This window comes from Paenibacillus alginolyticus DSM 5050 = NBRC 15375, from assembly GCF_000422905.1.
GTDB classification, from domain to species: domain Bacteria; phylum Bacillota; class Bacilli; order Paenibacillales; family NBRC-103111; genus Paenibacillus_E; species Paenibacillus_E alginolyticus.
Window position 1 is genome coordinate 1 of sequence record NZ_AUGY01000059.1, and the last position, 51,986, is coordinate 51,986.

General features: G+C 47.4%; 41 protein-coding genes and 3 pseudogenes. 36 read left to right on the forward strand and 8 right to left on the reverse strand.

The features are described 5' to 3' along the window. Nucleotides 1-165: 165 nt before the first annotated feature. Entirely contained in the window at nucleotides 166-504 is a 339-nt protein-coding gene (locus G519_RS53650; protein ID WP_369073757.1) for a transposase, read from the reverse strand. Beyond that, a complete protein-coding gene (locus G519_RS44295) occupies nucleotides 416-1,492 on the reverse strand; it encodes a transposase (protein WP_036633693.1) in 1,077 nt (358 codons plus the stop codon). Before G519_RS44295 ends, G519_RS53650 begins: the two co-directional genes overlap by 89 nt. Before the next feature lie 130 nt (nucleotides 1,493-1,622). On the opposite strand from G519_RS44295, the gene G519_RS44300 reads away from it, so the two are divergent. The 4 genes from G519_RS44300 (at nucleotide 1,623) to G519_RS0123990 (ending at nucleotide 6,533) form a co-directional block, all read left to right on the forward strand. Next, nucleotides 1,623-2,126 (forward strand): sugar phosphate isomerase/epimerase family protein, encoded by a 504-nt coding sequence (locus G519_RS44300; protein WP_084160308.1) that lies wholly within the window; start codon nucleotides 1,623-1,625, stop codon nucleotides 2,124-2,126. Between the two features lie 471 nt (nucleotides 2,127-2,597). After that, nucleotides 2,598-3,272: a rhamnogalacturonan acetylesterase gene (locus tag G519_RS0123980; RefSeq protein WP_127528037.1), complete on the forward strand. Its 675-nt coding sequence runs from the start codon at nucleotides 2,598-2,600 to the stop codon at nucleotides 3,270-3,272. Continuing rightward, on the forward strand, nucleotides 3,257-4,057 hold the full coding sequence (locus tag G519_RS0123985) for a polysaccharide deacetylase family protein (protein WP_029196859.1): 801 nt from the start codon (nucleotides 3,257-3,259) through the stop codon (nucleotides 4,055-4,057). Before G519_RS0123980 ends, G519_RS0123985 begins: the two co-directional genes overlap by 16 nt. Further along, nucleotides 4,032-6,533, forward strand: a complete 2,502-nt coding sequence (locus G519_RS0123990; protein WP_307720108.1) for a glycosyl hydrolase — start codon at nucleotides 4,032-4,034, stop codon at nucleotides 6,531-6,533. The genes G519_RS0123985 and G519_RS0123990 overlap by 26 nt, the downstream gene beginning before the upstream one ends. Before the next feature lie 232 nt (nucleotides 6,534-6,765). On the opposite strand, the pseudogene G519_RS49225 reads toward G519_RS0123990, so the two are convergent. The 3 genes and pseudogenes from G519_RS49225 to G519_RS0124005 all read right to left on the reverse strand — a co-directional run. Next, a pseudogene (locus G519_RS49225) lies at nucleotides 6,766-6,989 on the reverse strand (aldo/keto reductase); the annotation flags it as partial. A 91-nt stretch (nucleotides 6,990-7,080) separates the two neighbouring features. Further along, nucleotides 7,081-8,232, reverse strand: a complete 1,152-nt coding sequence (locus G519_RS0124000) for an oligogalacturonate lyase family protein (protein ID WP_244280202.1) — start codon at nucleotides 8,230-8,232, stop codon at nucleotides 7,081-7,083. A gap of 24 nt (nucleotides 8,233-8,256) precedes the next feature. Next, nucleotides 8,257-9,801, reverse strand: a complete 1,545-nt coding sequence (locus G519_RS0124005; protein WP_029196863.1) for an extracellular solute-binding protein — start codon at nucleotides 9,799-9,801, stop codon at nucleotides 8,257-8,259. Between the two features lie 192 nt (nucleotides 9,802-9,993). Here G519_RS0124005 and G519_RS49230 point away from each other — a divergent pair. The 3 genes and pseudogenes from G519_RS49230 to G519_RS44305 form a co-directional block, all read left to right on the forward strand. Next, nucleotides 9,994-10,134 (forward strand): annotated as a pseudogene (locus tag G519_RS49230) (beta-galactosidase trimerization domain-containing protein); the annotation flags it as partial. Nucleotides 10,135-10,696: 562 nt separating this feature from the next. Beyond that, a complete protein-coding gene (locus tag G519_RS0124015) occupies nucleotides 10,697-11,836 on the forward strand; it encodes a rhamnogalacturonan acetylesterase (protein WP_409372022.1) in 1,140 nt (379 codons plus the stop codon). Between the two features lie 503 nt (nucleotides 11,837-12,339). Beyond that, nucleotides 12,340-12,780 (forward strand): DUF559 domain-containing protein, encoded by a 441-nt coding sequence (locus G519_RS44305; RefSeq protein ID WP_051253634.1) that lies wholly within the window; start codon nucleotides 12,340-12,342, stop codon nucleotides 12,778-12,780. A gap of 682 nt (nucleotides 12,781-13,462) precedes the next feature. Here G519_RS44305 and G519_RS44310 read toward each other — a convergent pair. Continuing rightward, nucleotides 13,463-15,340 (reverse strand): annotated as a pseudogene (locus G519_RS44310) (rhamnogalacturonan lyase); the annotation flags it as partial. 358 nt (nucleotides 15,341-15,698) lie between these two features. Between G519_RS44310 and G519_RS0124030 the strand changes: the two are divergent. The 19 genes from G519_RS0124030 to G519_RS44325 all read left to right on the forward strand — a co-directional run bounded on the left by G519_RS0124030 (nucleotide 15,699) and on the right by G519_RS44325 (nucleotide 43,563). Next, the gene (locus G519_RS0124030) at nucleotides 15,699-17,882 is read left to right on the forward strand and encodes a glycoside hydrolase family 88/105 protein (RefSeq protein WP_036633694.1); all 2,184 of its coding nucleotides are present in this window, start codon (nucleotides 15,699-15,701) and stop codon (nucleotides 17,880-17,882) included. Nucleotides 17,883-18,020: 138 nt separating this feature from the next. Further along, nucleotides 18,021-20,372 carry a helix-turn-helix domain-containing protein gene (locus G519_RS0124035; protein WP_244280203.1) on the forward strand — a complete coding sequence of 784 codons (2,352 nt, stop codon included), beginning with the start codon at nucleotides 18,021-18,023 and terminating at the stop codon, nucleotides 20,370-20,372. A gap of 202 nt (nucleotides 20,373-20,574) precedes the next feature. Further along, nucleotides 20,575-21,546, forward strand: a complete 972-nt coding sequence (locus tag G519_RS0124040) for an ABC transporter permease (protein ID WP_051253635.1) — start codon at nucleotides 20,575-20,577, stop codon at nucleotides 21,544-21,546. Nucleotides 21,547-21,563: 17 nt separating this feature from the next. Further along, entirely contained in the window at nucleotides 21,564-22,445 is an 882-nt protein-coding gene (locus tag G519_RS0124045) for a carbohydrate ABC transporter permease (protein ID WP_029196868.1), read from the forward strand. 32 nt (nucleotides 22,446-22,477) lie between these two features. Then, the gene (locus tag G519_RS0124050) at nucleotides 22,478-24,031 is read left to right on the forward strand and encodes an extracellular solute-binding protein (RefSeq protein WP_029196869.1); all 1,554 of its coding nucleotides are present in this window, start codon (nucleotides 22,478-22,480) and stop codon (nucleotides 24,029-24,031) included. Nucleotides 24,032-24,349: 318 nt separating this feature from the next. Next, a complete protein-coding gene (locus G519_RS0124060; RefSeq protein ID WP_029196871.1) occupies nucleotides 24,350-25,450 on the forward strand; it encodes a rhamnogalacturonan acetylesterase in 1,101 nt (366 codons plus the stop codon). Between the two features lie 51 nt (nucleotides 25,451-25,501). Further along, entirely contained in the window at nucleotides 25,502-26,155 is a 654-nt protein-coding gene (locus G519_RS0124065) for a hypothetical protein (protein WP_084160310.1), read from the forward strand. Between the two features lie 129 nt (nucleotides 26,156-26,284). After that, nucleotides 26,285-28,291: a beta-galactosidase gene (locus G519_RS0124070; protein WP_029196873.1), complete on the forward strand. Its 2,007-nt coding sequence runs from the start codon at nucleotides 26,285-26,287 to the stop codon at nucleotides 28,289-28,291. Nucleotides 28,292-28,438: 147 nt separating this feature from the next. Then, nucleotides 28,439-29,410, forward strand: a complete 972-nt coding sequence (locus G519_RS0124075; protein WP_029196874.1) for an aldo/keto reductase — start codon at nucleotides 28,439-28,441, stop codon at nucleotides 29,408-29,410. Then, nucleotides 29,340-30,212: an SDR family NAD(P)-dependent oxidoreductase gene (locus G519_RS0124080; protein ID WP_084160312.1), complete on the forward strand. Its 873-nt coding sequence runs from the start codon at nucleotides 29,340-29,342 to the stop codon at nucleotides 30,210-30,212. Before G519_RS0124075 ends, G519_RS0124080 begins: the two co-directional genes overlap by 71 nt. A 19-nt stretch (nucleotides 30,213-30,231) precedes the next feature. Next, nucleotides 30,232-31,356, forward strand: a complete 1,125-nt coding sequence (locus G519_RS44315) for an oligosaccharide flippase family protein (protein ID WP_051253636.1) — start codon at nucleotides 30,232-30,234, stop codon at nucleotides 31,354-31,356. Between the two features lie 100 nt (nucleotides 31,357-31,456). Continuing rightward, complete coding sequence (gene tnpC / locus G519_RS0124090) at nucleotides 31,457-32,899, forward strand: IS66 family transposase (RefSeq protein WP_051253637.1); 1,443 nt, start codon at nucleotides 31,457-31,459, stop codon at nucleotides 32,897-32,899. A 40-nt stretch (nucleotides 32,900-32,939) separates the two neighbouring features. Beyond that, nucleotides 32,940-33,287, forward strand: a complete 348-nt coding sequence (locus tag G519_RS0124095) for a hypothetical protein (RefSeq protein WP_029196877.1) — start codon at nucleotides 32,940-32,942, stop codon at nucleotides 33,285-33,287. A 487-nt stretch (nucleotides 33,288-33,774) separates the two neighbouring features. Beyond that, complete coding sequence (locus G519_RS44320; protein ID WP_036633695.1) at nucleotides 33,775-36,402, forward strand: exo-rhamnogalacturonan lyase family protein; 2,628 nt, start codon at nucleotides 33,775-33,777, stop codon at nucleotides 36,400-36,402. 125 nt (nucleotides 36,403-36,527) lie between these two features. After that, on the forward strand, nucleotides 36,528-37,496 hold the full coding sequence (locus tag G519_RS0124110; protein WP_051253638.1) for an ABC transporter permease: 969 nt from the start codon (nucleotides 36,528-36,530) through the stop codon (nucleotides 37,494-37,496). Between the two features lie 16 nt (nucleotides 37,497-37,512). Further along, complete coding sequence (locus G519_RS0124115; protein ID WP_029196879.1) at nucleotides 37,513-38,388, forward strand: carbohydrate ABC transporter permease; 876 nt, start codon at nucleotides 37,513-37,515, stop codon at nucleotides 38,386-38,388. A 94-nt stretch (nucleotides 38,389-38,482) separates the two neighbouring features. After that, nucleotides 38,483-40,033: an extracellular solute-binding protein gene (locus G519_RS0124120; protein ID WP_029196880.1), complete on the forward strand. Its 1,551-nt coding sequence runs from the start codon at nucleotides 38,483-38,485 to the stop codon at nucleotides 40,031-40,033. Between the two features lie 69 nt (nucleotides 40,034-40,102). Continuing rightward, nucleotides 40,103-41,161 carry a glycoside hydrolase family 88/105 protein gene (locus tag G519_RS0124125; protein WP_036633696.1) on the forward strand — a complete coding sequence of 353 codons (1,059 nt, stop codon included), beginning with the start codon at nucleotides 40,103-40,105 and terminating at the stop codon, nucleotides 41,159-41,161. A gap of 17 nt (nucleotides 41,162-41,178) precedes the next feature. Beyond that, the gene (locus tag G519_RS44325) at nucleotides 41,179-43,563 is read left to right on the forward strand and encodes a glycosyl hydrolase family 95 catalytic domain-containing protein (RefSeq protein ID WP_051253639.1); all 2,385 of its coding nucleotides are present in this window, start codon (nucleotides 41,179-41,181) and stop codon (nucleotides 43,561-43,563) included. Nucleotides 43,564-43,747: 184 nt separating this feature from the next. On the opposite strand, the gene G519_RS50445 is transcribed toward G519_RS44325, so the two are convergent. Continuing rightward, complete coding sequence (locus tag G519_RS50445; protein ID WP_154669609.1) at nucleotides 43,748-43,924, reverse strand: type 1 glutamine amidotransferase family protein; 177 nt, start codon at nucleotides 43,922-43,924, stop codon at nucleotides 43,748-43,750. 140 nt (nucleotides 43,925-44,064) lie between these two features. Here G519_RS50445 and G519_RS53655 point away from each other — a divergent pair, with 140 nt between their 5' ends. From G519_RS53655 to G519_RS44340, 5 genes are all read left to right on the forward strand, one after another. Further along, a complete protein-coding gene (locus tag G519_RS53655) occupies nucleotides 44,065-45,378 on the forward strand; it encodes a rhamnogalacturonan acetylesterase (RefSeq protein WP_084160313.1) in 1,314 nt (437 codons plus the stop codon). Nucleotides 45,379-45,564: 186 nt separating this feature from the next. Continuing rightward, entirely contained in the window at nucleotides 45,565-45,807 is a 243-nt protein-coding gene (locus tag G519_RS0124155; protein ID WP_244280206.1) for a DUF1961 family protein, read from the forward strand. Beyond that, the gene (locus G519_RS0124160; RefSeq protein ID WP_051253640.1) at nucleotides 45,780-46,991 is read left to right on the forward strand and encodes an oligogalacturonate lyase family protein; all 1,212 of its coding nucleotides are present in this window, start codon (nucleotides 45,780-45,782) and stop codon (nucleotides 46,989-46,991) included. Before G519_RS0124155 ends, G519_RS0124160 begins: the two co-directional genes overlap by 28 nt. A 16-nt stretch (nucleotides 46,992-47,007) precedes the next feature. Next, on the forward strand, nucleotides 47,008-47,148 hold the full coding sequence (locus tag G519_RS53320) for a hypothetical protein (protein ID WP_154669610.1): 141 nt from the start codon (nucleotides 47,008-47,010) through the stop codon (nucleotides 47,146-47,148). A gap of 357 nt (nucleotides 47,149-47,505) precedes the next feature. After that, nucleotides 47,506-47,724 carry a transposase gene (locus tag G519_RS44340; RefSeq protein WP_244280207.1) on the forward strand — a complete coding sequence of 73 codons (219 nt, stop codon included), beginning with the start codon at nucleotides 47,506-47,508 and terminating at the stop codon, nucleotides 47,722-47,724. A gap of 332 nt (nucleotides 47,725-48,056) precedes the next feature. On the opposite strand, the gene G519_RS0124175 is transcribed toward G519_RS44340, so the two are convergent. Further along, entirely contained in the window at nucleotides 48,057-48,659 is a 603-nt protein-coding gene (locus G519_RS0124175) for a substrate-binding domain-containing protein (protein WP_029196884.1), read from the reverse strand. A gap of 582 nt (nucleotides 48,660-49,241) precedes the next feature. Between G519_RS0124175 and G519_RS0124180 the strand changes: the two genes are divergently transcribed. From G519_RS0124180 to G519_RS44345, 5 genes are all read left to right on the forward strand, one after another. Further along, entirely contained in the window at nucleotides 49,242-49,559 is a 318-nt protein-coding gene (locus G519_RS0124180; protein ID WP_029196885.1) for a hypothetical protein, read from the forward strand. Nucleotides 49,560-49,750: 191 nt separating this feature from the next. Continuing rightward, the gene (locus G519_RS0124185; RefSeq protein ID WP_029196886.1) at nucleotides 49,751-50,419 is read left to right on the forward strand and encodes a hypothetical protein; all 669 of its coding nucleotides are present in this window, start codon (nucleotides 49,751-49,753) and stop codon (nucleotides 50,417-50,419) included. Continuing rightward, complete coding sequence (locus tag G519_RS0124190) at nucleotides 50,403-50,606, forward strand: hypothetical protein (RefSeq protein ID WP_029196887.1); 204 nt, start codon at nucleotides 50,403-50,405, stop codon at nucleotides 50,604-50,606. Before G519_RS0124185 ends, G519_RS0124190 begins: the two co-directional genes overlap by 17 nt. A gap of 621 nt (nucleotides 50,607-51,227) precedes the next feature. After that, complete coding sequence (locus G519_RS0124195) at nucleotides 51,228-51,440, forward strand: hypothetical protein (protein ID WP_029196888.1); 213 nt, start codon at nucleotides 51,228-51,230, stop codon at nucleotides 51,438-51,440. A 308-nt stretch (nucleotides 51,441-51,748) separates the two neighbouring features. Next, nucleotides 51,749-51,986 (forward strand): transposase (locus G519_RS44345; protein WP_064743518.1); only part of this gene is annotated, 238 nt, incomplete at its 3' end.

Consider the following 51,986-nt stretch of genomic DNA (forward strand, 5'->3'; position numbering starts at 1 on the left):
TAGATTTCGCACTGTGAATAACTTAGGATGTGCATAACATTATCCACAAGGAAAATGCCAAAAGCATGCAAATTTGGATTATGAATTTGGGTTATGAACCTATAAAGGGTATAGCTTCCCCTCCCAGCAAGGGGTTACAACTTCGTTTCCAGTTGTCGTTTGTCGTCAGGTGATGTGACGGGATCGTTGTAGCATGGTTATCCACAACGCATTCTTTGCAAAGCCATCCCACAGCTTAAGCGTCCATTGTCTTGCATGCGAAACAAGTATCGCTGGTATGATCCAAAAGACCCTTCTCATGCGAGAGACTGTGTAACACTTTGCTGCGTCTGGCGCAACCTCGCTTTTAAATCCTTGGTATACGTTGTAAGCAATGAGTTTCAACATGGCATCAGCAGCATTTGGGTAAAAACCGTCATTGGTGATGGCGTCTAAGGCAAAGCCGTTCTTCGCTTCCTTGATGTAGTTTTCCATCCCGCAATGATGGTTGTAGAAACGCCATATATCTTCTCCCTCCCAGAGAAGGTTGGTGACGATCCATTCGTATTCCCAGCCATACTCTGGAAAAAGGGCCATTTGATCCTCGTCCACGACTTCTTTGGTACGAACAGCAATGATGAATGCGGCGGGGAATGCTCCAACCGTTCGCTTGGTACTCAAACTCCGTGTATTCGATAATGTGAGTTCCCTCATAAAATCGGCACCATGGTCTGCTGAGCGCCAGTTTGAACAAGGGATTGCTACGTTTCATCTTGATGACATAGCCGATCATCTTCCCTTCAGATGCCGCATACATCTCCTCGCTGCCAAATCCCTTGTCTCCACGGCAATAAAGGGTTTCGATGTTGTCAGGCAGACGGTTCAAAGTATCTTCCAGCATTTCGGGTGTGCCATCTGACGTGTAGGCATTACCGGCACGTAATTCAAAGTTCAAGGCGTTATGGCTGACACCGTCGAAGCAGAGCAGCGGGTGCAAACTTGCTTTCCCATGATCTCTTGGATTGTAACCTACAGCGGCTTTTTCTTGGTGACCATAGAGCGTCTCTACGGAAGAATCGAAATCCAGAATAACCGTCTTTTGATTCTTCAGTTGTCGCAAGTTCACCTGATCATTGACAAGCTTAAGCATCTGAATTTTTTCATCAGAGTCGAAACGATCCAAGTCTCTGTATAAGATCGTCGTGTCGGGTAATTTGCCGCCCGCAAGACCTAGTTCTCTAGCCAAAAACGTATCCTTCTCCATCTCTTCGAAGTGACAAATGCGTTCCTTTCCAAGCAGTCTTCCTGCAACTTGGGTCAGGCATATTTGAGGCAACGTATACGTAGCCGTGGGTCCCTTTGAAAACGTAAGCGCATCGGCAAAGTGATTCTCAATCTTCAATTTTTTCATATAGGTTAACACGGGGAGTGCCCCGCCAAATGTTGTGGCATTGGGAAGCGAAAACTCTACATTCATCTCTTTACTTGTGGATACATTTCGTTTAATATTCACCTTATGGGTGCTCCTCTCAAGGGTCTATGGTGGTCTCGATAACTTCCATTTTCCTTGATCTGGCGCACCTTTTCAACTTCTATTGACAATTTTATTGAGGTTCAACTGCGAAATCTAGGTTAAAAAACGAATAGAGCAGCGCGGTTTTCATATTCACAGTATCAGTTCGCCGATTGGAAAAAGCTACATAACAGAAGATTTTACAGTTCATTTGAAGGGATTTATGAGGGCTATTGAACTTACCAAATTTTTCGATACTCCCTTTATTCGAATTTTTTCTTTTTATATTCCCAAGGGAGAGAACATAGGGAAGTACCGCGATGAAGTTATCAAAAGAATCGAACAGCTGACCCGGACCGCCGAACGGGAAGGGATCATACTCATGCTTGAAAATGAGAAGGATCTCTATGGAAATAACGGGGAGCGGCTACGCGATATTCTTCAGACGATCAATTCTCCCCATTTACGCTTTGCTCTTGACCCGGCCAATTTTGTCCAATCGATGGTGCTTCCTATGACAGATGCTTTTCCAGAAGTAGAGCCTTATCTTGCATGGGTACAAATTAAGGACGCTTTAATTAATAGTCGTTCCGGCGGGGGATGGGGATGGGGAAGTAAGGAAACTGATTCATGAGCTGAAAAAAAGAAATTACTCCGACTTTATGCCCGAAGGGGCCTCGTTGAGTCCAGGTTTTACAACCGCGTTAGTCTTGACCCCAAGAAAACGGATGAATTTGGAGTGCCTGAGCTGAACGTTCATTTTTCTTACAGCGAAAACGATTACATAGTGATTCGTCAGATGGCCGAAGATATAAGCCGTGTCGCATCCGCCGATTTCCGGTCGCCAACTTAATAACGCCATTCTGCTCGGATATAAAGTGGAATAGGTGTTGCGATCGGTATGGGTGCCGTGTATTGGAAGAGCGGGTTATACGGAAATTGGTGAAGGTAAGGGTACGGTTGATGATCCGGTCCCATTTCCATTACCCATCGGCGGGAAATATATCCGGTGGGATACCCTCCATAAAACACATAAAGCAAAATTGTCTTAATGAAGTTAAGCAGCATTTAGGTTACCTTATTAAGTAAGAACAATCAATAAGAGTTGGGAGGTTGGCTGGATGTCAGAGAAGAAACCATAAATATTTATCTTGCCGAGGATTCCACAGTTCAGGAGTATACGGCCGATTGGGCTCCACAAGCAGGATGGGGGCAATTTATCGCAGAGTATTTCAATTCGGAAGTCCGTTTCCATAACCGGGGAATAGGGGGAAGAAGTTCGAAGACCTTTGTGGAAGAAGGACGTCTCGAAGCGATTCTCGAGGAAATCGGGCCAGGTGATTACCTGTTTGTGCAAATGGGACATAACGATTCTACCACAAGCAAGCCGGAACGGTATACAGAGCCTTATACTACTTATAAACACTACTTGAAAATGTATATCGACAACGCGCGCCTTCGAGGGGCCACCCCGATTTTCATCACGCCAATGGCGAGACTTCATTATGAAGATGGGACATTTATCAACGATTTCCCGGATTACTGTATCGCAATGAAGCTGCTGGCCGAAGAGGAAAAGGTTCAGCTGGTCGATTTGATGACCATAAGTTTGGAATATTACAGCTCCATAGGGTACGACGAAGCCGTTAATCTGTTCATGATTTCCGTTAACGGTACGGATTGTACGCATTTCACAGACAAGGGTGCGAGGCGGATCGCCAAGATATTGGCGGAGGCGATTAAAGAATCGGGTGAGGTGATTGTATGTCCAAAATCATGATGACTTTCCCGCAAGGAAAACATAAAGTTTTAACGATGAGTTATGACGATGGCAAAGCTGCAGACATGAGGCTTGTCGAGCTTTTTAACAATTATGGAATAAAGGGAACTTTTCATCTTAATTCAGGTTTACTCGGCACGGGTGATCGTATATCTGAAGAACAGGTTGCAGACCTTTATCAGAGACACGAAGTGTCAGCGCATACGTCGACACATCCTACCATTGCAAGGTGTCCTAAAGAGCAAATTATAGAAGAAATGTTTGAAGATAGGAAAAGGCTGGAAAACTTGGTGGGATATACGGTAAGGGGCTTATCTTATCCGAACGGTTCTTTTAACAAACAAATTAAAGATATGCTGCCTTATCTAGGGGTTGAGTATGCAAGAGCAGTTCAAAGTACGGGACAGTTTTCTATGCCTGATGATTTGATGGAGTGGAGGCCTACATGCCATCATAAATCAAACTTGATGAATCTGGCGGAGAGCTTTGTGGGCCTGCATAAAACACAATATGTATACATGATGTATGTATGGGGTCACAGCTATGAGTTCGATCTCGATAATAATTGGGAAATAATAGAGGGATTCTGCGAATATATCAGCAATAGGCAGGATATATGGTATGCAACGAATCTGGAGATCGTAGATTATTTGAACGCTTTTCAGAGTCTTAAGTTCTCGGCTTCATGTCAATTTGTATATAATCCCTCTGCATCATCTGTTTGGCTAAATGTAGATAATCAGATTATAGAGGTAGAAGGTGGCAGTCAAATCTATTTACCGTAAAGAGGTGCATATCGTGTTGGAAACATTGAAACTTCAATTCCTCGAGCCATCTGATGAGTTCACGCCGATTCCGTTCTGGTTCTGGAACGATGAGCTGTCGAGGGAAGAAATTGTTAGACAAATTCATGATTTTCATGCGAAAGGTGTATCGGGCTTTGTTCTTCATCCACGTATGGGGCTGCCGCAATCTCAGCCTTACCTGTCGGATGAATTTATGGACTTTGTTGAGGCTGCCGTGAAGGAAGCCGCACAATTGGGCATGTCGGTCATTTTATATGATGAGGGCATGTATCCTTCAGGGGCGGCCAATGGCTTGGTAGTGAAGCGGAATACGGAATTTGCAAGCCGTGGATTACGGATGGCGGAGTACCCGTGTACGGGACAAGCTCCTGTGGAAATCAAGTTGACACTATCGCCCGGCGATCGTATTATTTCGGTTCAAGCTGTCCGTAAAAAATCCGAGAAGGAGATTGAACCGGGGGAATCCTTCCTCATTCTTGACAGCAGCGAAGACGGTGTTCGATTTACGCCGCCCCGGGAAGGACAATGGTCAGTATTGGTGTTTATCGATACCTATTCAAAGGGGACAATCCGGGGCATTCATTTCGGTCAGGATGACGGTGAACCCGATGCGCCGATGGCCGCAGACCTCCTAAATCCGGAAGCAATCCAAACCTTCATTTCACTTACTCACGAGAAGTACTACGAGAAATTAAAGCCTTATTTCGGATCCACCGTCATTGCCATGTTCACGGACGAGCCGGATCTGTTGGGACGCAGACATGTAAAAGGACTGAAGCCCTGGACAACGGATTTTCTGAACGAATTTCTTGAAGGGGGAAACCAACCCGAAGATCTGCCCGTTCTTTGGTTCGATGCCGGTGAGGAAACGGGGAGAATCCGCAGCCTTTATGAGAACTCGGTTTACAGCAGATTGACGAAGACTTATTATAAGCAGCTTTATGAGTGGTGTGAGAATCACGGCATTGCCTTGACCGGCCATCCGGCCGCAAGCGACGATATTGGGCTGCTTACCTATTTCCATATTCCCGGCCAGGATGTCGTTTGGCGGTTTATCGCACCGGAGGACGATAAATCGTTAACAGAACCTCACAGCACACTTGGAAAATGTTCGGCTGATTCTGCTCGCCATCGGGGGAGACGGCGTAATTTGAACGAATGCTTTGGCGTTTGCGGCAAAGAAAGCAGCTGGGCGCTCAAGGCCGATGAGATGAAATGGTATTTGGACTGGTTGTTTATCAGAGGGGTGAATTTGATTTCCCCTCACGCTTTCTATTATTCGATCCGGGATGAACGGCGCGATGAGCGCCCGCCTGACGTCGGTCCGAACAATATTTGGTGGCCGGAATATCATCGTTTCTCCAAATATATCAAACGAATGAGCTGGTTGATGACGGATAGCTTGAACATTACGGACGTCGCGGTATTGGCCCAGGAGTCCCGTCTTCCTTGGAAGTCTGTTAAGCCATTTTACGAGAATCAGGTAGAGTTCAACTACCTCGAAGAAGAAATTCTCCGAACGACGTGTGAGCTGCAGGACGGTACAATTCGAATTGCTGGGCAGAAGTATAGAGCTGTATTGGTCGAGAACGGCAGTTTATTCAGTCCGGAGACCTGGAATGTGCTCCGTGAGTTTGTCCGGCAGGGTGGGATTGTGATTGAAGTGGACGACAATGAGACCGGGACAATTTCAAATGAAGAAATTGGTCAGCGGCGGGTTGGTGCCGTGAAGGAAATTCCGGAGCTGCTTGAGGGCTTGCTCGGCAAGGATCCCAGACTCGTCCCTTCCAGTGATTCGATCCGGATTAGCCATGTTACGAAGGCTGGCATTCATTTTTACGTAGTAGTGAATGAAGGGGAAGACGCTTACGAAGGCGAACTGCAAATTAATGTATGCGGAAAAACGGAAATGTGGCATCCTTGGACAGGAGCTGTTGAAAACGTGCCGGTCAGCCGTAAGAAGGACGGAGCGGAAATAAGCTTCCAAATTCAGCGCCGGGAATGCTTGCTTATCGTCGTCGATCCGCAGCAGGAGGCTGTGCCGGTTTCCGAACCTTCATTTGAGCTTGTGGACACGATCGATTTGTCGGATGGCTGGCGTCTTCAGGAAGGGAATGAAGTTCAAACCCTCTCTTCCTGGACGGAATGGGAAGGAATGGAGCATTTCTCAGGGACCATCATTTATGAAAGAAGCTTTCGCTTGGAGCAAGCGGGGGCATATAGCAAAATCCTGCTTAACCTAGGGGAAGCGCACGAATTGGTCCGGTTATGGGTGAATTGCAAAGAGGCGGGCGTGCAAATGTGGAGCCCCTATGTTTTCTCCATTGAAGATGAACTGCTTTCGGGAGAAAATGTGTTCCGCATTTCGGTTACAAACAGTTTGGCCAACCGATACGATCAAAAGTCTTTGCCGTCCGGTTTAATCGGACCCGTTCAGCTATTGTGCTACAACTAAGTAGGAACTTAACAAATGTGAGTAGTGAATGAAAAAATTCGGCTTGCAATAATCCATACAAAATGGAAATGTATTTAAAAGAATATCGTGCTGCCAATTAATGATTATTGAAGGTTAACCAGGTTTTGTGTTGACCTTCGTATGAATAGGACAACCAGAGATCTCTGGTTGTCCTATTTGTGCGCTTGGGAGTGCATTGAATAAGGGGTGAAAGTCTTCAGCACGGGTTTTCTTACACGCGATTCGTTTCTTTCCATGCGGACGGATGATCGTCGCTTACAAAATCAAATTCCGCAGCTTAGCGTTGGCTTGTACCTGCTCAGGGCTTTTGCAGCCGGGGATTACGCTTGTAACAGCCTGATGCTTGAGGCACCAGGCGAGCGCCCATTCCGCCATATTGACGCCGGCCGGCAATTCATTGTTCGCGATTTCCTGCATTCTTTGCAACTTGATGGCAATAATCGGTGAGGTGACGGCCGAATGAGACAATACCCAGGCCAAGGCAACAACGTCTTCTTTCTCGGCTTAGGGATGGATGATTAAGTGATTACCCCTCGTAATTCGGCAATTGATCGACATCAACGGGAATATCGACCAGATAGAGATTTCCGTACCCGTTCATATCGCTTGTAAACAACAACCTTCTGCCGTCCGGACTAAAGCGGGGATGAGCGTGAACCTTTTGCGAATGAAAGCTGCATCGATGCTCGCATAACACTTTGGGTGCGCTTAAAACGCCATTTACACGTTTCCAGTAGATCATAAGCGTTAATGGAGAACGCCCGTCCACGATAACCTGGGAGAAATCGTCCGAATGCGCGTGCCAATTGCGAAAGGAAAACTCTACTTCTTCCATTTCCGTGTTATCGTGCTTGATCCTGCCCCAGAAGCCCGTTCCGTCTTCGCGAAACCCATGGTAGCCCAAATTCTCCCCGTCGGCGAGCCAATATTCATGTCCAACTTTCTCCAGCGGCTGTGTACGTTCCCGGATTTTCCATGTCGCGCCGTTTCGCAGGTCGCATCCCCAGATGCGGTGGTCGACCAAGTTCCACGGACCTTCATGGCAAAACGTAATCAAATGCGGAAGGGCAGGTGAAGCGTTGATATGCCCGATCCAGCTGCGGTCTTGGTGCACGGCTTCGGCAGCAGCCTCGGTCACCGATATTTTAATGATTTGGCAGAGGGGACCCGCTTCCATCACTTCACGATGACCGACATACCCGTTGCCGAGATCGATGCGGATCCGCTGGGAAAGGTTTTCGGAAATCGCAGTCACGATATATTTCCCATCGGCGGTACAGCTTAATTGTCCGGTATGGAAGCCTTCGGGGCATTCGTATAGAAACCGTTCCTGCAAAGTTCGTAAATCAAGTTCTACGACCTGGTTTTGATTTTTAAAATAGGCCTTGGTTTCTTCCGGGTTCAGACAAGCGCTTAAATCGTCCGTTGGCGATCTCAAATCGGTGAGCTGCGTCATTTCGCCGGTGCTCATATCCATACTGTATAAGTTTGCCTGGTTTCCCCGATCGGAGATCAAGAGCAGCCGGTTATTGTTCTCGTACCATCCGTTCTCGGTAAAATATAAATGGTGACTATGCGTTTTGTATTGGGTTAACTGACGAACGGGTACACCGGTCACCGGGTCGTGATAGCTTTTCCATTCCGATGGCCAAACCGTTCCCTTTGAACCTATTTCCACGTGCACCAAGCCTCCTTTAAGTCGTTAGTTCTTCTTCGTCTGCGCATAGATGTCGTTAATTTCCTTGATGTAATCGTCCCCACCGGTTTTGTGCCACAATTCTACCGCCTGATTGAAGCCTTTTTCATCGAGCTGCCCTACGATAAATTTAACTCTGGCATCTGCAATAATGTTGTCAAGCTGGGCACCCTTTTGCGAATACACTTTGGAGATTAACGGTTCCGCCGGATTGTCGACAACAAATTTTTCGTTCTCGGTTTGAAGTTTTGCTTCTTTTAAGCGAAGAGGGGTTTGCTCTACATCTAAGTATGAATTCGACGGAATTCCCATCTGCATTTGATTGATGTCCTGAATGTTTTTTTGAATGGCTTTATCGGTGCTGCGAATCATATAATCTTTTTCCTTCGTATAGTTTTGCCCTTCAATGCCGGCCCAGACCAGCGTTTGATTTTCCGGCGCGTTCAGCGCATCAAAGAAGGTGAGCACCCGCTTAAGCTCCGCTTCGGTCTTTACGCTGGATTTGGGAATGGCCAGAACGCCAGCGTAGCCGGATGTCGGCAAAACATGCTGCTTTCCGTCTTTGCCTGTTACCGTTCCAATCGCATCAAAGACATCCTTTGCTTCGGGATGCAGTTTGGTATATTCGTCCTGCAGGCGGTGCGCGTTGTCTAATACGGTCACTGCCACCCCGGTCTGTCCGTTCTTGACGGGCTCGTCCACTTTGGAGGATTCCAAAACCGCAAAGTCCTGGTTAATTAGTTTTTCTTGATGCAGCTTACGGAAGAATTTTAGCGCTTCCATATACTGCGGAGTCAAATGCGCGGGAACCAGTTTCCCATCCTTTTCGATCCCCCATTTGTTCGGCACCCCAAACCAGGTCGCCATAGCATCCCACGGCGTCGCATTTTTGGAGATAACCATTCCGTAGGTATCATTTTTGCCGTTCTTATCCGGATCCTTTTCTGTGAACGCTTTCAGCATATTATAAAAATCATCTACTGTTTTCGGTTCGGACAGTCCCACATTTTGAAGCCAGTCCTTACGGAAAGCGATCCCGTTCCGGCCGAGAGGCCGCGATCGGTATATGCCGTAGACTTTACCGTTGATGGAAGAATTGTTTAATGCAACCGGGTTAGCCTGACTTAAGTACTTATAATCTTTCAAATACGGGCCGATTTCCCAGAAGGCTCCGGACTGAACGGCACTGATGAAGCTCGACGTCTTGGATAAGACGACCATGACCGTCGGAAGCTTGCCGGAGCTTAGGGTAATATTGAACTTATCCTCGTAGGTGGTGGCCGGCACCCAAATCGGTGTGATTACGGTATTCGTCAGCTCGTTTAACTTTTTCAAAATAGGGCTGTCTTTGTCCGCCAGTTCTGCTGAATAGGAAGGCATCATAACGGATATTTCCATCGGAGACGGACGGGTTTGACTGTTAGCCTGTCCGGATGCGGGCTGGCCCGGGCTCGAACCGCTTGAACTGCATGCTGACAAAAATGTCAATAAAACAACTGTGCTGCTCATAAATGCTGTCGGACGCTTAATTAAACCTTTGGAAATAGACATCTTAAACCCCTCTCCGTCAATTGTATTTTGGCCGTTCTCCTGCATTGTTTATCACAGGTTACTGTACATACTAAAGCGCTTACATTTGGTGGTCAATTGAACATTCTTGCGCTGTGGGCAATCGGATTCTCAAGAGATATTCGGACTTTTTTGCATACATTGACTATTTTTGCTGAGCCCTAAAACCCGTTGGGCGTTCCTGTAGATTTCATCGATATGGATCAGGATTTTTCGAAATACAAGCTGCTCATCGCCTCTATGTTGTATATGGTGCGTCCGGGCGTCGGAGAGAGGATCGAACGTTTTGTGCAGAACGGCGGTACGTTTGTGGCGAGAAGCGGAACAGACGGCAGCACTTGACACTCAGGAATACGTAGACCTGCTTACTGGGGCGAAGACCGAATCACAATGCCAAATCCCTTCTTACGGCGTACGGATCTTGAAGCGCGGGTAGAAATCGATGTTACAAAAAAGTCTAATCGAATCAACAAAGTCAATCTGTAAACTCTGCTTCGTACAAGAATTTCCTAATGCTGGATAATTAAATCGAGTGATATAATCTATCCCACAAGGAGGTGAGATATGTAGACGAGAGGAGGTTGTGATCGCTTTCAATTTACGATCCTATTCATTAGTCCCCACCCCAGAACAGGAGGTAACAAATGATTAAAAAAAGAATCAACCAATTATTGGCACGTCCCTCTGCTCGATTTGAATGCGAGAAGCATTCAGTTATATAACTCGGTGGGTATAGAGGAAACCAAGTCGTTATTTTTATGGCTTGCACCTGGCGAATATCCGAATTGGTAAGCGAAGGAATCCGCGATTTGGATTATTATTTAAGGGAGGCTTTTTAGTGAAAAAAGGCATAATAAAAGCATTAAGCTTTATTCTTATGACAACTATAATCCTTGGCGGCATGGCAAGTTTGCCTGTGAAGGCAGAACCAAGCAATTACAAGTTTGATTTTGGTGCCGGAAGTGTAGAAAAAGGGTATATTGGTGTTAGCGCTTCTGATAAATATAACGAGAAGACACGTTATGGCTTTAATACGCCGGAAAACATGCGGAATGTTGCAGCGTCCGGAACGGGCGCTGCAAGTGATGCTGTTCAGTTTGTAACTTATGGCACGAAAAGCACAAACACATTCAATGTGGATCTTCCAAATGGACTTTACGAGGTTAAGGTCACATTAGGAAACACAGCAAGGGCCATCATTGCAGCTGAAGGAGTTTATCAAATCATCAATATGACAGGTAACTCGGCAACAGATTCATTTCAAATTCCTATTACTGACGGGCAATTAAATATCCTTGTAACTGAAGGTAAGGTGGGCACGGCTTTTACACTAAGCGCCCTCGAAATTAATAAGTTGTCTCATCATCCTGTTACGAATAGAACGATCTATATAGGTGGAGACTCGACTGTTTGCAACTACTATCCATTATCCGGCAGCGTGCAAGCCGGATGGGGACAATTGCTTCCACAATTTGTTGACACGGATGCCTTCCAAGTTAGAAATATGGCTTCAGGCGGCCAGATTGCAAGAGGCTTCCGGAATGATGGACAACTGGAAGCTTTACTGAAATACATTAAACCAGGCGATTATTTTATATTGCAATTAGGAATTAATGACACGAATCCAAAAAATAACACAACCGAAGCCGAATTTAAAGAGATCATGCGTGATATGGTTAAACAAGTTAAGGCTAAAGGGGCAACGGTTGTCTTATCCACTCCACAAGGCAGAGCAACGGACTTTAATTCAGAAGGCGTACATACTTCTGTGAACAGATGGTATAGACATTCCATTCTGGCATTAGCTCAAGAAGAGAATGTTCCATTGGTAGACCTTAATGTTTTAAGTTCGGCCTACTTTACATCCATCGGTCGGGAAGCTACACTTGCACTTTATATGAAAGGAGATACTTTACATCCAAATCGTGCAGGAGCGACAGAGCTTGCCCGCATTGTGGCTGAGGACTTGAAAAAACAAGGCCTGAATGGTTTTGTAGAGGAAAAGAAAGAAGTATAATAATCGATCAAGGGGCAAAAATTTACTGTAGAACGTGTGATATCTTTACTTTCCAAGGGCGTGCTCCGCTCTGACGCTCTCTTAGAGGAGTACCTGACCTTTACAAACGAACATTGCTAGATCGGCACTTGACTGCGCCGCTAGGGGCGATCACACTCAACAACGCGGTATCACAGCGTTGTTGGGCACACCATTAAAAAATGTAAATTACTTCCTGATTAGGGCGCTACATTTTAAAAAGAGGGAAATCCGAAAAGCTACCTTCAGCAAAATTAAGGGTTTTTGAAGCTTTATTTTCTTGAATATGGAAGACATCGTTAGGAGAATACATGGAAGGATTACAAGAAACTTTTTCCAAACGGTTCCAAATGAGATATACTATTTTATAATACGTCGTGAAGCACACGCCGCTGATCCTTTTGGATTGTACGGGACGCCCTCAAGCGCCTCGTCCGATTCTGGGACGGCGGCTTTTTTGTTACAAAAATTCGGAGGTGGCGGACATGTCGTTTGAGGCGGAGTATGAGGCGTTTCTGCAGCAGGTCTGGTGGCCGGCGGTCGGTACATTGGAGGATCTCCATCCGGAATATGAGGTAGACGATTTCAAGGATGGCCGCCGCTTTATCGATTTTGCGTATATCCGGCATCCGCATCAAGTAGCGATCGAAATCGACGGCTATGGTACCCATTGCCGAGATATGACACGCTGGCAGCATGTGGATCATATCAACCGCCAAACCTATTTAGTGTATGACAATTGGAAAGTCGTACGTTTCGTCTACGACGAAGTCAAAGAGAAGCCCCGCCATTGTCAGCAAAGGATCCTGCATATGATGGGAATTTGGTTCGGGCGGGAGGATGGCTCTCTCCAAGTGGAGTTGGACTTCCGTGAGCGGGAAGTCGTCCGCTTGGCTCTGGGAGAAGGCAAGCCGATTACTCCCTGAGACGTTATGGCTGGCCTTGGGGTTGGTGAAAGATACGCCAGAAAACTGTTAGCTCAGTTGGTAAAAGAAAAACATATTCTCCCCAACATCAGGTACCATTCGTATTCGTAGTTACTCCTTAGTCGCTAAACACTTTCAATAACCATTAACCGCCTCCCGGGTGGTTATTTCAGCGCACACACGGTAGTTTGGTTCAAAACCTGCCGAAAGTCGGACTGGAAATTCTAATGCAATGTCAGTGAAATCGTTTATCGGATATTGAAGCGCGCCTATGACAAAGGTTAATAAAAACAGGGACATGGGCGGCATAGCCGTCGCATGTCCCTGTTTTTATCGATACCCAAAATTACTGCACTAGGATGCGGTCAGTGCCGATAAACTGGCTGCCGTCCTCCAACTGTCCGGTAATCTTTACTTCCACCTCGCCGATTTGTCCCGAAAGCGCCTGATTGAGCTGCTGACGGTCAAATTTAACCGTGAATCCCTTCGAGCTGTCTCCCTTCGTGTTTTCCCCCTGTACCGTGCCGCCATTTACGCTCAAGGTTACCGAGTTAATTCCGACAGCTGTGGCTCCGGCATAATCAGGCAGATCAATTTTCGCTGTTACGGAGTGATCTCCGCCATTGCTTTTGAGATTTAGAGAGTTCGGAGTAACGCGGACGTCTGCTGGATAAGTGACATTAATGTTCGAAGCCGGAGGCTGCGTCATCCCTTCGCCCAGATAGAAGCTCGTATGCGGGGGCTGGTTGTAGGCTACGTTCTCCGAAGCAACGCCAAGGCGGTAAACCGGATCATGCATGAGCGCAGGGATACGGTGTTCGGTGACAGCCGTCGTTGTGTAAATGCGCAGCGCGCTGCTGTCGGCCGTTCTCCAGATTGCCTCTTCCCGCCAGTCGCCTAAAATATCGGCTTGCAGGCTAGGAGTGCCTTTGGTCGAGTTATTGGATAATGTACCTTCAGCTGTCAGCAAATTGTCTGTCTTGCTGTTTATATAATCCCATTTGTCGATCTTGCCGGGACCTGCCCCGATGGCTGAATTGTAGTTGTGATCGAGAAGCTCACGGAGCAAATCGCCGTCCCACCAAATGCCGAAGTTAATGGACGATGGCGTGGTGCTGCTGATTTTTGTACCTTTCACGGTGTATAAGCCCACTCCATTGGAAGCCCATTGCTCTTCGCCTTTAAATCTGGGGTCAATATCGGCTGACATGCCTCGTCCCGTATCTTTTCCTGTGTATACTCCCCACAGTACCTGCCCGGTAGCAGCATCCCAAACCGCTGCGCCATAAGGGGAATCCTTATGTTCCATGACTTTAAAAACTTCCAGCCCCGGTCTGTCGGGATCCAGATCCCCTACATGATGCGCATCTCCATGACCCAAACCGGTGCTGTAGAGGACTTGGCCGTTATCGTCAAAGGTCATCGCCCCGTAAACGATTTCGTCTTTTCCGTCACCGTCCACATCGATCGCACTTAGACTATGATTCCCTTGGGCTTCATATGCCTTGTTGCCGTTGCTGTTAAATGTCCACTGCTTGGTCAGTTGGCCGTTTCTCCAGTTGTATGCCACTAACGAGGTTTTCGCATAGTATCCGCGGGCTATGACGAGACTCGGCGTTTTTCCGTCGAGGTAGGCGATGGTTGAGAGAAACCGGTCGACACGGTTGCCATAGCCATCGCCCCAATCGGTTACCTGGCCACGGGCAGGCTCATAAGGCACCGATACCAGTTCTTTCCCGGTAGCGCCTTCAAACATGGTAAGATACTCCGGACCGGAAAGCACCCGGCCGGTAGCATCCCGATAATCGGCATTCGGATCGCCGATTATCTTGCCGGCGCCGTTAACCGTGCCGTCGGCTGTCTTCAAGGCCACCTCAGCTTTTCCGTCGCCATCCAAATCATAGACCATCATCTGTGTATAGTGAGCCCCGGCGCGAATATTCCGGCCCAAAGAAATTCTCCATAAGAAGGTCCCGTCTAGCTTGTAAGCATCCACGAACACTTCACCTGTAATACCATTCTGCGAATTGTCCTTGGAGTTCGAAGGATCCCACTTCAGAATAAGCTCATACTGTCCGTCGCCATCTACATCACCGACGCTGGCGTCGTTAGCATTGTAGGTGTAGGTAGAACCGTCGGGATTTACTCCGTTTGCCGGCTTGCGTAGGGGAATATCAAGGTATTGTTGCCCCCAAACGCTTGCCTTATCGGATGCAGGCAACTCCTTGCCGTTTACGATCGCCCGTACGGTATACACGGCGTTTGCCGTGCCGTCGGCGTCAAGATAGTTGGTGCTGGAGACGATCGGATCGCTATTCACTTTCTTTCCGTCGCGGTAAAGATGAAAGGAGATGCCGGCCGGATCGGTGCCCAGCAGACGCCAGCTGACAAACACGCCGCCATCCACTTTGACCGCTACCGGTCCCCGATCCAAATACTCCATCTGGCGTTTCTCGTGTGCCGTCGCTGCTGGCACCGATTCGGCTGCAACCGTTTGCAGAGGGGCGCATAAAGCTGCGATTTGGAGAGAGCCGAGCAGGCATAGACCGGTATTCTTCATTCTTTTCTTCCATTTCCGTTTGTTCTGCTTCAATGTTAGAACCTCCTGAATTATATGATCACGAAGTGACCCCTTTAACGTAATAGATGCGAACCATTCCAACAATAGGAAATATATGCTGCCCTTGCAATCTTTTGTGGACAAAAAAGTACGAATCTTTCAAAAAAATGCAAGCCCGGGAACCGCCTGAAACAAAAAAGTATGATTGTTAGCGGAAGGAAGCTTGGTTATTATTCATTAATAAATGGGATTTGACGACTGCGGCGGTCTCGGACAGGCCTTTGCCGCAATGCAAAAGACTTTATAGCTCCACGCTTTTTCCAGGTGGAGAAGTTTTATCCAATGGGAGGTAACGCACATGCTGCCTTATTTTGACGAACAGGATTCTATAGTGAAGAAAGCCGCCGGGCGGACGCAGGACATTCTGGCCACTGTTGCAGGCAGATTCATCGGCGCGCATCCGAAGCAGCCTCCGGTTTACCGGACGTATAACAAGCAGGGTTTTCGCAGAGACACTGACTATCGGTATGAGATCGATCTGGCCCAAAAGCTCAAGGATCTGAAGGAAGGACAGTTTGTCTATGTGTGGGGCAAGCTGTGGAGCGAGCAGGAAGCAGATGTGCCCTTCAGCGTAAGCTGCTTTAGTCCCGTCCGCGTCTTTGTCAGCGGTGAGCTGAAGTTTCAATCGAATTTGAACGATGATGTGTTTCCCGATCGGAAGACCGGCTTTCGCACTAAGCTGTGCAAAGGGTGGAACCATTTTGTACTGGAATTTGTCAAGACCGGTACAGGCTGCGGCGGACGCTTCGGTACGGGGTCCGTCAAAGGCTTCCCGCTGCACTTCCTGGCACCTGCACCAGTAAGGGACGGACAAGAAGGCTGGATATACAGTGAGCCTCAAGATGCAGCCTGGTCGATTTTGCCGGGTGACGGCATGTCCGAGTCGGCGGCAGACTGCCGTTGGTTTCCGGAACGGGATTGGTCTGAAGACCAGGCAAGCCAAGGCTGCTTTGCGCGGGTTTGCGGGAGTAGTAACCCGGGGCAGCAGGCTTTCGCATGGTCCAAGCTCGAATTTTCAGGAGTTGAGCCTCAGAATGTCGTACTGAAAGGTACGCACGACGGGCCGTTCACCGCTTATTTGAACGGTGAGCCGGTGCATCGCGAAGGTAAGGATAAGGGAGCTTTTGAAATTCCGCTGCGTCCCTCTTTCGGTTCCCAAGACCTGGTGATCCGATCGACATGTTTCGGTACTCAATGGGGAATCTCGTTTGAACCACTGTCGCAAAATGATGTTATCCGGTGGACGAAGCCTTATCCGGTGGAAGGGCTAAGGGAGCCGTGGCTTTATCTCGGACCGTTTGCGGACGGCGCGGCACCAGAAGCCGGGAACATTACCCGATTGGACTCGCTGTTCGGCCGGAGCGGCGAAGCGGTGTTCTGGCGCGCCGATCAGCCTGATGCCTGGGTCAGGCCGTACCTGGAAAACGCGATGTTCGGCAAATGGAACTACCCGCTTGGGGTTACGCTCTACGGCATTTTGGAAGCGGGGAAAGTACTCGGAAATTCCCATTATATCGATTACGTTGCCGATTTCATTGAAAGCAGCACCGCTTTGGACGCTTATTCGCTGTGGGACCAAGAGCAATATGGAGCTCCAGGCATGAATCATCAGCTTACGCTGATCGATAGCTTGGACGACTGCGGTTCCTTCGGCGCCACGATGCTGCAGACGCACAAGCAGCGGGAGCTGAAAGGGGCGAAAGGTGCGGCGGACCGGATTGCGTATTACATTGCGCACGTGCAGGACCGTTTGCCGGACGGCGCTTTGTACCGGGTACGGGGCACGACCGATTTTATGAAGAATACGATGTGGTGTGATGACTTATACATGAGTACCCCGTTCTTGTGCCGGTATTACGAGATGACGGGGGATCACGCGTATTTGGATGATGCGGCGAGGCAGTTTTTGCTGTACAAGCAGCGTTTGTTTATGCCGGAGCAGCAGATTATGCACCACGTCTATGATTATAAATTCAATCGGCAGAACGGCGTTCCATGGGGGCGGGGAAACGGCTGGGTGCTTTTTTCACTGACCGAGCTCCTCGCAGTGATGCCCGAAAACCACGAACTCCGCGATGAAGTATTGAGCTTCTTCCGGGAGCTCTGCGAAGGTTATTTGCGTTTGCAGGATTCGGAGGGATTGTGGCACCAAGTGCTGACCGATCCGGAATCGTATGCGGAGGCTTCCTGCACTTCGATGTTCGTCTATGCCTTTGCCCGCGGCGTCCGCTTCGGGTGGCTGGCTAAACCGCAGCCATACGTTCAGGCCGTGCTTCATGGCTGGGACGGCCTCGCCCGGGCCTGCATCGATAAGCATGGCAACGTGTATGGCGTATGCCGCGGTTCCGGTTATTCATACAACAAGCTCTATTATAAAGACGAGCTGTCTTGGCAATTGAACGATACTCACGGTATCGGGATCGTACTGCTGGCGGGTATCGAGACGATCAAACTGCGGAGGTACCTCAGTCAATCGATATAAATGACAATACCTCTCGAGGCCTTCCGTAGGGTACGTACGGGGGGCTTTTCTTTCATATTGAATTCAGATGAAGTTCAGATATATCGACGGTATGAAACGCAAGAAGTCGAAATGACACAGGTAAAGAGGTGGGGTCGCGTGAAGAAATGGGTAAAATTCACACACAAAATATTTAATTCCATATTTACTCCAGGAAAAGGTATGTTTTACAGGAAAAGCTTAGTGCTCATCCTGCTCATTACATCGATTCCCGGTCTGATTATGGGCTTCCTCATGTATTGGTTTGCGGGCGGGCGAATCGAAGAAGAACTGGTCCAACTCCACAAAAATCAAATTACAAGGCGGGCAGAAAGCTTAGGTGTGCAGTTTGACCACTCGGAGCTGACCATGTCCCATTTGGCGTTCGAGCCGCTCTTAGACTACCGCTTGCTTGAGACTGATTTTAATCGCAAATTTGACATTACCCGGGATATTACCAAAACTCTTATCATTATGGAAGGCTCAATGACGCTGACGACAAAGCTGGAGTTTTATATGGGCGGAACTACCCCCATTCAATTCTCCCCTGAATATAACTTGCTCCCTCCCGATTCCGAGGAGTGGAAGCAGAGCGAGACGCTGCTCAAGCAAGGTCCCCCCGTTTATTGGACGCTGCTGCCTTCCAGGCTGGGAATAAGGGAAAAGCCGGATTTGGCGCTTGTACACAAAATGCCGGGCGGTACCATGGCACCCTATGGTATTCTCATTGCCCGTACGAATAGGGAACGTTTGCAGGACTTGTTGAAAACGCTAACACCCTACGAGGATGGGGAGGCATTCCTGATGCAGGAGGATGGAACGCTGTTGGCTTCCACAGGGACAGGCGATTCGTCTGCTTTACTGCAGGAGTTAAGGTCCGAAGTGCTGCACCATCCGGTCGGTACGCCTTCCTTTATATGGAATGGGGACCATAACAAATACTCCGTTTCCTTCGGTAAGTTCGAGCGGATTGGTACGACATGGATCTATGTATCCGCGGCACCAATCGATGCCATAACCAGGCCTGTCGTGTTTTTGTCCAAGCTCGTGATGCAGATTAGCTGCGCAGGCATGCTGCTGGCAGCGGCGTTGGCTTGGTTCGCCTCCAGGCGGATCTATTCCCCTATGGCCAGGCTGATGGGTCTGCTTTCCTACGGCAAACAGACGTCGTCCGTCCTGATGCAGGACGAGTTCCAAGTGATCGAGGAGCAGTGGCAGCATTTAACCCGGCAAAGCACGGCGCTGCAAAGCAAGCTCGAGACCCAGCTTCCGCAGGTTCGCCAAGGCTTCTTATATCAGCTGGTCCAAGGATATTTGTTCTCGTACGCTGAGGAAGAGCTGCGTGAACGGATGCGACAGTATGGCTGGAGGGTGGAAGAATGCCGGTACCAGGTGCTGTTCATCCGGGTGTTAGGTATGACGCAAGCGAGCATGCAGGGCCGGTTTTCCTTGGGAGACGAGGGGCTTGTCAGCTTCGCTGAGGCTAACATTGCGCAAGAAATGACAGAGGAGCGATTCGGGCAGTGCCAAGTGATCAACTTTCACGATTTGACGGTAGGTGTACTGCTTGAACTTGATGCTCAAGAGTTTGACGGCAAGAATAGCCTGTACGATCTGGGGGAAGCTCTCATCCAGATGCTGAACGGAATCCTTAAACTGCAGGCGACGGTTATCGTCGGCGGCACTTGTACGGATGTCAAACATATTCCTTGGGTTTTCGAGGAAGCGCGGCTGGCGCTTAATTACCGCAAATGGGATACGGATAATCAAATCCTCGATGTGGAACTTCTGCGCGGACGGGAGAAAACGCCAGGTTCCCAGTACCCGTTTGCTGTTGAAAGGGAAATTATTCAAGCGATGCGTACGGGCAAACTGGAAGAAACGGAGCTTCAAATTAAAGCCTTTTTGGAAGCAATGACCCAGGGCGGCGCCACCGATCTTGATGTGCGGCAAGGGGGAATGAATTTGCTCGGCACGCTGGAGCGTGAGATCATGCAGTCCGGATTGAATCCGAACGAGCTGCTGTCACCGATCAACCGGTTCGAGCAGCTATCCGAGCTTCGTGAGTCGGAGCAAATCCTGCAGTGGTTCGTTAAACAGATCATCAGGCCGTTCATGGAGGAGATGGAAAACCGCTCGGACTATAAGATCAAAAAAATCGTAGACCAGGCCATCCGATTTATCGAAGAGCATTACATGAGGGACATTTCCTTGGATGAATGCGCGGAATATTGCGGCACCAACGCCTTTCTGTTAAGCCGCTCCTTTAAACAAGTAGCGGGGAAAAATTTCATTGACTATTTAACTGACCTGCGTATGGAGAGAGCAAGAGCGCTGCTACGCGACTCCGAGCAGAAGATCTTCGATATCGCCGAACAGGTCGGATACCAGCACAGCTATTTCAACCGCCTTTTCAAAAAGTTTGAAGGCGTAACTCCGACGCAGTACCGCGAACGTGTTCGTAGAACTTAAGTTATGCAGTTGAAAAGCGATATCTGTGGAAATTCAACAAAGTGCTAATTTGTGCAATAGAAGATAATCGCTTGGAACGTAATAAACAAAAATGTCCGATGGAAATCAAAATTGCAGCGGTACATAATAAGGTTGCAGCACCGTGGTCGACCGGTCAGCGCGCAATTCATACAACTAAGGACAATTGGGGGTAGATGAACCGATGAGCCGGATCATAACGAGTTCATCCGACGGCGGTATTCGAGTCGGCGGGCATACGAAAATTTCCGAAGGAAGAGTGCTAAGGCGATTTAAAAGAGACAAGTGGCTCTATATCCTGATGATGCCCGGACTGCTTTATTTTTTGATTTTCAAATATGTCCCGATGTGGGGCGTTGCGCTTGCGTTCAAAAACTATCAGCCTTTCACCGGCTTTTGGAACAGCGAGTGGGTGGGGCTGGAGCATTTTCATAATTTTTTTCAAAATCCCGATTTCTTCAGACTCCTGAATAATACGCTGGTGCTTTCTTTATATAATCTGGTCTTTTTCTTTCCGGCACCGATCGTTCTCGCGCTGTTGCTGAACGAAATACGCATTTCTTTTTATAAACGGACGATTCAGACGCTCATCTACGTGCCTCACTTCATCTCCATGGTCATCGTGGCGAGCATCAGCTATGTGATGCTGACGACTGAGGGCGGCGTCGTGAATGAGTTTTTGTTCCAATATTCCGGTCAAAAAATCAACTTCCTGGCCGAACCCCAGTGGTTCAAGCCGCTTATCATCATCCAAACGATTTGGAAGGAATGCGGCTTTGGAACGATTATCTTCTTGGCCGCATTGGCGGGGGTTGATGTGGAGCAGTATGAGGCGGCCGTCGTTGACGGGGCAGACCGCTGGCACCAAATTTGGCATATTACGCTACCTTCCATCCGGAGCACGATCATCATTTTGCTAATACTGCGGATGGGCCATGTGCTGGATAACGGCTTCGAGCAAATCTATCTAATGACGAATGCACTGAACCGAGAAGCGGCGGATGTGTTTGATACCTATGTCTATATCATGGGTATTACTCAAGGGGCGTTCAGTTATAGTACCGCGGTCGGTCTGTTTAAATCGGTTATCGGCGTCATTCTCGTATTAGGCAGCAACTGGTTATCCAAAAAGTTCGGTCAGTCCGGCATTTACTAAAGAAGGGAGGATTTCTTATGGGCAAAAAGTACAGATCGGTTTCAGGAATTCTCTTCGACGGGTTGAACTATACGCTGCTGGCCCTGTTCGCTGTTCTCACCGTGCTGCCGTTTCTCTATGTACTCGCCGGCTCGGTTGCTACGGATGCAGAACTGACTCAAAGGTCCTTTTTTCTCATTCCTCAAACGTTCTCGATGTCTGGTTACCAATATATTCTCTCTTCGAGCACACTGTTTCGCAGTATCCTCGTATCAGTCGGTGTAACCGTCGTCGGTACGCTGGTTAACCTGGCTTTTACCGTCACCATGGCTTATCCGTTAGCTCGCCGCGAGCTCATGGGCCGCAATTCGGTGCTTAATCTTGTTGTTTTTTCCATGCTTTTTTCCGGGGGGCTGATTCCCACTTATTTGGTCGTCAAAGGGCTCGGGATGCTGGATTCCTATTGGTCTCTGATTATACCCGGGGCCATCAGCGCCTTCAACCTGATCGTTGTTAAAAACTTTTTTCAGGAGCTTCCGCCGGGTTTGGAGGAATCGGCTAAGATCGACGGCTGTACCGAGATCGGTATTTTGTGGAAAATCGTTCTGCCTCTCTCCAAGCCGGTATTAGCAACCTTTGCCCTCTTTTATGCCGTTGGGCATTGGAACAATTTCTTCTCGGCGCTGCTTTACATCAACGACGCGGCCAAATGGCCTTTGCAGGTGATGCTCCGACAAATCGTCATGCTATCGCAAAGTGCGGGCGATATGTCTCAAATGGATCCGTACTTTGCGAAGCCGCCGGAGCAAACGATCAAAATGGCGGTGATCGTTGTCGGCACGATTCCGATTTTGCTTGTCTACCCTTTCTTGCAGAAGCACTTTGCCAAAGGGGTATTGATCGGTTCGATCAAGGGATAATGTTTTTCAAATAAATTAAGGGAGATTGTACAATGAATTCGAAACTATCTGCAAAGAAAAAATGGATGGCAGCGGCTGTCCTGACTTCTTTATCCTTGGCAGCGATGATCGGCTGTTCCTCCGGAAAACAAACGGCTGCCGGCGGCAACAAAGGAGACGCGGTGGCGCAAGAGCCAATGAACATCAGCATCATGCTCCCTAACTTTAAACCTGCTTTCCCGAAGGATGACGGCCCGGTAGCGAAGGAGATTGAAAAACTTACGAATACGGATATTCATTTTGAATGGGTGCCGAACAATACGTATCCGGATAAATTCAATATTACGCTGGCTTCCGGCAAGCTGCCGATGGTTATGGTGGTCCAGGAAAAAAACGCGTCCTTTATCAATGCCGCCCGATCCGGCGCTTTCTGGGAAGTCGGGCCGTACATGAAGGATTATCCGAATCTCAGCAAAGCCAATCCGATCGTCAATAACAATATTTCGATTGACGGCAAAATTTACGGCATTTACCGTTCCAGACCGCTAGGACGCAACGGGATCGTATACCGTAAAGATTGGTTGGAAAATGTAGGCCTGCAGCCGCCGAAAACGATCGATGACTTTTACAATATGTTAAAAGCATTTAAGGAGAAGGACCCAGACAAAAACGGCAAAAACGATACTTACGGCATGGTCATTTCCAAATTTACGGGGCCTTTCGATATTATGCAGATTTGGTTCGGGGCTCCGAATAAATGGGGTCAGGATGCAACCGGCAAGCTGGTGCCGGCTCACGAGACGCCGGAATATATGGATGCGCTGAGATTTTTCAAGAAGCTCTATGACGAGAAACTGATTAATGCCGATTTCGCCGTCATGGATACTGCGAAATATAATGATCCGATTATAAACAACCAAGCAGGCGCGATGGTCGATGTTACGGACAACGCAGCGCGTTTAGATGATAAGATCCATCAAGCGCTGCAGAAAGCGGGAAAGGATGCCCCTAATAAACAGTTTATGGATATCATCGGGGCTGTTTCCGGACCGAAAGGTCTGCATAATCTTCCTACGTCGGGTTATGCGGGAATGGTTTCCATTTCCAAAACCGGAGTGAAAACTGAGCAGGAGCTCCGCCGGGTGCTTGCTTTCCTGGATAAAATGAATGAGCAAGAGCTCTCGACATTGGCGGAGCGTGGGATTGAAGGCAAGCACTACACGAAATTGGAGGGAGGCTTCATTGAAACGAGCAAGGATTCGAATTTGATGGAAGGCGAGGTTGAAGGCTTCAATCAATTTGTCGCCTTTATCCCGGAAACCCGTACCCTGCCGGTGAAGACGACTCCGGTGCGAAAAAAATCGGATGAGGTACAAAAATCCAACGAACCAATCATCGTTGCGAATCCAGCCGAACCGCTTGTATCGAATGTATACACGCAAAAAGGTGCCCAGTTGGATACCATGATCAGTGACGCGCGAACCAAGTATATCGTCGGCCAGATCGATGAAGCAGGCTTTAAGGCTGCCGTCGAATTGTGGAAGAAAAGCGGCGGAGACGATTACGTGAAAGAAATCAATGATCTGTATAAAGCGATCAAGAAATAGTACACTTGCGGGGGCTGTGTTTGCGGACACAGCCTATTTGCGCTAATCATGGAAGAGTTTCAATATGATTGTGGAAAATTAATCAAAGCACTGCAAAAAAGTCCAATCCATGTCCATGCCGAAGACAAAAAAGTATGGTTGTGGTCAAGAGAGCGTTCCTATATGTTCTTGATATCAATTCTATTTCAGTAGCCGGGTACACAGCCGGAAAGGAATTGGGACATGATTACGGGAATCTGTATTTGGTGGACGTGCCTGAATTTGAAACCTTGCCCAAGAGCCTTTATAAAAGGTCGGGTAACGAAAGGACGAAAGGGTATGAGGATTCACTATAAATTTGCGTTTCTCCCGGAAGAAGATAAACCGGATTTTATCCGAATCGATCAGACGGTTTCGTATGACATGGCTTTGGGACACGGATTTGCCGAATCTGCGGGGCCATCCAAAAATGAGGATTTGCGGGATTCCTGGCCCGGCGACTACTTCATCCCTTCCGTAAAAACGTTTCTTGTGGACGTTCCGTATGGCAACTATAGGGTATCGGTCACGTTAGGCGGCGCGGATGCGCTGTCTTCAACGACCGTGAAAGCTGGTCTTGGCAGTATCATGCTGGATAATATCCAAACACCAACCGGGCAGTTTGTTCACGAGACGTTCGCGATTCATGTCGAAAACGGCCAGCTGAAGCTCGCTTTTTCCGGCGAGGCTCCGAGTGTCCGATCCATCGTAATTGAACGGGATCCGACAATACCCACGCTGTTTTTGGCAGGAGACTCAACGGTGACCGATCAGCCCTCCGGCCAATATCCGTACGCCGGCTGGGGACAAATGATCGGGAAATTTTTCACGTCCAGCATTGCGGTATCCAATCATGCGCGCTCGGGAAGGAGCTCAAAGAGTTTTATCGATGAAAATCGGCTTGATAAAATATGGAACAGGCTGCGTCCTTCGGACTATCTACTCGTCCAGTTCGCCCACAACGATGAAAAAGACAATGCAGGGGGAACGAAGCCTTTTTCAACCTACGAACAATATTTGCGGGAATATATTCACGGGGCGAGGCGGCGCGGGGTTTATCCGATTCTTGTTTCTCCCATGCACAGACGATTTTTCGATGAGCAGGGAAACATTCAGAACACGCACGGCGATTATATCGAGGCGATGAGGCAGTTAGCCGTCGAAGAGAATGTACTGTATATTGATTTGGCGGGCACAAGCAAGCGGTTCTTCGAGCAATTAGGCGAGGAGGGGACGAAGAACATTTTCATGTGGGCGGAAGCAAACGAATATCCCGGCATGCCGGAGGGAGCCAGAGACAATACCCACTTTTCGGAGCAAGGCGGCATTAAGATCGCAAGGCTGGTTGCCGAATGCATACGAGAAGCTGGAATCGAGCCGCTGAAGTTCTATTTACGGTAGGGATAATATGCAGGCAAAGAGAATCCAATTAGCGTACAGGAGTGTATGAAAATGAAACGTTTCATGTTTCGGGCACAATGGAAAACGGGAAAGGCTGAGGCAGGATTAAGCCGTTGGACAGAGCTGGTAAACAACGATCAAAAGCTGTTTGATGACGGCGAAATGATGACGATCGCAGGCTACCGATGGGAATATCAGATTTTTTTATACTGCGAGTGCATCCACCGGGAATGGCAGCCGGAGGGTATTTTCGTGGATTTAGGGGAGTTTCTTCAGGAGTGGCCGGGAAAAAGTGAATTCAGAAAATGGATTCCCCTGGTTGATGTGTTTCACTTTAACGAGCCGGTCAGCTTTGAGCATTGGAAAAGAAAGCAGCCTGTAGAACGGCGGGTTGGCCGGGTTGCCCATTTGCGTCCGGAAATGATCGGCAGTTATATTTATTACCATTATCAGCTGCAGGAGGAAAGAGCCTTTTTAGGGGACAAGTATGAGATTATTGGAATCCATGAGAATCTACTGTTCGGTTACCAAGAGTTCCCGAAAGTAATTGAAGAGCCTGCTGCACCGAAGAAGCTGAATACTTCCGGGACACCCGGAAATTGGAATGACTCTAGAATGGATCTGCACTTTCAACCTTGGGAAGACGGGCATCTCTTTTTTAAACCGATTGAACAAGTTTTTGTTCTATACTGCGGTGACAAATAGCAATATATGGGAACGATTTCTTTAAAGCGAAGAGAGCCATTCGCTTTAGCGATGGGTCTCATCCAAGCTATTATGAAGCAGCAAATCGTATGCCTGACTAGTCGAATTCGATATGAAGAGGTGGAGAGTATGGAACGAAAGCTGTATCACGGCACAGCCTATTATCCGGAGCTGTGGGATGAGCGGACCATGGAGGAAGATATCCGCTATATGAAGGAAGCCGGCATCAATGTTGTGCGGATGGGGGAATTCGCATGGGCCAAAATGGAACCGGAGCAGGATAAGATCGATCTTTCCTTCTTTGCTGCTATCATTCGAAAGTTATACGAAAATGGCATTCAAACGATCATGTGCACGCCGACTCCGACGCCGCCGATTTGGCTTTCGCACAATCATCCGGAGAGAATGTTCGTGGACGCGGAAGGCCGTACGATGAGTCACGGGGCCAGGCAGCACGCCTGTACAAACCATCCTTTCTACAGGGAAAGAAGTCGGATGGTCATTGAAGCGTTGGCCAAGGCTGTCGGCCGCCTGCCCGGCGTTATCGGCTGGCAGACGGATAACGAGTTTAAGTGCCATGTAGCGGAATGCTATTGTGAAACATGTAAAGGGCTGTGGCACGAGTGGCTTCGTGCAAGATACGGAACGATCGAAAAGTTGAACGAGGCTTGGGGAACGCAAATTTGGAGCCAACTTTACCAAAGCTTCAAGCAGGTCCCCCAGCCCGTACGAACGCCGTTCCTGCACAATTCGTCGCTCAGCACAATGTACCGGATGTTTTCCCGTGATAAAATCGCGGAATTTCAAGACAAACAGCTCGCGGTCATTCGCCGATATTCCGATGCGCCAATAACCCATAACGATGCGATCGGTTTTCAGTCGAACCATGAGCGGATGTTCGCCAATCTCGATTTTGCCTCGTTCGACGGATATCCGAATACCGACCAATACATGATCCTGCTGATGAATTACGATCTTTGGAGAAATGTAAAGCCGGGCGTCCCTTTTTGGGTAATGGAAACGAGCACTTCTCATAACGGTCATTTGCAGGGGTACCAAAAAACGCATAAAAACGGCTTTTTGACGGCCGAGGCAGTTGCTGCTTATGCGCTTGGCGCGCAAGGCTTCAGCTATTGGCTTTGGCGCCAGCAGCGGACCGGGTGCGAACAGCCGCACGGTGCCGTACTCAGCGCCTGGGGCAAGCCGACCGTCGGCTATCAAAATGTACAAAGGACAGAGCAGGCCCGAAAGGAAATCGAGCCGCTCATCTTATCCACCAAGCCCGTCCAGGCGGAGCTTGCCATCACTTGGTCGGACAGTGCGAAGGTATTCTTTCAGACAGAGTCTTTGGAAAACCTGACCTATCAAAGTCTTATTGTCGATTGGTATACGATGGTAGCGGAAACGGGCTTGCACCGTGACTTGTTGTTCGAAAATGCGGATCTGGACGGCCATAAGGTACTGATGTCTCCCTTTATGCCTTACATGAGCGATGCTTATTTGGAGCGGGCGAAGGCGTTTGTCGAGGAAGGCGGGATCTGGATCGTCGGTCCCATGAGCGGCGGACGTACGGAGGAGCATACGGTGCACATGGATGCCGGGCTCGGCAAGCTGGACGAGCTGGCAGGCGTCGAAACACTGTATACGTTCCCGGTAACCGACACGGGAACTGTCGGCCATGCATTCGGGGAAGCGGCGGGGCTTAGCCTGTGGAGCGCATTATTTGAAGCGAAGGGCGCGACCGTCATCGGAACGGTTGAAGGCGGAGCAGCACCGGAAACGACCTTCCTGACGGAAAAACGCGTCGGTAAAGGGAAAATCGTCATGTTGGGCTCCATGCCGGAAGGCGAGCAAGGCAGAACGCTGCTCCGCAAGTTGGTCAATCGTTATGCTGAAGAGGCTGGTGTTACCGTCCGCAGCGAGGCATCAGTCGGTACGGCAGTCGCGCCGCGCATAAGTGCGGACGGATCCCTATATTGGTTCGTCATTAATATGGATGGTAATGGCGGTTGCGTAATACTGCCGAGGCAAGGTGTTGATGCGCTTATGGGAGAACCGGTTCCGGCTGGACGGTTGGAAGTCGGACCGTATAGCTATAGGGCGATTAAATTTATTTCCACCCATACCATGTACTAAATCTCTTAGAGGCGGCTAGTTAGAGATGAATAAGATTGAGATTTCGCGAACGTTTGGCTCAAAAAAATGCAGACTATCATTCACGCCCGGCGCTTCACATATCTCCAACGAAGTTTAAGAATCAACGATGAAGCCTTGGAGGGACATATGAGAAGCAGAAGCATACCTAGTACGGAATTATCGCCGTCTGTTATTTGCTTGGGCACGTCACATTTCGGTGACACAATTAGCCGTGAGACGTCCTTTGAACTAATGGACCACTTTCTGGATCGGGGAGGAAATTTCTTAGACACTGCCAAAGTATACGGCGACTGGGTGCCTGGCGGACAAAGCCTAAGTGAAAAAATAATCGGCCACTGGTTAAAGTCACGCAAAAACCGCAGCCGAATCGTTTTGGCAACCAAAGGGGCGCATCCCGATTTGGATACCATGCATATTCAGCGCTTGAGCAGAGAGGATATTTTTTTCGACGTAGAGCAGAGCCTCCAACATTTGCAGACGGATTATATCGATTTGTACTGGCTTCATCGCGATGATTCACAGAGACCGATCGAAGACATTATAGATGTGATGAACGAATTAGTTCGTCAAGGTAAAATCCGTTATTTCGGATGCTCTAATTGGCGGTCTGAACGAATTGAAGCAGCGCAGCAATATGCGAAGAAAAAAGGAATTCACGGGTTTGTCGCCAGCCAAAACAAATGGAGTCTTGCCACGTATCCTCCCGAAAATGATCACACTATGGTGACGATGGACGAAAAGGAGCTATCCTATCACGAACGTATGGGATTGACAGCAATTCCATACAATTCACAGGCCTCCGGTTTCTTCAGCGGCCGCTACAAAATTGACATGCTGAATAAGCAGGGGCCTGAGAACATGAATGTGTGGAAGTTTTGCAGCCAGGAAAACATTCGAAAATTGAAGTGCGTCAAAGCGATAGCGCAACGCCTGAACATTACGATGACTCAAGTTTCTCTTGGTTATTTGTTGTCGTATCCTTTTCCCGTCTTTCCGATTTCCGGCTGTAAAAATCTCACCCAGTTGGATGATTCCTGTCGCGCTGGCGAAGTTCTGCTTGACCGCCATACCCTTGAGGAGCTGCAGGGCACAAAATGATAATTTTGAGAGGTGCATACCTATTTTAAAAGGAAAGCTGACTTTAGTAACCGGTGCAGGAAGTGGTGTAGGCCGAGATGCAGCTTTAGGGCTCGCTTCACAAGGAGCAGAAGTAGTGCTGGTCGGACGCAGAGTTTCCAAATTGGAAGAGACTAAGGAGCTGATTACTGCAAATGGTGGAAGAGCAGTCATTGCTGCCGCAGACGTAGGAAATTTGGAAGAGGTAAAGGGTTTGGCCCACAAAGTGCTGAGCAATTACGGAATTCCATCCATGCTGCATAATGGTGCCGGAGTTCACGGAGAAATAAAACCAATCGTAGAAAGCAATCCGGAACAATGGGTGAATACGTTTATGATTAATACGATTGGACCTTATTTGATTTGTAGGGCTTTTGTCGGGGAAATGGTTAAACTTGGCTGGGGTAGAATCGTTAATATGACATCCGCAGCTTCCTTAGCCCCGCCCAGAGGTGTCAATAGTGCTTATGCTGCAAGTAAGGCGGCCTTGAATCATTTCACAAGGCAACTTCTTGCTGCCGAGCTCATGGGTACAGGCGTAACAGCCAATGTCATACATCCTGGTGAAGTGAAGACGGAAATGTGGGAAGCAATACGCGAAGACTCTGTTCCTTCCGGCGATATGCGGCGGTGGGTTGAATGGGTGGAACAGACCGGCGGTGATTCGCCGGAAAAATCCGTTAAACTTATTTTGGATTTATTGAAGCCGGAATCTAATAGCATAACCGGACGGTTTTTATGGATTGAAGATGGCTTAAAAAAACCTATGCCTAGCTGGGACTAACTGGAGAGGGGGCTGCCCCATGCCTAAACAAAGATTAACAGATACACAGCATTTTTTATTACGCAATGTATCTATCATTTTTCTCGGCCTACTCATCAACCAATTGCTGCAAACGGGGGGCAGTATAATATTGGCCCGCGTGTTGAACGATCCAGCTAAATTCGGCGAAGTGAATCTCCTTTTGCAAATATTCGGAATGATCTCTCTTTTTCTTAATATCGGCTTTAACGCTGCGTTGATATATACGTTCTCCAGGGAACCGGATGAGGCGATCCGAAGTAAATTCCGCTTGGCTCTGCTTGGGAGCACCTTATTTGGGATTCTCATCAGTATCCTGGTCTCCTTGTTGGCGCCAATGCTGTCGCATACCTATCATCTGCCTGCTTTACACGGGGCATTGATAATCAGTACGATCATGCTTGTGTTCAATTCGATCATCAATATCGGGGTGGCTTCCTTTTCCGGAAATCGCGATTTCGGTATCCAGGCCTTCTTTATGGTAATTACGACGACGCTCTCCACTATCGGTACCGTACTCGGGGTATTATGGCCTACGGAGCATCTCAATCTTTTGGAGAACGTCTCTCTGTGGATGGGCATGGGTTCAATCCTAACGGCCGCTTTTATTTGCTGGAAAGTTGAACGTGTGCATAAACCAAAATGGCTCGGGAGCCTTTCCCTTCCGGAGATTCGGGAAATGGTGAACTATGGAATCCCCGTCTGGGCGGGGAATATTGCGAAAGCGTTTCAACAGCCATTTTTAGTAATGATGATTGGCTCCAGTTCGGTAGTAGCCGTCGGTTATCTGACCAACGGTTTCCGCATTACGGGATTTCTCAACATCATCACATGGGCTTTTATGATTGTTACCTTTCCATTTGTAGCGGAAAGCTCTCAGGATCTAGAAGAAAGCAGGCGGCGGGGCACATCCTGTATTCGGTATAATAACATTCTTTTATATCCGCTTACGGCCCTCATTTGTTTATTTCCGAATCAAATCAATGGTTTATTTGGGGCAAGCTACACCACCGATGATTCGGCAACGTATATTCGTTTGATGGCGCTAGGAGTCTTTTTTTCGTCTATAGGCCGGTTGGGCGGGAACATTTTGGCGGGAATAGGAAAAACGAAGGTTACTACTTAGGTCTCCCGAATTCGAGGAGACTTTTTTTATCGCTAAACGGGAAAACTCAATCCTCATTTAGAAGTATTACATAAAGATTTTCTTTGAGGGAGCGAGACCGATGAAGTTAACACCGCAACAGGTAAACATAATTTGCAAAGGTGATGAAGAAATTGCGGGTTACTTCCATGCGTTACTCGCGGTTGTAGATCAACAAGCCAAACGGATAGAGGAATTGGAGAAGCGCGTTCACGAATTAGAACGGCAACTCGGTCAGAACAGCAACAACAGCAGCAAGCCTCCTTCTAGCGATGGATTGCGCAAACCGACGAATCTTCGTACCCCTGGCGGTAAAAAGGGAGCCCCCAAAGGTCACGCAGGGACGACGCTTCACTTTGTGGACGAGCCCAACGAAATCGTTGTTCATGAGCTCTTGATGTGCTCGGGATGCCTGGCTTCGCTTGATGCGGTGGAAAGCCAAAATTATGAGAAGCGGCAAGTATTCGACCTGCCGCCGCCACGCATTTGGGTTACCGAACATCGGGCCCAGAAGAAATGCTGTCCGCAGTGCGGCCTTCAGCAAAAGGCTTCTTTTCCGGAGCGAGTCCATGCCCCTACCCAATATGGAGAGGGTTTTACAGCATGGACCGCTTATCTACACGCCTACCAAATGTTGCCACTCGACCGGATTACGCGACTCTTCGCGGATCTGACTGGTTATCAACCAAGCGAAGCGACGCTGCTTTCGTCTTTGCAGACCATGTTCCATTCACTGGAGGAGGCCGAGCAGACGATTCGGGCGCAGTTATTCCAAAAATCAGTGGCTCACGCCGACGAAACCGGATGTCGGATCGAGGGGAAAACCCACTGGATGCACGTGGTATCCGATGCAGATTGGACGCTGTTAGGCGTGCACCCTAAACGCGGAAGCCAGGCAATGGATGAACTTGGATTCTTTCCTTTTTATACAGGGACCGTCGTTCATGACTGCTTGCCTGCCTACTTCAAAGAGATTTATTCCTTTGATCATGCGCTTTGTAACGCGCATTTGTTACGCGAATGCCAAGGGATCGCGGAACATGATGGCCATGAGTGGGCAACTCAGATGAAAGAGCTGCTGCAAGAGAGTTGGAAGCTCGCCCAGTCTTCTCGTCAAGAAGATATCCCCCTGCCTAAAGTCGTGATTGAAGCGGTGAAGGATCAGTACGATGATATTCTTGAGAGCGGTAAGGTCGAGTGGGAGAAAGACGCCGTTCGAGCTAAGAACGGTCCGAGAGGCCGAAAAATAAAAAGCAAAGCCGCCAACTTGGGAGAGCGATTCCTTATTCATAAAGAGTCGATTATCCGGTTTCTTTGGGATGACCACATCCCGTTTGACAACAATCAGGCAGAGCGTGATTTGCGTATGGTTAAAGTCAAACAGAAGGTTTCCGGCTCGTTCCGCACAGAGTCAGGCGCAAAAAACTTTGCAAGAATGCGCAGTGTAATTTCGACGCTCTTAAAACAACAACTTCCCGTACTCTCCTCGCTAACCAACGCTCTACGTAACCAATTCAGTTTTTAGATAACCTAAGTAGTAACAAACGAAGGCGAATTTCTGGGTCATGATCGTTGCCGGTATTTTTGTCATTGCCATTGTGCCGTTTATAGCGGCTGGAAGCCCGGTATTAGCGGTGTGGAAATATACCGGCGGATGGACGTTCTCTGCTCTGTCCATGATTTGCTTCTTTTATCTTGAACATTTCCCTCTGTACTGGTGGAAGGCTTATGGAGAGCCGCTCATTCCTACTTTAATCATGATTGTCATTATAGAAGCCGGGCGGTTTACGGGAGCATGGTATATAGTCTTTATCTATGTTGGCCTCCTGTGTCTGATGATTTCGACCTTTTCGATTGAAATCAAACCCATGGCTGTACGTGGCTTTCGTATTCGATACGGTCGTCGGCCGTAAGAATATTAAACACCCGGATAAGATTTGGCTTTAATCGAGGTTTTCTGCATGAACAACGGAATCATCTTCCATTAAGCCCCCCATTTTCAAATGAAACCTATGAAAAAGAACGGATCGGGCGCCTTCCGCATGTTTGATGATCATGACATCTCATGGAATTGATTGATTACTTAGAGGGCGGCAAAAAGCCGGATGAACTCATAGGCGGTTCTGATGTCGAACCCCGAATTCAGATGGATTCGGGGGATTCGGTCTATTCTGGTTGATGGCGGTTTGACGGGGAGTCCGGGGAAGTAATTCCCCGTCTTACCCTACTGCGCCTGTAAAAAAGTCTTATTTCCGAAAAAAAGTGAAATACCCCAGAGTTACGGGGCTTAAAAAAGTATGCTTGAAGGAAATTCAGACAGTTAATAATCTAATACCATGAGTTTACAAAGCAAATTACACAGCTTTTCACTTAGCTATTTCTGAGAGGGGATAAGTAAATATGGGACTTAAATATCCTGGACTACGTTGGTTGGAGGACGCGCCTTCAATACCTTGTGGAGTAACATGGGGGGTTCCTTGGCAAATCGGCGAATTGAATCGGTCAAAGACCGACGCCTTCGCTCTTATAAGTCCATCGGGCAACCCGGTGGAGCTTCAGACCTGGCCGACAGCTTACTGGCCTGACGGCAGTGTGAAATGGACAGCGCACGCTGCTTCACTAGAAAAGCCCGAAACTGGAGACTATTCCTTGCAGGCTGAGGGAAAAAGCGTCACGAATAGTCATACATCGCCCTTGAGCGTTAAAGAGTCTGTGGATGAAGTGACCGTCGATACCGGCGCTATCCGGTGTGTAGTCGGGAAGCAGGGAAAAGCGTTAATCCGAGGACTGTACCACGGCGAGAAACGGATTGGTATGGAAGGTTCTCTCGTCTGTATCGGTGAAGAACGCCGGACTACACCGAGCGGAAAGCTTTACCAGGAAGAATCGTTTTACGGCGAGATCACATCGGTAACGATTGAACAGGAAGGACCTACTCGGGTCGTATTAAGCGTGGAGGGGGTTCATATCTCCCAGGATGGCGAACGCTCTTGGCTGCCCTTTAAGCTGCGTCTCTATTTCTATGTTAATCAGGCCTCGATCCGGATTGTTCATACCATCGTATTCAATGGTAATCCACAAGAGGACTTTGTAAAAGGGATCGGCATCTCCTTCGGCTTGCCCCTCAAAGAGCCGCTCTATAACCGATACGTGCGGTTTGCAGGCGATAATGGCTTTTTTAGTGAATCGCCAAGACATTTATCGACCCGCCGAACGAATGGTGTATATACAGACATGTTCCGGCGCCAGCAAGCCGGGGAATCGATTACGTTCGATCCTGAGAAGGATGCGCCTTTCACCTCGCTGCTTGAAGACTCCGCCGCGTGGGACGGTTATAAGTTGACACAGCTTTCTGCAGATTCCTACTCTGTCGTCAAGCAGACAAACGAACAGTGCAGTTGGGTGAAGGCCGTAAGTGGCAACCGTGCCAACGGGCTCGTTTATGCCGGAGATACAAACGGCGGACTGGCAGCAGGGCTGCGTAATTTTTGGCAAAAGCATCCGTCTTCGCTGGAAGTGACTGGTCTGACGACTGAAGAGGCCAAATTAACACTTTGGTTCTGGTCTCCGGATTCGGCGGCCATGGATATGCGCCATTATGATACAACTACGCATGTGGATTCAGCATATGAAGGATCACAAGAACTTCGCAGCACACCATATGGAATTGGAAATACGAATGAACTCATGTTATGGTGCTGCGATCGAACGCCGACTTTAGCGGACCTCGCAGCGATGACAAAACAAGTTCAAGCCCCGCCGCAGTTCGTGTGTGAGCCTGAACAGTATCACAATACAAACGTATTCGGTATCTGGAGTCTGCCTGATCGGAGTACGCCGGCAAAAGCCTGGGTGGAAGAGCAATTGGACGCCTTGGTTAGCTTCTACAAACAAGAGGTTGAACAACGAAGATGGTACGGTTTCTGGGATTACGGAGATTTCATGCATACGTATGATCCTGCTCGGCACAACTGGAGATACGATGTAGGCGGTTTTGCATGGCAGAACACCGAACTTGTGCCAAATATGTGGCTGTGGCTCTCGTTCCTGCGTTCTGGGCGAGGAGATCTGTTCCGCATGGCAGAAGCAATGACGCGTCATACGAGCGAAGTGGATGTTTATCATCTTGGTGAATATGCGGGGCTTGGCTCCCGCCATAATGTCGTTCACTGGGGCTGTGGGTGCAAGGAAGCGCGAATCGCGATGGCAGGCCTGCACCGCTACTATTACTTTTTGACAGCGGATGAACGAACCGGTGATATTTTGACGGAAGTGGCCGACGCCGATTATGCAACTGTCCAAACGGACCCCATGCGCGATTATTTTCCGAAAGACGATCATCCGACCCATGCCAGAAGCGGTCCGGATTGGGCGGCTTTCAGCTCGAATTGGATGTCGCAATGGGAGCGCTTTGAAAGTGATTTTTACCGCGACAAAATACTGCAAGGGATCAAAGACTTGAAGGCAGCACCGTTCCGGCTTTTATCCGGTACAACCTTTGGTTACGATCCGAAGACAGGCATTCTATCTCATATCAGTGACGCCAACTATGATTATCATATGGTAATTGCCTTCGGCGCACCGCAGGTCTGGATGGAGCTTTCGCAGCTGATTACAGATCCCGAATGGGATGACATGCTCGCTGAATTCGGTGAATTCTATTACCTCAAACCGGAGGAGAAGCTGGCCTGGACGAACGGGGCCATTCATCCAAGCAAATTTAGCTGGCCGATGATGGCTGCGGGGATGGCCGCCTTCGCTGCCAACCGACTGCACAATGCGGAATTGGCTGCAGACATATGGCGCATCATGCTGGAGAACCGTCTGCCTGGAGGAAGCGAGGACTCGACATTTACCATTCAAGTACCTGAGCTCGAGTATGTTCGTCCCATCCAAGAGCTGCCGCACATCACAACGAACATAGCGTCGCAATGGTCGTTGAATGCAATTTTATGTTTGGAGCTAATTGGGCAAGAACTGCCGGCGGAGCTGCATGTATGCGACCAAATAATAACCAAAGAAAAATAGTATGAAGTCCAAAAAAAAGTCTAATTCAATTCGTTAAAGCGATTACAAAAAATGAAGGTTGTCGGAAATTCTCGTTTTTATTATGTTTGATTCATATCGATTTTGAAACAGAGGAGTGAAGACAGATGGAGCCAATCAAGACGCAAGTGCTTTCTTCATTTTCCCAAACGAAGCCTAAAGAGTCCCGTTGGAGTCAGCTGGCGACTAGGGTAAGGAAAGATAAATGGTTACTGCTGCTTGCTTTACCCGGTATGGCGTACTTTCTCATATTTAAGTACTTACCTATGTGGGGTATCCTGCTCGCTTTTAAAAATTATCAACCGTTTTTGGGCTTTTTTAAGAGTGAATGGGTCGGTACCGAGAACTTTTCCCAATTTTTGAAAGATCCTATATTTATAAACCTATTGCGAAATACTTTTCTGTTGGGACTGTATGATATCGTTTTTTTCTTCCCAGCCCCAATCATTTTGGCTCTGCTGCTTAATGAGATTCGGGTCGCGGCTTATAAGAAATTCATCCAGACGTTCGTTTACTTGCCTCACTTCTTTTCTATGGTTATCGTGGCCAGTATTTCATATCTGATGCTAACGACCGAGGGTGGGATTATCAATGAGCTCTTGTTCAAGCTGTTAGGCGTTAAATTCGAATTTCTGACTAGCGAGAATTGGTTTAGACCCCTCATCATTACGCAGACGATCTGGAAGGAATGCGGTTGGGGCACGATCATTTTCCTTGCAGCGCTAGCCGGTGTAGACCAAGAGCAGTATGAAGCGGCAATCGTCGATGGGGCTTCCCGTTTCCGTCAACTATGGCATATTACGCTTCCGGCCATTCAGGGTACAATTATTATTATCCTGATTCTGCGAATGGGAAAATTTTTGGATCGCGGTTTCGAGCAAATTTTGCTGATGAGCAACTCGCTGAACCGCGATGTGGCGGAGGTATTCGATACGTATGTGTATTTGGTCGGGATTACCCAGGGATCGTTTAGCTACAGCGCGGCCGTTGGCCTATTTAAAGCAGTCGTAGGTGTCGTACTCGTCGTTTCCACCAATTATTTAGCCAAACGTGCAGGCCATTCGGGTCTTTACTAATGAAAGGAGACGCAGCATGAGACATAATACGTTAGGCGGTAAAATGTTCGATATCTTCAATTACGTATTTCTTGCAATCGTTGCGATGGTCATGATCATTCCCATCATGTATATCGTTGCAGGATCTTTTGCCTCAGACAGTGAAATTAGCGCCCGGGCCTTCTTTATCATTCCAGAGCATATTACCTTTAACGCTTACGAGTATGTTTTCAAAGATAACGCTTTGCCGCGGAGCTTGGGTGTCTCCGCATTCGTTACTGTGGCTGGTACGATCGTCAATTTGCTTTTCACGCTCACATTGGCCTACGCATTATCTCGTAGACAAATGCTTGGAAGAACGCTCTTTCTCAATATGATCATCTTTACGCTTGTGTTCAGCGGGGGTATGATTCCGACATACCTTGTCGTCAAGAGCCTTGGGCTGCTCAATTCCTATTTGGCATTAATGCTGCCGGTTGCGATCAATACGTACAATCTGATTGTCGTAAAATCGTTCTTTCAAGAGCTTCCTGCGGAAGTTCTTGAAGCAAGCCGCATCGACGGCTGCACAGATTTGAGCGCTTTGTGGCACATCGTGCTGCCGTTGTCCAAGCCTGTTATTGCTACCTTCGCACTGTTCTATGCAGTCGAGCATTGGAACGACTTTTTCAATGCACTGCTATACATGAACGATTCGCATAAATGGCCCATGCAGGTGCTGCTGCGTCAAATCGTGCTGCTTGCCACCGGGTCGCTGGATATGTCGACCTACGATCCGACTTACGTAAAGCCGCCAGATCAATCCATCAAAATGGCTGTCGTCGTTGTCGGCACAATTCCGATTCTGATTCTTTATCCATTTCTTCAGAAGTATTTCGCAAAAGGCGTTATGATCGGGGCCGTCAAAGGCTAATTTCGGTAGAACCAGAACGAACGGCATCCGTTTAGATGGCGTTCGACTGCTACAACATATAAAATTGATATTCATAAAGGGAGGATCATCAGCTATGAAATGGTTGTCGAACTCGAACAGAAAACCGGTGCTTATCCTAAGTAGTGCAGTCATGGCATTTGGCGTCCTTGCGGGCTGCGGATCTAAGGATTCGGCCAATCCTGCACCAGATGCTGGCGATAAAGGAGCCAATACTAAGACTGCTCCTTTCAGCCTCAGTATAATGGCAAAGAGCTTTACGAATGATAACGCTTCCCCAGAAAGTAAAGTCTGGAAGAAAATCGAAGAAGTCACGAATACGCAGCTGAAGGTTGAGTTCACGCCAGATGCCAATTATAATGACAAATTAAATATCACCATGGCTTCCGGCTCGCTTCCAAACGTTGTATTCATTCCGTCGAATATTATCCGAATTCCGACCGTTTCCAACGCTATTAAAGGCGGCGTTTTCTGGGAAATCGGACCTTATCTGAAGGATTATCCGAATCTGAAACAATACAATCCGACGACGCTCAACAACACTTCCTATGATGGCAAAATATACGGCTTGCCTGCCGTCCGCCCGCTTGGCCGCTACGGCACTTCGTACCGCAGCGATTGGCTGGCCAATGTGGGGCTCAGTGAGCCGACGACGGTCGATGAATTTTATAACATGCTGAAGGCATTCACCAACAACGACCCTGACAAAAACGGCAAGAACGACACTTACGGCATGGTCGTAACGAAATACGCCGGTCCATGGGACATTATGCAGACTTGGTTTGGGGTACCGAACAAGTGGGGTGCCGACAAGGATGGCAAGCTTGTCCCCGCTCATATGACGCCTCAATACATGGATGCGCTCAAATTTTTCAAGAAGCTTTATGATGAGAAGCTGATCAATCAAGACTTCGCCGTTTATGATTCCGCCAAGTGGAACGACCCAATTATCAACAGCAAGGCCGGTGTGGCGATTGACGTGGTCGACCGTTCTTACCAAATCGAAGAAAATATGAAAAAGGTCAATCAGAACGGAACGATCGGCCTCATTGGTTCCACGAAGGGATTGCCTCTTCCTTCCACACAGGGACACGCCGGTGTTTTCCTGATTTCCAAATCGGGTGTTAAGACAGAATCGGATCTGAAGAAAGTACTGAACTTCTTCGATAAGATCAATGACAAAGATATTCAGATTATGCTGAACTACGGCCTCGAGGGTACTCATTACAAAGTCGAAGACGGTAAGCTGATCACCATGTTGAAGCCGGAAGATCCTCAAGCTCCGGATATCAACAACAAGAACCTCAACCAGTTGTCCGTAGGTGTTCCTAACGTGTTGGATACCGCCTTTAAACCGGGTTCGCCGATTCGTGCGAAAGCTGCGGAGGTTAAAGCCGCGAATGAGAAAAATATGGTTCCTAATCCGGCGGAACCGCTGACTTCGGCTGCTTATACGCAGAAGGGTGCTCAGCTTGATCAGATTATCGCGGATGCAAGAGTGAAATTTATCGTCGGCAAGATCGATGAAGCTGGCTTTAAAGCTGAAGTCGATAAATGGAAGAGCACAGGCGGAGACGATTTTATCAAAGAAATCAATGAGGCTTATACCGTGGCTCAAAAAAAGTAATGGATCATTAAAAAGATGCCCGGTACATTTGCAGTACCGGGCTTTTTTCAACGTTAGGGAGGAACTATTGTGAAATACGTACCGATAAATGAAACTGAAATTAAACAAGCCATCGACCGGGTCGTTAATAGAACGTTCAAGATGGACATGACATGGGATTGGCCAGCCGGAGTCGCTTTCTACGGTGTAGGCCAAGCCTATCTGGCTACCGGTGAAACTTCGTATTTGGAGCAATTGCAGGCGTGGATCGACGAACAGCTGGAAGAGGGCATTCCACCACTGACCGTTAACGCCGTATCTATTGGTCATACACTGCTTACACTATACGAACAAACCAAATCGGAAAGCTATCTCGATGTAGCCGTCCAAATGGCGCAATTCTTAAGCACGGATGCAGTACGATTCGCCGATGGCGTGTTCCAGCATACCGTATCGCAAAATTACGATTTTCCGCAGCAAGCTTGGGTCGACACGATGTTCATGGCCGGGTATTTCCTCATCCGTATCGGCAGTTTGCTTCGCAATGATGCTTGGCTGGAGGACGGCTTGCTGCAGTATCATGCGCATGAGCTCTTCTTGCAGGATCGTGAAACGAATTTGTATTATCACGGCTGGGACCATCTCGCCCAGAACAACATGTCCGCTGTGTATTGGGCGCGCGGAAATTCCTGGGCGGCTTATACGATGTCTGAGGCGCTCCATATCGTAGAAGTCACGCATCCGTCTTATATGAGAGTGTATGATTCACTGCGGGATCAACTCAGCAGCATCGTCCGTCTTCAATCCGATAATGGACTCTGGCACACTGTTCTGAATGATCCGACAGCTTATGAGGAAACATCGGGATCCGCGGGTCTAACCGCGGCATTGCTCCGGTATAACGAAGCTATTGGAGCCCCTATGTATAACAAATTTATCCAGAAAGCGATCCCCTCCTTATTATCGAAAATTCCGAATAATGGTACCGTGCTGGAAGTATCGGCGGGTACGGCTGTCATGAAAGACGCGAGCGGCTATAAAGGTGTCGCCCATGAGCGGATACAAGGCTGGGGACAGGGCTTGACATTGGTATTTCTATCTTCACTTCTGGGCTACAAGTGGGTAAAGAACAGTTCACAAACCGAGTAAAGGGTTGATCATCGAATATGGATATGAAACACGGCATGATCATGCGTCAACCGGCATCCAGATGGCAGGATGCTTTGCCCTGCGGCAACGGAACTTATGGCGCCCTTGTATACGGAAGCATATATAACGATACGATTCTTTTGAACCATGAGGCTCTTTTCTGGAAAAGCCAAAAGCCCGAATTGTCTGATGTGAGTCATCATCTGCCCGAGTTCAGAAGGCTGCTTATGGAGGGCAAATACCGGAAAGGCATGCGTTTCTTCGCAGATAGGATAGCAGAAAATTATACGGGCTACGAAAGAGTCGATCCGTATCAGCCGGCGTTCGATCTGAAAATCCATATGCCGGTCAAGGAAGCATTCCGAAAATACCGAAGAAGTCTTGATTTCGAAACAGGGGAGGCGGTTACGACATGGCACGAGGACGGCAAACGGTATGAAAAACGTTTGTTTGTCTCGCGCTCAGACGATGTGGTCGTTATGGCGATCACTTCACCCGATCAAGCGAAGATTAACTGCGAACTCGCTCTATTTCCTCACGATGTCAGGGAAATAGCAGGGGAAGGTGAGGTCACCGATTCTTCTGGCAGCAAGCTGCCTTTTCGTTGTAAGGTCGAGCTCCAAGGTCATTTGATCAGCCTGACGGGAACCTATGAGGATGGTAATGAATTTGGCGGCATGGCGCGAGTGGCCGTAACAGGCGGGGAATTGAAGCAAAATGGTCTTCGTCTGCTTGTAAGCAATGCGGATGAGGTTGTGATTCTGGTCAAGCTGTTTGCCAATGAACCCGGTGCGGCCGCCATAGACAGAATTCGGGAAGACATCGGCGGAATAGATGCCGACTATCCTGAATTGCTGCGCAGGCATGCGGCAGTCCACAGCGAGCTTTTTAACAGAGTCAGGTTGAAGCTGGTCGATCATGCAGAGATCGCAGGCAGGGTTTCCAACGAAGAACTTCTTATGGGGAGCTATGACGGTGACGTTTCATTGGAGCTCGTGCAAAAAATGGTTGAGTACGGGCGCTATCTGCTCATATCCAGCTCCCGTCCGGGGGGTCTTCCAGCGAATCTTCAGGGGATATGGAACGGTGATTACAATCCCGCATGGGCTGCAGACTTTCATAATGATGAAAATATCCAAATGAATTACTGGGCGGCCTTGCCCGGCAATTTGCCTGAAACGGTACTCCCGTTCTTTGATTACTATGAATCCATGTTGGATGATTTCAGAACCAATGCGAAGCTCGTTTATAGGTGTAGAGGCATTTTGGTGCCCATTTGCCAAACGACGCACGGTCTCATCTATAAAGATGGCCAGTGGGTTTCGTGGATTGGAGGCGCCGGATGGCTGGCGCAGCTGTTTTATGACTATTGGCTTTATACGAAGGACCGTGAGTTTCTGCAAAACCGGGCCGTTCCCTTTCTAAGGGAGGTTGCCGAATTTTACGAAGATTTTCTAATCGATGGGGAAGACGGGCAGCTGATGTTTATTCCGTCGCAATCGCCCGAGAACCAGCCGGCCATAGCGGAGCCGTCACGGTCCGTCATCAATGCGGCTATGGATATTGCGATTGCGAAAGAAGTTTTGACGAATCTCAGTGATGCCTGCGAGCTGTTCCAGATGGATAGTGATCGGGTCCAGAAATGGAAAACGATGGCATCGCGTCTTCCGGCTTATTCGGTTAATGAAGAAGGCGCGGCCAAAGAGTGGATCCATAAGGACCTGCCGGATAATTATCATCACCGCCATCAATCGCACATTTATCCGGTTTTTCCGGGATATGAGGTAACGGAGGAAAGTAATCCGGCTATCTTCAAAGCAATGGCAGAGGCAGTCGAAAAAAGGCTGGTGATCGGACTTTCCTCTCAATCCGGATGGTCATTTGCCCATATGGCGAACATCTACGCGCGTCTTGGACAAGGTAACCGTGCGCAGGATTGTCTGGAGCTGCTTTGCCGTTCTTGCGTCGGTCCCAATCTGTTTACGTACCATAATGATTGGAGGAATCAGGGGGTCACCATGGCTATGTGGGGCACTGGTGCTGAGCCACCTTTCCAGATCGATGCCAACTTCGGCATCACTTCGGCGGTCATCGAGATGTTGGTCTTTTCAGCACCGGGTATGATCAAGCTGCTGCCGGCACTACCAGATAAGTGGAAAAAAGGAAGTGTTAGCGGTTTATTATGCAGGGGAGGCATCCGGCTTTCTATTGAATGGTGCATGGATGAAAAACGGGTGGATGCCATATTCACATCTGTGAAGGAGATGAGGTTGGAGCTGAAGCTTCCTTTTGTTCCGAATCATATTCATACGGATGGAATTATCGTACCCTCTCATAACGGCGACCCGTACAGGACGATTCATGTTTTGGCCGATAGACCGCTAAAGATAGAAGTCAGGTGATTGGATATTTATTACATCTCACCGGGGGAAGAAGCAATAAGAGTCTCCAGAGACTGCTAATCACCCAGTTTCACCGTTTTCGGGGAAAATAGAAGCTCCTGGAGACTCTTATCCATCGCGATTGTGGCCATTACCCGCATGAGAGGAACATAATTGCTTTATCAAAGCGGAAGCGTGAATTGAATCATGCATCCGTTCTAAGCGATATACCGGCTTCAGCTGCATAATGGTCGATGAGTTTCTTTACCATCACATTACCGTCTTCACCCATTGGCATTGATCCCAGCATGATGATTTTGCCTTTGCCTCGCCTCGCCTCGGTGATAAACGCTTTTCCCGGCGTTAGCCCATTTTTGATCATGCCGAAGTACTTCGCTTCATGGCTAATACATTTTTTCCGGGTTCGCACTTTTTTGGAGAGGCAGAATCAAAAAAGTAAGATTGCCGGAAAGCTTTGGATCATTTATTGTTTAAACAACGTAATGGAGAGGAGACTAAACCATGAATATATTTCTAGCAGGTGATTCCACTGTTCAGACTTATGATGCAAGTTCTGCTCCTCAGGCAGGTTGGGGACAGTTTATTGCAAACTACTTTACCACTGAAGTCCAATTCTTAAATCGCGCGATCGGCGGCAGGAGCTCAAAGTCTTTTATTGCGGAAGGACGATTGGATTCGCTCCTTAATGAGCTGAATGAAAACGACTATCTGTTTATTCAAATGGGGCATAATGACGCCACCGAAAGCAAGCCGGAACGGTATACCGATCCATATAGCGACTTTAAGCATTACCTGAATATGTATGTCCAAGTTGCGCGAAATCGCAAGGCAACCCCGATTCTGATTACACCGGTGGCAAGAATGCATGACAATGGCGGTATTTTTGTCAACGATTTCCCGGATTACTGCAACGCGATGAAGCAGTTGGCAAGCGAAGAAGATGTACGGCTTATCGATCTTATGACGATGAGCCTTAATTATTATACGTCCATTGGATATGACGAGACGTTAACTTTGTTCATGGCCTCATTGAACGGTACTGATTTTACGCACTTCACCGAAAAAGGCGCAGACCGAATTGCTAGGCTCGTAACGCAAGGGGTAAAAGAGCTTCAGCTTGATATCTCCAAACATGTACTTCTTAAGGATAAAGCGAAGGTTCACTTATTTTTAGCCGGCGATTCCACGGTGGCCGATTATCCGGCCTCTCAAGCGCCGATGGCGGGTTGGGGGCAGATGCTGGGCGCCTTTTTTTCTGATGAAGTTGTCATTCAGAACGAAGCGCGATGCGGAAAAAGTTCCAAAAGCTTTATCCTCGAAGGACATTTTCAACGGATTGTGGGAAAAATCGGAAACGGCGACTATCTTTTTATCCAGTTTGGTCACAATGATGAAAAACCGGACGGGACGGAGCCTTTTACAACGTTTCAATCTTTTCTGTCGCAGTACATAGATATGGCCCGGCAAAAAGGAGCCACACCGGTTCTAGTCACGCCCGTGCATCGGAGACGTTTTGACGAGGCAGGAAGACTGGTTAACACCCACGGTGAATATCCTGCCGCGATCAGGGAGCTGTCCGAATTGCGGCAGGTACCGCTGATCGATCTATGTGCGGCTACGGAAGGCCTTTACCAATCGCTGGGGCCGGAAGACTCCAAGCAGCTTTTTGTCTGGTTTACTCCGGGAGAACACCAAAATTATACGGAAGGAGTGGAGGACAACACCCATTTTAGCGAGTATGGCGCGAAGGAAGTGGCTCGTTTGGTTATCGAACGGATCGCGGATATGGGGCTTCCTTTAACCGCCTGCATGTGAAAGGAAGCGTAAAAACATGTTCTGGAACGAATTGTTAATGAAAATGATATGTGTTGGATTTCAAAATGGAAGGACAGGCCGTTGTCAGCTTTCCGCTGAATCGAATGCGGATGGAAAACAAGCTTGATCCCATGCTCGGACAACAGTCAAATTTTGTTTATTGAGCGGAGCTTTCATACGTGCAATTTGCGTAAAAGCTATGGCTTTCATCTGGTTTCGCAGGGCGGGGATCCGATCCCGTCAGTCTCCGATGCCAAGGGACCATACCGGATGAAATTGTTTAAATCGGAGAGAGATATTTTATTTGCTATTAATGATAATGGCTCCTCTAATAGCCGAATACGCCAATTTAAACGTATATTCGATTTCGAAAAATCCAAAAAAGGATGGGTGCTGCTAATATGGGGAATTTACGCGAGAATGAATTGATTACATCTGCAAAAGGAAGAATGTGGCCAGCAGAATGGAGTATCACGAACGATCTGATAACGGGCATTCCGATGCGTCAACTGACCAATTATATGTCGCATAGTTTTCACCTTTATTTTACCAACAACGGTTGGTATGATGATGGCAATAAGCTATTATTAGGATCCGACAGAACCAATTGTACGAATTTGTTCAGCATCGATTTGAATAACGGCGAAATGATGCAATTAACCGATTTCCGGGATAGTGAAATGGCAGCTATTCAGAATGCATTTATAAACCCAATGAAGAATGAGGCCTATTTCAGTAAGGGTAAACAGATTATTTCGATTGATTTGGAGACCTTGGAAGAAAAAGTTTTATACGAGGTTACCGGAAAATACGTTTTGGGTAATTTGAGTTGTACATCAGATGGCAAATGGATATGCACATGTGTGAAAGAAGACCTATCCGACCGTATTCAAACGATACTGGGAGCGGGGTATATTGGATTTGAAGAAACTGCGAAAGCGATGCCCCACTGCAAAATCGTTCTAATCCCTGCAGCAGGCGGCGAGGCCAAAGTCATTCATGAGGAACATCGATGGATCGGTCATGTGAATACATCGCCTACGCAGCCTCATCTTTTGTCCTTCTGTCATGAAGGCCCATGGGATCTTGTTGATCACCGAATTTGGTGTTTGAATATTCAAACCGGAGAACACTGGAAGATTAGAGCTTCCGAAGACAATGTGTTTGTCGGTCATGAGTATTGGCATGACGATGGAGTTCGAATAGGCTATCACGGGTATACGGAATCCTTGCAAAACAAGGACGGTAAGTTCATCGGCTCGGTTCGATACGATAATACCGAATGTGATGAAGTGGCGTTCCCTTTCCAGAATATGCATGTACACTCGAATGACTCGAGCTTAATCGTGGGCGACGGCCAGCAGACAAGTGCCTATCATGGCGATCAGTTCCAGGATACGATCTGTTTATGGAAGAAAATAGACGATAAGTTGGATGGTCCCCGAATTTTATGCAGGCATCGCGGAAGCTTTCAATCTCAAAAGCTTCATGTACACCCGAGATTCAGCCCCGATGGCACAAAAGTGTTGTTTACAAGCGATATGACGGGATATGGAAATCTGTATATAGTCGATGTGCCTGAGTTTGAAACTTTGCCAAAGCAGCCTTTGTAAAGAATAGGTGTATGATATGCCCAAAATCATGCTGGTTTTTCCCCATGGAAAGCATAAAGTGTTGACGATGAGTTATGACGACGGGAAAACAGCCAACAACCGGCGTGTGGAGATTTTCAATAAATATGGGATCAAAGGAACATTCCATCTGAATTAGGGTATTGTTCGGCACAGCCGATCGCATATCGGAAGAGGAGGTCACGACTCTTTATCAAGGACACGAAGTCTCCGCGCATACAGTAACGCAAGCCTACATGCCATCACTATGCAAACTTGATGAATTTGGCGGAAACCTTTGTCAACCTGAATAAAACGCAATATTTGTATATGATGTATGTCTGGGGGCACAGCTACGAGTATCTGTTGGCTGAACGTTGATGATAAGATAGTAGAAGTAAAAGGCGGCAGCCATAAAATTAGCCATGCAAGATCTGTGGACGACACCGCATCTACTCGCTGATGTATATTTACGTCAGTATGGATCGGCTGGGCAAGGCGCTCACAGTTGGAACCGATGAAGGGTCTTGCCAAGACCGTAAAAAAGCATGAAGAAGGCATTCTTCGCTGGTTTCATAGCAGAATGTCAAATGGCCTGCTCGAAGGAAAAAATGGACTTGTGCAAGCAGCTAAACGAAAAGCTCGCGGTTACAGAAACGTTCAAAACCTGATTGCCATGGTGTACATGACCGCTAACAAACTTCGGCTTCCAGTACTTTCAGCACGCAGATCCTAAATCCGTCTTTAACCCTTCCCCTTTTATACCAGTTTTTAAGAATCTCCTAATTTCAGGGGTAACTATGAGCCTATTTTATGTGGCCTTACCCATCCAGTAGAGCGAAGAGCTCTTTAATAAAAGTAGTGCTATCAGAAATTAAAATAACGGATAACATAACCTGAATAACAGATTAAAGGCTGCCGGCGGCGATTCATCGGCAGCCTTTTGTTCAGCTATACCAGCTAATAGCTTGTAGATTAGTAACATACCGATTAACAATTTTCTCGGATGCAGATTATGATTAATTAATCGATGATGGACACAGTCCTCTTTATAAAGTTTTGGAAGAATTATCTAGAGCTTTCACGAATTTTCAACTCTGTCGGAACTAAAACTTTTTTGGTCAAACTGCGAACTTCCTCAATTTTTTCAATCAGTGTCTGTACGGCGACCCTACCCATATATTCCGTGAGGATTTGTACGGTAGTTAACGCAGGAATGGTATATCGCGTCATTTGGTGGCCATCAAAACTTACGATGCTGAACGTCTCGGGTATCGGGATGTTCTTCTCCTTCAGGAAGTCCAGCGCCCCAATCGCAAGAGGATCGTTGGCTATAAAAAAGGCCGAAGGCAGCAGACCGTCATTAATCGCTCGCTCCATTAATTTGTATCCGCTCTTGAGACTGTTCTCGTCTACGTACATCCGCGAACTATTAAATTCAGTGAATTTCGACATATACCGCAGAAAGATTTGATATCTTCGCTCTTCCATATCTATATCCACGCTTTTGTAACTTCCTATGTAACCAATGTCTCGATGCCCCAGCTCCGTAAGATAATTTAGCGCTGAATGGATGGCGCGCTTCGTATCAAACCAAACGGAGTCGTATTTGTTATCATCTGGGCACCTCCCGATGATCAAAATATGATCCGTATGGAGCGAAGCTAACATATCCTTAATCTCTTCATTCGTATAGTTCCCCTGTATAATAGCCCCATGTAAATTTTCAAAGGCGACGTTTGAAACATTAAAGACGTTGACGATATCGATTTCGTATTGTGAACAAAATTTTATCAATGTCGCTGCGGATGACCCTGCCTTTACGACAGATCGTTTTTACGAGTGCCAATCCATAGAAGAGCTCATTTCAAAATTTCGCCAAGGTAACTGGCCACTTGGAACTGCATTATTTTATGATGATCTGTGCTGTGTTCACAGATCAGCTCAGGTGATGAATATCTCACTATGTTAGATAGCACCCCATTTGATAGCATAAGTTTCCAGCGAATTCTAGCGCGTATCGGAGATACCGGGATGAAGGAATACATTACATCACTCCTTGCTACTCCAGTTGACCATTAATTGTGAGCCTGACTACACGCTTGTCGAACTATTCTTTGGGTGAAAAATATTCGGATATTCTCAAAAGGTGCATGCAAGTAGGAGATTTGAGAATTTTGGCGAATAATTTGGAAATGAGATTTACGGAGACACGATCGATCTGTAGTTTTCAAGAGGAGGGCTTACGGCATTATGAATGAACAAGACACCGAGCAGGAGCAGCAACCGACAACTGATCGAACCGCATTGTTAAGCTTTCTCGAAACAATGAGACGCGACTTTGATAACGGTTTACTGCCTGCACGCAATGCTTACCCAGGACCTCAAGGATGGATAGGTCCATGGCTCATGCGTTCGATACTAGGTTTACAATATCAAAAACCTACGGATGATACCGTAAATAAGTTGATTAGCTTTGGATCAAATCACTTAGCTATATGGAGTGCAATTTCCCTGGCTATCACCGGTAGTGTTATTAATACCTGGATTCCATCCATGTTTCAGCCTTAGCCACGAACCATTGGAATTCTGTTTTTCATCATTGCTTTAATTTTATCGCTTCGTGCCAACTATGTACGTATGCTAACCATTGGTGACCCTTATTTCACACCGGTAGCTTACAAGATGTTTCGGCCTAAAGAGCATGCTATGTTCTTAAATTACATGAAAGAAAACACAAACACGTTCGAGACTCTTTCGAAATGGGTACAAATGTCTATCAAGAGCATTCTCTCGATGGAATTACCCAGTCTTATCAAACAATCATTAAGGATCTCATGAAGGATGTTGAGGTATTGAAAACCTCTTTAGAGGAGCGAGAGCGGGATTTAGAAGAAGCAGAGGTGGACATTGATCTCTTGAATCAGCAAATATCTTCACTCTATGAGCAGCTCATTGTAAATGAAGATGGATTCAATGCGGCGATCGATGTTTTGTTTCGGCTAAGCAACTTCAGAGACTCCCTTTTCAATATGAATGATTTAAGAATCTTAACAAGCTTTTCCCTCTATGAAGTGCAGGGCGAGGACCTGTATATGCTAGGCGAACAAGGGACCACAGAGACCCCTATTCACATCAATGTCAACGATCCTAGCTATGCGCATTACTTATCCATTAAATTATTTCATAGTGACAGAACAATCGAGTATGCAACAAGCGATCGCGAAGGACGAACTGTAGCTAGTTACCTTCTTAAGCTGCCCTCTCAACGAGTCCTCATTTATAATTTCCACTATGACTCTACAAACCAATCCGTTCGTGGTATAATAGACTCTAAGGAAATGTACCGTTTCATCCGGATTATTTGTATCCATCTGGAAGAAAGAGGACTCTTACATAAGGAAGGTGGCCGACATGCAAACGAAGCTTGAAGAACGTTCTGTTGATCAATTAATCACTAGTAAACAAAGAGCAAATCAGATCATGAATGATGTTAACCAAGTTCTTTTGTCTAGCATGAAGCGGCGCGCTGCTTCCGATCTACGACAACAGAAAATCGATGAGACCATTGATAATATGGAAGAATCGTTTAAAAAACTCCAACGACTTGCTAAATAAACCATACTCAAAGAAGCCTGAAACTAGGCTTCTTTTCTATTTACGTATAAATCGATAAAATCTGACCAAAATGACTACTACCAAGTATTTCTGAAAGGTAGTGGGTCAACCTATGTCATTGAAAGATAATATTATCCGCGGCACATTTCGTACTAGTGAGAATAATCTAAAATCCTCACGCGAGAAAACTGATAAGATCATGAAAGATGTAGAACGGATACAAAAGAGAATTTCAGATAGACGAGCTCAATCTATGAAAAGACCTCCTCAAAAATAGAAAATTAAATTATCTCCATGTATACTCGTAAGCAAAACAAGTGCTTTTCCTTTCGGGGCGAAAATGACTGGAGACGAAATCCGCCCTCAGCTTCCCGACAGCTTTTTCAATTTCCATAATTTAAGTACCGTATTTGAGATGGTCAGGTTGGACCGGCTTATCTGAATATCGCAATCATGCTCATTATGACGATCGTAGCCTGTAGGAGGACAAGAATAGTGGCTTTCATCAAATTTCAAATGTGTTGTTAGCTATCCGTGAATGGATAGCTTTTTTTATGGTCTAATAAATCATTCAATATACTATAAATAATAAGACGACACATTATAGTGGAGGTTTCAGGCATGAATCTTAAAAGAGCTAAACGGTTAGGCTTATTTTTGCAAATAATATTACCTATATCTGTTGTTATGCTTAAATATTTTGTAGAAATGAATTACATTTGGCTAGAATTTGGTCTAGTTGCTATCATTTTTTGTGTTTTTATGTGTTTACTTTTTGTTTCAGAAAATACAGATGCACAACAGGTTCAGGAGAAAAAGAGGTTACGAAATTGATTATTGAATATAGATTGGTTCCCTGTACGAAAAAATGAAGGAAAATAAAGTGTTGGACAGAAAAAATTATAGATTGAGAAAATAAAGTATTAGACCCCAGTTCGGCGTTAAGCTCACGGGAGTTTAATGCAGAAATAACATCCTCATTTATAATCTTAATTAGGGTAAAATTTGGACTTAGAATAAAAAGTGGACACCTCTTAGATTCAGACAGATAATAAATCTAATAAATCGAAGAGGTGCCGGCGCCATGAGTATGAAGAGACAACATTACAATGAGACGTTTAAACGTGTAGGCGGTAAAGTATGTGCAGGAACAAGCAAAGTCCCTGGAGCAGATCGCTGACGATCTGAATGTTAATCCGGCTACGCTGCGAAACTGGGTGGGAAAATATCGAGAGTTTGAATACGAACCTGTTAATCAGGGGGAGACTTTTCGCCAACAATCCCACCTCCTTGATGAACAAAAGCGCGAAATTGATGAACTGAAAGAAGAAATAGCCATCCTAAAAAAGGCCATGCACATCTTCAGCAAAGAAAAGAATT

Bases quoted from the DNA above. Each gene is read 5' to 3' on its own strand.
- G519_RS0124040 (WP_051253635.1), top strand. From the start codon at position 20,575: ATGAGCCGGATCATAACGAGTTCATCCGACGGCGGTATTCGAGTCGGC.
- G519_RS0124045 (WP_029196868.1), top strand. From the start codon at position 21,564: ATGGGCAAAAAGTACAGATCGGTTTCAGGAATTCTCTTCGACGGGTTG.
- G519_RS44305 (WP_051253634.1), top strand. From the start codon at position 12,340: ATGTCGTTTGAGGCGGAGTATGAGGCGTTTCTGCAGCAGGTCTGGTGG.
- G519_RS44315 (WP_051253636.1), top strand. From the start codon at position 30,232: ATGCCTAAACAAAGATTAACAGATACACAGCATTTTTTATTACGCAAT.
- G519_RS0124190 (WP_029196887.1), top strand. From the start codon at position 50,403: ATGCAAACGAAGCTTGAAGAACGTTCTGTTGATCAATTAATCACTAGT.
- G519_RS0124095 (WP_029196877.1), top strand. From the start codon at position 32,940: ATGATCGTTGCCGGTATTTTTGTCATTGCCATTGTGCCGTTTATAGCG.
- G519_RS0124080 (WP_084160312.1), top strand. From the start codon at position 29,340: ATGATTCCTGTCGCGCTGGCGAAGTTCTGCTTGACCGCCATACCCTTG.
- G519_RS0123985 (WP_029196859.1), top strand. From the start codon at position 3,257: ATGTCCAAAATCATGATGACTTTCCCGCAAGGAAAACATAAAGTTTTA.
- G519_RS0124050 (WP_029196869.1), top strand. From the start codon at position 22,478: ATGAATTCGAAACTATCTGCAAAGAAAAAATGGATGGCAGCGGCTGTC.
- G519_RS0124110 (WP_051253638.1), top strand. From the start codon at position 36,528: ATGGAGCCAATCAAGACGCAAGTGCTTTCTTCATTTTCCCAAACGAAG.
- G519_RS50445 (WP_154669609.1), bottom strand. From the start codon at position 43,924: ATGATCAAAAATGGGCTAACGCCGGGAAAAGCGTTTATCACCGAGGCG.
- G519_RS0124005 (WP_029196863.1), bottom strand. From the start codon at position 9,801: ATGTCTATTTCCAAAGGTTTAATTAAGCGTCCGACAGCATTTATGAGC.
- G519_RS0124015 (WP_409372022.1), top strand. From the start codon at position 10,697: ATGACAACTATAATCCTTGGCGGCATGGCAAGTTTGCCTGTGAAGGCA.
- G519_RS0124120 (WP_029196880.1), top strand. From the start codon at position 38,483: ATGAAATGGTTGTCGAACTCGAACAGAAAACCGGTGCTTATCCTAAGT.
- G519_RS0124065 (WP_084160310.1), top strand. From the start codon at position 25,502: ATGAAACGTTTCATGTTTCGGGCACAATGGAAAACGGGAAAGGCTGAG.
- G519_RS0124070 (WP_029196873.1), top strand. From the start codon at position 26,285: ATGGAACGAAAGCTGTATCACGGCACAGCCTATTATCCGGAGCTGTGG.
- G519_RS0124180 (WP_029196885.1), top strand. From the start codon at position 49,242: ATGAATGAACAAGACACCGAGCAGGAGCAGCAACCGACAACTGATCGA.
- G519_RS0124160 (WP_051253640.1), top strand. From the start codon at position 45,780: ATGGGGAATTTACGCGAGAATGAATTGATTACATCTGCAAAAGGAAGA.
- G519_RS0124195 (WP_029196888.1), top strand. From the start codon at position 51,228: ATGAATCTTAAAAGAGCTAAACGGTTAGGCTTATTTTTGCAAATAATA.
- tnpC (WP_051253637.1), top strand. From the start codon at position 31,457: ATGAAGTTAACACCGCAACAGGTAAACATAATTTGCAAAGGTGATGAA.
- G519_RS0124115 (WP_029196879.1), top strand. From the start codon at position 37,513: ATGAGACATAATACGTTAGGCGGTAAAATGTTCGATATCTTCAATTAC.
- G519_RS0124075 (WP_029196874.1), top strand. From the start codon at position 28,439: ATGAGAAGCAGAAGCATACCTAGTACGGAATTATCGCCGTCTGTTATT.
- G519_RS0124175 (WP_029196884.1), bottom strand. From the start codon at position 48,659: ATGTTAGCTTCGCTCCATACGGATCATATTTTGATCATCGGGAGGTGC.
- G519_RS0124030 (WP_036633694.1), top strand. From the start codon at position 15,699: ATGCTGCCTTATTTTGACGAACAGGATTCTATAGTGAAGAAAGCCGCC.
- G519_RS0124185 (WP_029196886.1), top strand. From the start codon at position 49,751: ATGGGTACAAATGTCTATCAAGAGCATTCTCTCGATGGAATTACCCAG.
- G519_RS44320 (WP_036633695.1), top strand. From the start codon at position 33,775: ATGGGACTTAAATATCCTGGACTACGTTGGTTGGAGGACGCGCCTTCA.
- G519_RS53320 (WP_154669610.1), top strand. From the start codon at position 47,008: ATGCCCAAAATCATGCTGGTTTTTCCCCATGGAAAGCATAAAGTGTTG.
- G519_RS44340 (WP_244280207.1), top strand. From the start codon at position 47,506: ATGAAGGGTCTTGCCAAGACCGTAAAAAAGCATGAAGAAGGCATTCTT.
- G519_RS53655 (WP_084160313.1), top strand. From the start codon at position 44,065: ATGAATATATTTCTAGCAGGTGATTCCACTGTTCAGACTTATGATGCA.
- G519_RS0124060 (WP_029196871.1), top strand. From the start codon at position 24,350: ATGAGGATTCACTATAAATTTGCGTTTCTCCCGGAAGAAGATAAACCG.
- G519_RS44325 (WP_051253639.1), top strand. From the start codon at position 41,179: ATGGATATGAAACACGGCATGATCATGCGTCAACCGGCATCCAGATGG.